Here is a 57,671-nt window from a genome sequence, read left to right as displayed (position 1 = left end):
AAAAATAATGCTACATACAAAACCTATACAAACCAAAACACCGCCAATCATCCAATACAACTTTTTCATATTCATCCCTCCATCACTCAGCTGCTTCTAACAACCATTGCTGTAATACTGTAGACGACTGGTTATTTAATCGTAATGCTATTTCTGTTTTTATTTCTGGAGGCATTACTTCAACAAGTATGCATACAGAATCCCTTGCTTGATTCACCTCGAATAACCCTTCTTAGCACAAACTAATTCAGCTCCAATTGCTCGATGATATCGATCGTTGACATACCTCTCCTCCTTAATGAATTAGAGAAGCTCGTAAATTGCTAACCCCATTTTCTAAATATCCTTTGAGGCATGTTAATGTATAGACCCAACCCTCTTTTTGGCCCATCATTTTTGTCACAATTTCTGGGTCATGTGCATTTAACCCAGATTCTACAACAGTAATAATTGTTTCACTTTGTGATTCTTCAAAAGAGACGGTAACCATTGTCACTTCACCATGCTCTTCTCCCCAAACAAACACAATTTTTTTATTCATCTCCATTTCAAGCACAGTGATCACACCCTCTGCACCATACTCCTCATATTTAAGCGTGATTCTTTTACCTTCTGCCCATCTTTCGGAACTGCTAGAAAACCAATAATGACCGATTTCAGTAGGGGAAATAATGGCTTCAAATACTTTATGGGCTGGTTGATTGATTTTTAGTTTCGTCGTCACATCCGTATTTATCATCATTCATCATCCTTTTTCATATTGTCTATCTACACCTTCGCCGAAATTTTCCATTAACCTTCCTTACTAATAAAAATTCACTAAAAAAGGTGCGATTCTCCTAATGGAATCGCACCTTTTCACTTAAAGTATTTTTTTATTATGAACAGTAAACTGAATATCTGCTACATTGTCGATAAAATTTTTATCATGTGTGACAAAGATTATTGTTCCCTCATAAGCAGCTATAAATTGTTCAAGGGCTTCGAGTGCTTGAATATCTAAGAAATTAGTTGGTTCATCCAACAGCAAAATATTATAATTTCCTAAAAATAGCTGACAAAGCTGAAGGCGTATGGCCTCACCACCACTAAGTGTGGTAATTTTCTTTTGTAAATCAGTGCCAGCAAACTGCATGGAATGAAGTACGCTTCGTAATAAACTTTCATCATATTCAGAGCGATTCTTTAAAAATTGTAGCACTGTTTCCTCACCAGCAAATTGGTAGCTCATCTGATGAAAATAACCTATTTTAGCCTTTGGAGAAATAGTTATACCCTCACCATTATTGGCTATATGTTTTAGTAATGTACTTTTACCACTACCATTGTTACCCTTAAGCGCAATTTTTTTACCTAACGGGATTTGGAAGCTCACCTCGTGTAATAGTACCTTATCTTGAGCATGTAAAGTGAATCGATCTGCCATAATGGGGTACTTATTATGCAATGCCAAGGCTTTTGATTGTCGAAAAACAATTTTTCTTTCTTCCTGAACCGCTTCTGCTTTATGAAGCTTCCCTATCCGATGTTCGATAGCTTTTGCTGCACGCTGTACGGCTTTTTGACTTGTGCCTTTGGACTTTGTCATAAACATACGATTAGGTTTAGCGTTAGCCTCTCTTTTAGACATATTGCCTGCCTGAGCAATTTTTTCAGCTTTTTTCATTTTTTCATCTACAGCTTTTTCAAGCCTGCTCTTTTCTTTCAAGTATTGTTCATGAGCCTGATTTTGTTGATCTTGCTCTAATTGCTTTTGCATGGCATACTCGCTGTAATTCCCTGAGTAGATCGTTACCTTACCACCATCTACCTCCCATATCGTTGTAACCAGCTCATCTAGTACAGCACGATCATGGCTAATGAGTATGAGGGCCCCATAATAATAACGTAATTCATCTAATAAAAATGAGATGCCGAGTTGATCCAAATGTGTTGTCGGCTCATCAATAAGCAAAGCTTCCTCATAAGAAGTAAATAATTGTGCTAGCTTTAATCTTGTTTGCTCTCCACCACTTAATCCTTCAGAATACGTAGGTACTGCTAATTTCCCTAATAACTGTGGATCTGCCTCTATTAACGTTGGTGCCTCCATCTGTTCAAAGTATCCGAAATGAACATGCCTTTTCAATTTCCCACTTATTGGTTGTATCTTGCCAGCAAGTAACTTCATCAACGTACTTTTACCTGCACCATTTTTACCAACGATTCCTATTCGGTCAAATTGATGCACAGCTAATTTTTCAATATTTAATAGTTCTTTATCTAAATAAGTAACGACTACATTCTCTAACTCAAAGCAAACCTTTTCCATTTTGCTACCTCCCGAAATTGATCATTCCGTACCGATAGCGATGGTATCGATACGAGCTTTTAATCAAAGCTCGTATTAAAAGAATAATAGACTATACATTTCACTTTCCTCCCTACATTCAATAAAAAAACACAGACAACTTTGCCTGTGATGTAAAGTAAAAGAGATTTATTGTAAGACAAACGTCTCTTTTTTCTCATGATTATGAAGATGATTAAAAAAGGACAGACTATCCCATTTACTCTGTTTTCACAAAACAGCGTTTGGCCCTATTCAGTTACTGGTTCAATATTGGGAAACGTAGTCTCATAGCATGTGTCATTTTTTAATAACCCTCCTAGCATTGTTACGACTATTATAAATTCTGGCTATAATATGTCAAGTTTCCAAAGTTCTCTCTAAAGACACACTAATTACTGTCGATATATCACAAATGAACATTCCAAAAAGTATATCATTTGCTGAAAACCTGATATAGTATGGAATTTAAGAAAAATAAAATTTGATTTGGTGGTGTTATGTGAATGAAGAAATATGTTATCGATATTTTAATGATTATGCTTGGATCACTGCTTTTTGCCCTAGCAGTTAACTTATTTGTTATTCCTAATGATTTAGGTGAAGGTGGCGTAACAGGCTTAACGATTATTGCTTATTATCTGTTCGGATGGTCGCCAAGTATTGTCAGCTTTGTTATGAACGCAGCTTTACTTATCGTTGGTTATAAATTTTTAAATAGACAAACAACAATTTATACAATCATTGCGGTCTCATTCCACTCTTTATTTTTACATTTAACAGAAACGTGGTCTATTTCTTCAGATGAGATTATCGTCAATACAATTTTTGGTGGCGTATTTGCAGGAGTCGGTATTGGCTTAATTATAAGAGTTGGTGGTACAACAGCAGGTTCTACAATTTTAGCGAGAATCACTAACAAATATCTTGGATGGAGTATTAGCTATGGACTTTTATTCTTCGATTTAATTGTTGCTTTTTCATCTTATTTTATCATTGGTGCGGAGGCATTAATGCTAACAATTGTTATGCTGTATGTTGGTACAAAGGTAATGGAGTTTGTTATTGAAGGGGTTAACCCTAAAAAGGCAGTTACCATTATCTCTAAAAAACCTGAAGACATTGCTGGACAGGTAACTGCTTATATGAATCGTGGGGTAACTGTGCTATCAGGTCATGGTTATTATACAAAGGAACAAAAGGAAATCCTGTATATTGTTATTAGTAAGCAAGAAGTTGTAAAGCTCAAAAAAATTGTCAAAGAAGTCGACAAGGACGCCTTTATTGCCATTCATGATGTAAGGGACGTTTTCGGAGAAGGCTTTATTGAATTAGCAAAATCATAAAACAATCAAAACACCTTTTGTAGGTAACAACAAAAGGTGTTTTATGTTGTTGAAAAAGATTTCACTAGCAGAAAAAGAACTTTTGGCAAAGCGAAGGGTTGATTTCCGTTCCGCCAGCGTCACTCAAATCACCATGTGCAAAAGTGTCTTTTCCTTATCTTTCATCCTAACAGTAAAGATCGAATAACCAATTAGAAGTAGCTTGGAACGGATGTTCATTTTCTCCTTTCACAAAAATTCTATTGGTGGTTTTGTTTTTCGATTTACCTATTTCTATCAATCTGTAAAGAGCTTTGGATAATGCTGTCTAATAGTGCTGAATAGCTGATCCCCGCAGCAAGGGCACTTTTTGGTAGTAGGCTATTTTGCGTCATGCCAGGCAACGTATTAACCTCCAACACATAAGGAACGCCATCCTTCATTAACATATCTACTCTTGCGTAGACACTGCATCTTAAAGCCTTGTAACTGATCATCGCAGCCTTTGCCACTCGGTCATGAATTGCAAGTGGTAGTTCCACAGGCTCCTCCACGGTAGAAGCATCGTCATATTTTGCCTGATAGTCAAAAAATACTGCTGTATGTTTGATTGACAGGACTGGCAATAGCTGTTCATTGAGTATTGGGCATGTAATTTCGTCACCAATCAAATACTGCTCAATAATGATTTCGTTATCCCACTTAAATACTTCTGCAACCGCAGCCAATAAGGCACTCCGATCATGGACAATTTGAACACCCACACTAGAGCCGCCAGCATTTGGTTTAACTACAAGTGGATAACCCATAAGCTCTATATCCTGCAAGGGCAACTCCTCTTCCTTTATGAGATGCACCCAATCTGGAGTTGCGACACCTTCATATCGAAGGATTTTTTTTGCCATATTTTTATCCATGCACAAACTACTTGCTAGAAGACCGCTTCCTGTATAAGGAATACCCAACGTTTCTAGTACCCCCTGAATCGTACCATCTTCCCCGAACTTACCGTGAAGTGCTAACAAAGCCACATCAATATCACCTACCTTGTCAATTACCTCTTTGTTGTTATCTAATGTGATTGCCACAACTTCGTATTTTTGCTTATCTAATTGAGTGACCATTTCCTTACCTGTCATGATGGAAACCTGCTTTTCAGAGGAAGTACCACCCATAATTACGCCAACCTTCATTTTTTCAACTCCTCATAACGTTTTCAATGTATCACCAATAATTTGAATACCTCGAACAATATCGTCATCTGCTAAACGGGAAAAACCTAAACGAAATGTATTACTACCTCTTCCATTTGTATAAAATACATCACCTGGATAAAATACAACGCCCTTGTCATAGCATTTCTCAAGCAACAATCGTGCATCTACGTCCTCTTTTAGTTCTATAAAAAGGTGAAGCCCCCCATCCCCTGTTATCCTGCTATAGGGAATGTATTGGATACAAGCTTGACGGGCAAGCTCATATTTTTTCTTGTAAACAAATCTTGCTTTCTTTAAATATTTTTCAAAGTAACCATCCTGTAAATATTGATATAACACTGCCTGATCCAGTGTTGATGTATGAATTGTTCGAGCTCTTTTCATACTTTCCAAGCTATCAATTAACTCCCTATCTGCTAAAATCCAGCCAACACGTAAGCCTGGGAAAAGAATTTTAGAAAAGCTACCAATATAGACAATGTTATTACCTATACCGCTAAAAGCGATTAGTGGTGCCAAATGTGAGCTTGAATACCTTAATTCCTCATTAAAACCATCTTCTATAATGGGTATTTGATATTTGGAAAAAAGCTGAAAAATAGCACTCCTTTTCTCGGAGGAAGTGACAATTCCTGTTGGATTATGATAGGACGGGATAAGATAGGCAAAATCAAAGTCCTTATCTGCTAATGTTTTTTCCACCTGTTCCATGTCAATCCCGTCATCTTGCATATCGATGCCATGTACGTCTAACCCATGCAAACGGAAAAGCTTCAATGCTGCATGATGTGTAGGATTTTCACATAGTACACGCCCTGATTTTTTAGCTAAAGAGGACAATAAAATATCTAGACCTTCTGTAAAACCATTTGTAATTAAAATATCTTTATTAGAAATGTCCACACCTTTCATCTCCATATAGCTAAGAAGGTGGTCAATTAAGGGCTTATAGCCCTTGGCATAGCCATAGTTTAAGACAATATCTCCTTCAATGGACATCCTTATGAGAAATGCCCTTTTGAAATTTTCAACATCAAAAAGCTTTTCTTCTGGAGCTATACTAGTAAATGAAATCATGCCTTTTTTCCAGTGTATATCTTGTCGTATTAAATCAATTTCATCAGCTAATAAAGTTGTTTCATTCAGCCTTTGTTTCCAATCTATTTCAATAGAAGAAGTTTTCAATGTAGTAACCTTTCCGATAAAATGCCCTTTTCCTTTCACTGCATAGATGATGCCATCTAGCTCTAATTCGGCATATGCGTTCAGCACCGTGTTTCTACTGACCGCTAATAACTTACTAAGTTCACGGGTAGATGGAAGCTTTTGATGTTCCAACAGATGCCCCTTGACAATCATGTCTTGAACATAATCCTTCAATTGTACATAAACTGGTCGTTCATCCATAAGCTTAAAATCACTAAACACTTCCTAACCCCCTTGCTTCATTTTTGCATAAACCCTGATAACCAAAAAGGTCCACACATTATGTAATTTCCTGTTAGAGTGGTTGCTCTTCTTTCTATCATATTTCAATATGGTCATAAGCATAAAAAGAAAACTCCTCTTTTGAGAAATATATCAGCAAAAAAGGAGTTTTATTATTATTTTAAAATATCATCCAGACCGTTTTCCTTTTTATCAGGACATACTAAGGACACCACAACTCCAACAATTAAGCAAATAAAGAATGTCGCTGCCTTGGCTGACACTACAGCCTCCATAGGTGACAGGGACCATACAATCGCACTAATAAAACCGACAATAATTGTAGCAATAACCCCAATGCCTGACACACGTTTCCAGAAAAAGATTAAAAGGATCACAACCGAAAATGTATTGCCAATCCCTGCCCATGCAAAGGATACCAAGCTATAAATTACAGAACCTGATTTGAGTGAAATGATAATACCCACAATCCCACTAATAACAGCCACTAGACGCGAAAGGTGAACTAATTTTTTGCTAGAAATATTCCAACGTAATGTTTTATGAATTATATCCTCACTTATCGATGTTGTGATGACTAACAATTGAGACGAAGCCGTTGACATAATAGCTGCTAAAATACCAGCCACAATAATTCCCGCAACCCAAGGTGGTAAAATTTCAAATACCATATGTGGCAATATCATTTCAGGATCTTCAATAGAACCTTGCTTATACAAAGTGGAGGCGAAAATCGCAGATAAAAAGGCACCCACATAGACAATTAATGTCCAAATAATCGCCATATTACGGCCAGTAATTCGCTCTTTTTCAGTAGTAATAGCCATAAAGCGAGAGCTCAATTGAGGTTGCCCCCCAAGCCAGCCAAAGAACCAGGATAGATTTGTAAATAACATCGCCCCTAAGGCAAGTCCATTTAAGCCTCCAACCCAACTATCTGCACCATTGCCCATTTGAGCTAGCTCTGTTGAAATGCTTAAACCTTGATGTTGAATTTCCATATAAGCTGCAATTGGAACAATAACAAACGAGATCAGCATTAAAAAACTTTGGATTGTATCTGTCCAAACAACGGACATAAATCCTCCCATACATGAATAGGCAATTATTATTGCTCCAATAATAATTGTTCCCCAAGTGATGTTGAGTCCTGAGAATGAATAAATCGTTTTACCCATCCCGGAAAATTGAGCTGCTAAATAGCAAACAAAGAATAACACCATTACTGCAGAAGCTAACCAACGAATTATATCTGCGTGCTTTGGAAATTTAACAGCAATATAATCTGTTAGGCTATTCACCTTATATTTTTGTTGCTCTGTCATAAAGCGCTTTGATAAAAATAGCCATGATGCAACAACGCCTAAAAGCATGCCAGATAAAATCCAAATGCCTGACAGCCCAGCCACATAAATAAAGCCAATTGCCCCTAAAAACATATAGGCTGATTCACCCGTTGCACGTTCAGAAAAGGCTAACGCCCAGCCCGGTAGTTTATTTCCCCCTAGAAAGTAATCATTATGTGATAAATCTTTTTTACTGAAGTATATCCCTACTCCTAGCATAGCGAGTAAATAGATAAATATTTCAACATAAACAATTGTATGCATATACCCAAAGTCCTCCATCTGATTAATCTAAACAATCCCAATTGGTTTTATCAGATAATAGTTCGGGTTTTTTTAATTGTCAATAACTAATTTTGTAAAAAGGAGGCAAAGTATTTCGATATTTCTACAAACTTTAAAGCTCCTGGAGAAAGATGAATACTGTGTTTGTGTGCAATTCCAACCTGTCTGATATATGCTTGATAAAATTTTTTTCTAATCAGGTTACTTGGTGCATGTAGTAAAAGCGAGTTCGGCACAACAGAAATGCCTAAATTTTCATTGACCATTGTCAAAATGACTTGGTCAACTGATAATTCATAGACTACATTGGGATGGATTTTATGTTTAGCTAAGATCCTTGATACATCTCTATCAATCGTACGTTTAGGCATAATCCAGCGTTCATCCTGCAATTGCTCTAGAGAGAGCCTCTCTTCCTTCGCCAATGGATGCTCCTGTGCCATAATGCAAACAAGCTCATCATTAAAAATCGCATCGAATACAAGATGTTTAGAATTTGGTTGCACTAAAAAACCGATATCGACAACGCCATTATGAAGCCATTCTTCGATTTGATCATAATCTCCCTCCATCAAACGTATTTGTAGGTCTGGATGATGCTGTTCGAAATACGCTAAAACCTTTGGTAATAAGACCAGAGAAACACTTGGTAGAATACCAACCGATAACGTCCCCCCAATGAGATTTTTTAAATTTGCTACAGAGGTTTCAAGCTGCTGTTGTTGCTGCAATATTTTTGAGATGTGTTCGTAAACAATTTTCCCCTCACTCGTTAAAACAATATTATTGCGGTTTCGAATAATTAGAGAAAGCCCTAATTCTGCCTCTAAATTACTAATCGTATGACTGATTGAAGACTGTGTGAGATTGAGCTTTAAGCCTGTTTCTGTAAAATTTCCTGTATCGATAAGTGTATGGAAAGCAATATATTGTGCTAATGTAGCCATGCTATTCTGCTCCTTTTATGATTTTTTTTCATAGTTGATTGTGTAAATATTCATTTGATTTAAATTACTTGCCACCTCTATAATAAAAATAAAATCCAAGTAAATCAATATGATTTGTTGATGAGGGGGCTCATAAAATGGCAGAGGAAAGATTAATGATGAAGGCTTTATCTATGGACATAATTACCGCAAAAATGTTTACAGAATTACATCTCTCCATTACAGAGCAGTATGGAGAGCATGGTCGGAGATTAGTACAAAAAGGCTTAGAGGCGTTTGGTTTAAAGGATGCTGAAGCCATGGCGAAAAAAGCAACAGCAGAAGGGGAAAATCATACTTTCTTTGAATACTTACCCCAAATCGTTGTAGGTGAAGAGAAATTTGCTGATTTAACACCGTTTGCTCGATTTTCTAAAATGTTTGCACAGATTGCCAAGCCAGTTGTAGATGAATATGGAGAAGCTGGTGAACAAGTGATTATGCGGGCAGTAGAACGTTTTGGTCATAAGCGAGGCCAAGGTATTGCTCAACGTGCTCGCACAAACGGTCTAGAAAATTCCGTGGAGCATTATTTAACTAACTATGATATGGGTCGCAGTGATTTGTTTGAAATCGATACAGTTTATAAGGAAAATGAGGTTGAACAAACGTTTACTCACTGCCCATTAGGTCAACAATGGGCAGATGATGATATGGGTAAATATGGAATTTTGTATTGTAAAGTCATCGACCCCTCTATTGCTAAAGGGTACAATAAAAGCCTAGAGGTGGTACATGATCAATTTGTTTTACGTGAAGGACAGTGCCACTTCCAATTCCAAATGAAAGAGTGATGTCATGATTAACGGAGTTAGGCTCGTACAGCATCTTCAAGACTTAAGTCAAATTGGTCGTAATGAAAAGACAGGTGGCATTAACCGCTTCTCGTTCACACCAGAAGAAAAGCAGGCAATTGAGTTAGTTACAACTTATATGGAACAAGCAGGTATGAATGTCACAATCGATGCAGTTGGAAACCTTATTGGTACATATGGTGAAGGAAATGAAACCATTATGCTAGGTTCTCACATCGATACAGTACCAGAGGGTGGCAAATATGATGGAGCATTAGGGGTGCTAGCAGCTATTGAAGTGGTACATACTATGCATGAGCAACAGTTGATACCCTCTAAAAAAATTCAAGTTGTCGCTTTTAAGGATGAGGAAGGAACAAGATTTGGCTTTGGGCTCCTTGGCAGTAGTGCAATGGCTGGTCTTTTAACAGAGGAGCAATTACAGCATACAGATGAAGCTGGCATTTCCATCGAAGAAGCCATGAAAGATTTCCATTTATCACCTTATCCTTTAACACAAGTGCATCGTAATGACATAAAAGCTTATTTAGAAATGCATATCGAGCAAGGAAAAGTGTTAGAAAATGAAGACCTACCAGTCGGTGTTGTCACAGGTATTGCAGCCCCATTATGGTTAGAGGTAACCGTAACGGGTGTCAGTGAACATGCTGGTGCAACCCCTATGCCGATTCGTCAGGATGCTCTAACTGCAGCAAGTGAAATGATTTTAGCTATTGAGCAACTATTAACCAATACAACAGATTCCGTTGCAACGGTTGGTAAGCTAACGGTCTCCCCAAATGGGACAAACGTTATTCCAGGTAAAGTTACGTTCTCGATTGATCTTCGTGATATTGACGAAAATAAAGTAAGTGCATTAGAGCAAGAAATTATGCAACAGCTTCAACAAATTGCTGAACGAAGACATGTCTCATTGGCTTCTAAAGTATTACAGCGCATTAAGCCTGCAAAAACCGATGCCTTACTACAACAGCAACTTACTACAAGTATTGAAAAGCAAGGTATACGTCCTTATTCTCTCATAAGTGGTGCTGGGCATGATGCAATGAATATAGTTGAAATTGCCCCGATTGGGATGCTATTCGTCCGTTCAAAGGATGGTATTAGTCACAATCCCTTAGAATACAGTTCAGATGAGGATATTATTGTAGCAACTAATATTTTTTATGATACAGTTGTTGAACTTGCTAAATAGACTACTATATAGAAGAAAGCCATTCTCTAATTTTTTTAGAATGGCTTTTTTAATTTTTTCCATAACCTTCATTTTTAGCTTGAGTAATCACCTTTTGAATAAAAGGCTCTTTTTTCAGAGTATATGTTGGGCGAATCATATTGAAAAAGATAGCCCAATTTGGTTTATAGTCGGACAATACCACTTCAATTTTTTTCATATGTCCTTCACCTCACTTTTTTGAAATAAGCCAACTATAAATAAAGCGTATTTACCTTAAAATAATAAATCTATTTCGTTTTTAAATTTCCCTTTATATAAGAAGATCTCTCTATTTTTGATTGAACTGGTTTCATTTTAGCATAAGGAATATTATCTCTTTTAATATGATATAGTGTAATTATGGTTAATTTTCCAAATTAATTGAAAGGGGCTATAAAATGGAAGAGATTTTAACAATTACGAATTTAACGAAGAGTTATGGAAACAAGGAAATTTTGAAAGGGATTGACCTTCACGCAGCCAGAGGTGAAATCATCGGTTATATCGGCCCCAATGGCGCGGGTAAAAGTACAACTGTAAAACTTATTCTAGGGCTAGAAGGTGATTATGGTGGCGAGATTAAGCTCTTTGGGAAAAGCATAGGACAAGACCAGATTGATTATAAACGGCGAATTGGTTACGTCCCTGAAATCGCTGATGTTTATGATAACTTAACAGGCTATGAGTATTTAACCTTCATCGGCCAGCTATATGGATTAGAGCTAGAGGAGGCGGCTGACAAATCCAAATCACTAATGGAACTGTTTGGAGTTGGTGAAGCATACCATTCTAGAATTTCTTCCTATTCTAAAGGCATGCGTCAAAAACTACTAATTATTGCAAGCCTTATACATAATCCAGACCTGCTATTTTTAGATGAACCAATCAATGGCCTAGACGCAAACAGTGTCATGATTTTTAAAGAAATCTTAACGCAACTAGCTGCCAATGGAAAGACTATATTTTACTCATCACACATTATGGATGTCGTTGAAAAAATCAGTAGCCGCATCATTTTGCTGTATGATGGAAAAATTGCAGCGGACGGAACATTTGCCCAATTACAAGCAGATAATACTGAAGGAACATTAGAAAGAATTTTTAACCAGTTAACAGGATTTCATGAACATCAGGAAATCGGAGAAAAATTTGTGTCCGTCGTTCGTGGGGGACAATTATGACAGATTTCAAAACGCTACGATTGCTTGATAAGTTCCGATGGCTTTTTATAAAAATGGGCATTGATTATGACATGATGAGAAAAATCCTCCATATAAAATTAACAATGGATGAACGGAAAGTACCTACCCTATTTAATCAAAACAAAAAGAAAGACAATCAAAAGTATGGCTACATTAAGTCTCTATGGATTTATATGTTATTCGGGCTTATACTCATCCCGCTTATGGGATTTGGTCAAAATTTTCTATTTCAGATGAGTATCGCCTTTGCAATGATCATCTTTTTGATTATGACTTCATTGATTTCTGACTTTTCTTCTGTGCTTTTAGATGTACGAGATAAAAGCATACTTTCAACTAAGCCTATTTCAGCTAAAACAATTAATGCAGCAAAATTTATGCATATTTTTATTTATTTATCCTATTTAACATTGGCCCTAACAGCCATCCCTCTAATAGTCAGCCTTTTTACTCAAGGTATTGTGTTTTTTATTTTAACAGGTCTTGAGATTCTATTAATGAATTTATTTATAGTTGCCATCACAGCCATTTTATATATTGCCATTTTACGCTTCTTCGATGGTGAAAAGCTGAAGGATATGATTAATTATGTACAAATCGCTTTATCTCTAATGCTGATGATTGGCTACCAAGTTCTTATTCGATCCTTTGAATTCGTCAATTTAGATATGGTAGTATCGTTTCATTGGTGGAACCTCTTCTTAATACCGATGTGGTTCGCTGCCCCTTATGAACTCATACTGCATGGTGATACATCCTTATTGACAGTCATTTATACCATCTTAGCAGTGATTGTACCTATTATTTCGATTTGGATCTATATTAAACTCATACCAACCTTTGAACGCAATCTCCAAAAACTGCTAAGTACAAGTAAGTCTAAAAAGGAAAAGAACAATCGACTAAAGTCGTTTTTATTAACCATTGTGTGTAGAACACACGAGGAACGAGCTTTCTATCGCTTCGCAGCTCTGATGATGAAGCAAGAGCGAGAGTTTAAGCTAAAGGTCTACCCATCTTTAGGCTTTTCATTTATTATTCCCTTTATTTTCATGTTTACTTTTAGCAGAGGGGAAGAAGTCGATTATGCTAGTAGTATGAGCTATTTAAATATCTATTTTAGTATGATGATTATACCATCCGCTGTCCTTATGCTTGGTCACTCTGCTAAATATAAGGCTGCATGGATTTATAAAACGCTACCGCTTAAAGATTATACAGATTTACAAAAAGGTAGCTTAAAGGCATTTTTAATTAAATTGTATACTCCGTTATTTTTAGTACTAAGTATAGTCTTTAGCTATATTTATGGTATTCGAATTATCCCTGATTTACTAGCTGTTTTGGTAACAAGTTGGTTATATACCATCCTTTGTTTCGTCATGATGACAAACAAATTACCCTTTACCAAACCCTATGATGAAGTTAATGATGCGCAAGGCTGGAAGATTCTTTTGTTATTGCTCCCTTTAGGTTTACTTGTAGGGCTGCACTATATAATAGCTAGTCAGATAACATACGGCTCTACTATATATTTCATTGTGCTTTTCTTCATCAACATCTTGATATGGAAACTGGTTTTTAAATCGAAAAAATAACCAAAAAACGGCTCAAATCCTATAATAGAGTGGGATCAGCCGTTTTTTTCATGCTATGGTGTTTAAAAGATAAATGCAACGATTTCTTCCTCACCGCTTTTCATATCTTTTATTTTATACATATTTTGATTGACCTCATTATCTCCTAATACAATAACCTTTGGTGTGTTTTCACGATTGGCTTTTTCCATCGCCTTTTTCACTTTTTTCCCACTTAGCTCAACTTCTATCTTATATTTTTCTCGCCGTAATGCAGTTGCTAGCTTTAGTGCCTCTTTTTCTGTTCCCAGAGGAATAATATAAATATCCACGCTAGGAGCGTTTTGCTCTATTTTTCCCGAAAGCTCTAGTGCTGTATAGATGACATCTAAACCAAATGAAATACCAACAGTAGCATAGGTTTGATTTGTCTCTAAAAGGCCACCAATAGCATTGTCATAGCGTCCCCCACTACCAATACTTGAGCGGATTGTTCCATCTGCTAAAAAAATTTCATAAATTGTTCCTGTGTAAATTTCAAGTCCCCTCGCTAAAAATGGATTGAAAATACATTGGTCACTTATTTCAAGTGCCTCTAAATAAGAAGTTAGATCCATTAATTCCTGTAAACCTTGTTGTAAAAAGACATTCTCGGTCGCGAATCCTTTAAAATACGCCATACTTATTTGAGGACGTTCATCTAAAAAGTGCTTTATTTTATGAATACTATTATCTGATAACCCCAATGCCTTCAATTCTGCGAGCATTGTTTTCTCGTCTATTTTTTCAATCTTATCTAATGTTAAAATAACTCGATTCATTTGTTCCTGTTCAACCTCAAATAATTGCAGTAAACCAACTAAAAGCTTGCGATTATTATATTGGAGATTAATTTTAAGTTTAAGCTGATCAAAGGCATCTATCGCCATCATCATTAGCTCCGCCTCAGCAGCCTGTGATTCTACCCCAACAATATCTACATCACATTGTGTAAATTCGCGAAAACGACCAGCCTTGATGGGGCCATCTCGAAACACTTTGCCAATCTCATATCGTTTAAATGGCATAGCAATCGCTGGATTCATCGCTACAACTTTTGCAAATGGAATTGTTAAATCATAGCGTAACGCTAAATCTCGCTCACCTCGATCTGTTAATGTATACATCTCCTCTAAAATCTCAGCACCACCAGCATATTTAGAAGCCATCAACTCTGTATAGTTAAGAATAGGTGTTTCTAACGGCTTGCAGCCATAGGCTATAAATGTATCTTCTAACGTACGTCGTATCACACGACGAGTAGCCTCTTGCTCTGGTAAATAATCTTGTGTTCCTCGAACATTCTGATAGTCCATTTTTTTCATCATAATCTCCTCCTCATTTTTTGAGCAATAAAAAAACCGTATAGCGATAAAGCTTCAAATCAGCTTTATTTATACGATTACATGAGAAATAGTCTTCCTATTCAATATTAATAAGTTAATAAGGATAGCAAGACTAGTGATGATGATGATGTTTTATTGTGAATGATTGGACAAGAGTAATGACCATGTTTATTCCCCCTTTTATATTAAGGGTTACTATAAGACACACCCAATAGAATGTCAAATTTTTTCTAAAATTCACACAGTATTTTTTTCATTTTTTCTAGAGTAGCTAACATTTCAGCTAACTCTTCAGTTGTTAAGTGAGCATGGTACTTTTCTGTAATCTGTTGATTAAAGGCTTCGACTTCCTGTTTATATAATAGACCCTTCTCGCCTAATTCGACAGAAAAGGCACGCTTATCCTCCTCATGCTGCCTTTTCATTATATAGCCATCCTGTTCAAGCTTGGTTAATTGCTGACTCACTGCACTTTTTGTAATAGCCATTTTATCTGCTAGTTCTGAAGGCGAGCAGGATGGATGACGCATCACTAATGTTAAAAGAACATATTGCTGATTATTTAAGGAGAAATTAGTATAAGCCCTTTCCATTTTCTCAAGCATGATCCAAATATCTTCAATGGTTTGATTTATTTGCTCCGCTACCTGGTTATTCTTCATTTTTTTGAGTGTCACCTTTTTCTCTCCATTTTTTAGGATTTAGATAGCTTTTAAATTTGTTGGCTACTTCTTTTCCAACAAGTAAAGCACCAAGCCAAAATAAGATTTCAGCCATAATAATACTTCCTGGTATAATCCCTGCCTTTACTTTTGTAGGTATCGGTGTGAAAGGTGTAATAATTGGGATTAACCATAATGAAAGTGAAAAGATAATAATGCCTAGTCCAAGCTTATAAGCAAAAGATTTTTGTGTTTTTTCGTTAGAGGTCATGTATCTTCTCCTGTAATAATTAATTTATTTAAGTTAACTAAACTATATGATACATTTCTTTTTATGTAAAGCTTTTTAATCTTTATAACAGAAATCCCCATCTATTTGAATAGTGAGAATCAAATAGATGGGGCTGCTAATACTGTTATTTTCCAAATGTAAGTGGTATACGAAGCTCTGCATCTGGATAATTCGTAGTATATTTCCAAATATAAATATCAAGATCTTTATCTTTAAAATTCTTATACTCATCCATCTGCTTATTATTTTCATCACCAAGTATGCGAGTCATCATAGGCATTCCATAATTTCGCTCTTTATGATCTAGATAATAAGTCTGAGAGACACCACCAAATGTAGGTTCAGTGCTAAAGGATTCCACATAGAGATTGCTATCTTTCTTATAGTAAGTCCATGTAATTGAATACTCTCCAATCGTAGATGTCTTACTTTGAGGTGTATCTGATATATCAGTCAAATGAATCGGTTGCTCGTCACCGTCTTTTATATCAACACGATGTTTAGCTACCAATGCCACAGATTGATTCGCTAACGAGGTCACATCCACTCCAGTCAATTCAAAACGAAGTTCGGTTTTATAAGGCTCATTTTCTATATCCCATCTACCTCCATCCAAAAGTACGCCACCAATATCCAGCTGATAGTCCATGTAAGGAATATGTGCATATTTTTCCTTATGGGTCAGTATTAAACGTACCTGTGTTGGAGTAACTTTCATTTCATGAATTACTATTCCATTAGATGCATTTTCTAAAGGAATATTGACGACTTTTTTAAATGATCCCTTGTTTAATTGTTCTTTGGATAAATTCATCTCTATATTCCAATTATCCTTTGCGATATTTAATGTATGTTCATAAGTTAGTTGGAACTTTGTATCCTTCGCTCGTAAGCTGTCTGAAGTGAAAATTTGCTGACTAAAGTATTCACCAGTTGCACCAGGAGTTCCAAAAACAGGTGTTTCCGCTTCTTTAATAGTCTGATTTTTATCATCTAGCGCCTTAATTCGTACCCATTTGTTCTTCATTTCAGAATCTGTAAATTGAACCGCTGATTGAAGCATTACTTTCCCGTCTGATTGTTCAAAGGTTTGTAGAATTACATTGTCAATTCCATCCTTTTGAATGGTGAAATTCTGCGTATGAGAGTCATTAGGGTTGTAATTAATAGGCAGTTCTTTATCACCAATAGAATGAATATTCTTCATTAAAAATTTAATGTCTGACTTCTGATTATCTGCCACCCAGTCTGTCTCAAAATACCCTTGGAAAAGACCAAGATCTTCATTCCAGCGATGTGAGTAATTCCCTTGAATAAAATCACCATTAGAATCTTGAAGTCCGATTTGATCAAAACTCACATTCATCCCAACCCAAGTGGCATCAGGTTTCAAACTATATAAAAGAAAGGTTCTGTTATCATCGATAAACGCCGTATGTACGGTCAACGTAAACCCATCCTTCGTAACAGATTTCTCAATTGTCTGCCCTAAGCCCTGATCTAATGCAGACTGAATACCAGCTCTATAAGATAGAATAGTTGACCAATCATAGTTCAGTGCTGCATAGACAGGTGTAGCCATTAGAGCAACAGCTAATCCTGCGACCAAAACAAATCTCTTCCTTTTTCGAGGTAGAAGTTCGATCGGTTCATTTACCATTTTTAGTTCATCCTGCTGGATACCATTCCACATTTGTTCAAAGTCAGGATACTTCATGTTATGGTCTGCGTTCATCTCTTTTTTCAATTTCTTTTCAATGCGTTCCAAATTGATTCTCTCCCTTCAACCATAAATTTTGATTTTTTTCTAGTTTTTTGCGCATGATTTTCAATGCCTTATGGAGTCTCGATTTCACTGTTCCCACTGGAATCTTTAGGGTTTCCGCAATTTCCACTAATGATAGCTCACCAATGTAGCGGAGGGTGACAACAGCCATTAACTTTTCTGGTAGCTGTCTGAGTAGTGCCTCCCACTCCTCCTCAGCTGCCTTCTCCAGTACAATGGTGTCTACAGATTTAACTGATGCCGTAGTTTGCTCCTGTAGCAACTGTACCTGACTCACTTTTTTTAACTGAGCCTGCTTTCTTTTAAGCAAATTTAAACATTGATTCATCGCAATTCGTAAAATCCAAGCACGTGTATGCTCTACACTTCTCCAATCCTGACGAAAGACGGTGACAAATACATCATGGCAGAGATCTTCCGCATCTTGGGCATTCCGTAGCATGTAATAACAGGTACGGTAAACATCTTTGTTGTATGAATCGAATAATTCACGTTCTGTCAATCCAAGGCACTCCTTTCTGATGGTTCTACGTTATAAACAAATGACTACTAGAAAAGGTTCATTTTTTTAAGAAATTCATATACGTACTTTTTTAATTTAGTGTTTATGTAAAAAGATCGGTTAACATGTGCAAAATAAAAACAGATGGCAATATAGAGGTCCATTATGGAACATCTAATCCATCTGTTTTTGCCTATCGGGTAATGGTGAATATAGGAAATACCACGAATCACATTTGATTCTTCTAGAAACTAATTTTAAACTTCACCTTTTTTTCGTGCTGTCATTTCATCTTTCATTTCATCTTTTAAAGCTTCAATTGACTGTTTACGTCGCTTATTTTTTTCCTTTAGCCTGTTACTTTCTAGAGGATCTGCAAATTCCATACTAATTTCTGCTTCCTGCACTTTCTCCTCAGTATTTTTAACAATATCACGAATGCGTTCAACATTATTGGAGCGATCATCTGGTTTTCGATGTCTTGAATTAGCCATGTTAACCTCCTCAAATTATGACATAAGGTTATTTTGGAATGATTTTATCATTATATGAGTGCTAACTTTTACTAAAATAACATCCTTTAAGCGCTATCTATCCAATAATTCTACCTTCATTAGAAGCAATTAAGTTTCCACCTGACAGGATTTTTAGACAATCTCTTCCTTCAAACCTTCATAGGCAGATTTTGAATGCATAAATACATATAAAACTAGGGAGAGGAAAATAGCTACAATTCCAAAGACAATACAGACCATTTGTAGGGAGAGCCATTCCGCTAGCAACCCTAAGGCTAACGTAAAGACAATCTGTAGCACATTAATAACCATCGTTGAAACACTACCAAAACGGCCCATAATTGATGTCGGTACACTTATTTGATAAAAGGTGCTATAGCCCGCATTACAAAATGACATACATACTCCTAATGCTATAAAGCTAATAATCGCCATTGTCACATTCGGTGAAGAGTAAAACAATGTATAGCAAAGTGTGGTCAAAAGCAGACCATAGACAATATATTGTCTTGTTGAAAATCTTTTAGCATAGCGAGCAGCCATTGCTCCTCCAATAATAGCCCCAATTCCAGCGATACTAACGATGACACCATATAGACTATCTGAAGCTTGAAGGTTTTGTTTAATAAATGTAGCTTCCTGTGAATCTAATGCAAAGGCAATCATCAATGCACCTTGAAAATAAAGAAATACTTTGGCAAAGACTTGCTCCTTTTTTATATAAGCGTAGACAATACCATAATCCTCTTTTAGCATCCTCCAAGTAATGGGTTTTCGGTGCATGTCCTGATGATCTTCTACTGCGGGAAGCCTAAAAATTGAGAGTGCACAGATAAAGAACGTCAAAGCATTAAACCAAAACGCTATAGAAATATTTGAAATGGCAATGATAAACCCAGCCAATGCTGGCCCAATTAAAAATGAGCCTGAGCTAAACATTCCTAATATTGCATTAAAGGATTGTTTATCCTCATCTGGTATATATTTCGAAATATAATAGGTACTACTTGGCCCAAAAAAGCTACTTGCTATATTAGATAAAAATAAAACACAATAGATGAGCCAAATAGAGGACGTAAAAGGTAACAATAAAATCAATATGCCACGAATAATATCACTATAAATCATTAATTTTTGTTTATTCGATCGATCAATGATGGAGCCTGCAAAAAAGCTTGTTAAAATTCGAGCAATCGGTCCTACAATAAATATACTCGCCATAGCAGTAGGCGATTCTGTTAAATGCCAAACTAATAAATTGAGCGCAACTAGATTCACCCAATTTCCTAAATACGAGAAACCAAAGCCAAATAGAATGAGCCAATACTTCCTAGCAATGCTCATAATCCCCTTTCTATCACCAAAATGAATGATTGGTCTTTTTTGACATAAAAGTATTCCTTTAGATAATCATATCTATCGATGAATAGCTGTGCAACTAAAAATAGCAACCCTTAGCTAAATTCATAGCTTTGGGTTGCCTTTTTAGTTAGTTGAATCTCGATCGATTAATATCGGTTTGAAGCGATATAGTTTTTGGTCATCAGCTAGATGCTCTTTTTTAATTTTTGCTAAGAGCAATGATGCCGCTTTCTGTGCCATTGGTAAAATGGGCTGTTGCAATGTTGTAATGGAAGGTGTTAAAAAATTGGCATATGGTACATCATCCACAGCAATTACTTGTACATCATTAGGCACATGTAAGTTTCTTTTTTTAATATAAAGCATTAATTCTTGGAAAATACGATCATTTGCCGCAATGATTCCTCTTGGTGGTTGCTCCAATGTAAATAATTGATTAAAAATCTCTGTCATCTGAGCGGGCTCACCATTTTTTATATAGCGCTCATCGATCAACAGATTCCTATTTCTGAGCGCTTGACGAAATCCTTCTAAACGTTCGACACGAGGAGTAATCGGTAAGGCTAAAGAAGTAGTGATAATGGCTATTGGTTGCTTTCGAAATGTCTCCACTGCCGTATCCATGGCAGAAAAATTATCAAGCAATACAGCAGGAATATCTACTCCCTCAATAAAACGGTCAATAAAAACGATTGGCATTGCTTGTTGATGAAGTCTTATGTAGAGATTTTTGTTTTCTCCTGTTGGAAAAACGATTAAGCCATCCACCTGTTTTTCTAGTAAAGTTTCGATATGCTTTTTCTCTTTTTTAGGGTTATCCGCTGAGTTACACACAATCATATGAAAGCCTTCTTTATCGAACTCTGCTTCCAATGCATTTATTATTTTTGTTGAAAAGTCATGGATAATATTCGCCACAATAATACCAATTGTAAAGGTAGATTTCTGTTTTAAGCTACGAGCCATTAAATTCGGACGATATTGCAATGCTTCAATAGCCTCTTCAATTTTCTTACGAGTCTCTGCACTCATATATTCATATCGCTTATTCAAATATTGCGATACTGTACTATTCGAAACATTTGCATATTGTGCAACATCGGCAATTGTTGTTTTTTTCACTAAAATCAATCTCCTACCTATAATATGAAAACTCTCCTTGGTATTATGTAGCATAGCATACTTTACTGGTTAAATTAACTAGTCAAATAGTTATATACTTGTTCAGGTAAGTCAATGCCCTTATCCATTGTTTCCACACTACGTATCTGTTCAATTTCACCAGGCACTAGTACCTGATCAAAATTTGGTGCTGTTGGCGCATCATGTAATTCATTTATCATTTGCGAGATATTTGCTTTGAATTGATCTACATCTCCAAAAATATTTGGATCTAATACATATAAATATTGTCCTAGATTACGTTTCTGTTCGTAATCACCATACATTTTTGAAATGTGAGGACCAAAAGCTGCACTTGCTAAAATTCCAGAAAGAACATCTACTACAAGTGCCATACCATATCCTTTTGGCCCTGCAAACGGTGTTAAAGATTTTACTTGGTGTGGGTCTGTAGTTGGTGCTCCTTGTGCATCAACTCCCCATGTATTTGGAATTGTCTCCCCTTTTTCACGTGCATATAGAATTTTCCCTAGCGCTACATTGCTTGTTGCCATGTCCAAAATAATCGGTTTATCGTTGGTTGGAAAACCGTAAGCAATTGGATTCGTACCAAAGTAAGGCTCTTTTCCGCCAAAAGGAACAACTGCGGAGTCCGTTTGAGAGCACATAATAGCAATTAAATTTTCACTCGTGGCTTGTTCAAGAAAATAGCCGAGTGCCCCACAATGGCTACTCTCTTGAATAATCGTTGTACATGAGCCATGTTCCTTAGCCACTTTAATGGTTTCATCCATAGCTTCCTTACAAATGACATGCCCAAAGCCATTATCCCCCTTAAAAAGAAGGTGATTTGTGCCTCTTTTTTCTACTGAAAAATGAGGGTTTTTCGTTATTCCACCTGCCTGTAAACGTGTTATATAATGCTCCACGCGCATAACACCGTGAGAACTGACACCACGTAAATCGGCATAAATCAAAACATCTGCTACTTGCGCTGCTGTTTCAGCTTCAACACCTTCAGTTGTGAATTTTTGAACTACTATTTTTTTTAATGCTGGTACAGAAATATTCATTGAAAATCCTCCCCATTATTTAAAATAGATTTGTGCTTTATTTGTGTTGTATTGTTTTGCCTCAAAGTAAGAAATAGCTTCATCGAATGCAATATGCTTCGTAACATAGCCTTTCTTTATAGCTCCTGACTGCATGTAGTTCATAACCGTCTCAAAATCTTCTAACGTAGCATTACGGCTGCTCTTCAATGTTAATTCCTTTGAATGAAATTCAGGATCATTAAATGTAATGGTTTTCTTCATTAAACCAATAAACACTAATGTGCCACTATTTTCTACGTATTGAAATGAGGATTCCATTGATTGTTGATTGCCTGTTGCATCAAAGACAACTGTAGGAAGTTCACCATTAAATTTTTCATGTAACTGCGCCATTATGTCATGGCTACCAACAATCACACCATCCGCTTCCGACCATGCCTGTCCTTCTTTTAAACGTTCTTCGTTCAAATCCATTAATACTGTTTTTGCACCGCGTAACTTAGCAAAACGTGCTGCTCCTAATCCAATTGGCCCTGCACCGATAACAAGTACTGTATCATTTTCTGTTAGTTCCGAACGACGTACTGCATGGGCACCAATAGCTAATGGTTCCACAATGGCTAATTGGTCACCTGACACAGCATTATCAGTAATTACAATACTGTCATCAACTACGATATATTCGCCCATACCACCATCCATATGTACACCTAATACTTTCAAAAATTTACAGCAGTTTGTTTGACCTCGACGACATGCAACACACTCTCCACAATGGATGTATGGAATAACTGTTGCACGATCTCCTACTTGGATGTCCTTAACTGCTTCACCGACTTCTTCCACGATAGCAGCTAGTTCGTGGCCTAACACTCGTGGATAACTAAAGAATGGTTGTTCACCTGCAAAAGCATGTGTGTCTGTTCCACATACACCAATATGCGTGATTTTTAATAAAACATCATGACTTCCTTCAATACTAGGCTTGTCTACTTCACGTTCCACCATTTGAAACGGTTCATTAATGATTAATTGTCGCATGCTATTGCCTCCAATAAACTAGTAATTGTAGATAATTGCTGAATAACCTCTACTGCATCACACTGGAAATTTTGTTCGATAAATTGTTGCATTGGCTCTGACTGACCTTGTTCAAAATAGTTATGGATTTCAGTCAGTTTTTCAATAATTTGATCAGATTCACGCACGGAAAAGCGTGTTGGATTCATTGCATATATCCCTATTGCTAAAGCTTGATAGTATATTTCTGTTTCAGCGTAAGGGGCAATACGTGTTTGCCACTTGGATAACTCATTTAATTGAATATCATATAGCTGATGCTCAATAAATGGGTTTAAAAAACGTTCAAAGACATCTTGCTGATAGTGCTCATCCACTTGGAAGCGTTGGGTAAAATCGTTTGTTACTTTTTCAATAAAGGCTCGAACACCTGCATGTGAAAATGCCTCTCTTACAGTTTTATAGTTAAAAATCTTGCCGAATGCTGAAAGCAAAATATGACTACCATTTAAAATGGCAACTTTGCGTTTTCGATACATGTCTAAATCATCAAAGACAAAAGGGAAATCATGACTTGTTGGCCAATGTTTAAATGGCTCTTTTTGGTCAATTATAAATAAGAAATACGGTTCACAAACTGTGTAAAGGGCATCCTCCCCCTGATAATCCTGTGGATAACCTGTTACAATACGGTCTACAAGTGTATTACAAAAAGTTAACGTAGCAAGCCAATCATTAAATGCTGTAGGCAACTTCCAGTCTTTAGCATGCTGTAGACAAATTGTTTTTAATGTAGAGCCATTCTGTTCTATTAATTCCAAAGGCACAATTGCCACTTGTTTTTCACCTTGAAAATGTTTGTAATATTGTTCTAGAAAGACGGTTAACTTTGCTGCATAGCTTGTTGGACAAGCCGTAGGATAAGGAATATTTTCATAATAAATCCCTGCCTCTGTTGTATTAGACACAATCATTTCTAATGTCTCAGACTGTGCGTATTGTAAAAATGTAGGCCAGTTCTCATATGGAAGAATAGTATCTTGAATAATCTTAACAGTGGTTTCTTCTTCTACGACCTCACCGTTTTTTAGCCCACGTTCCATCACAGTGAATTGCAGCTGTTGTTCTTCTAGCAGTTTAACTGTTTTTCCTCTTGCTGTTGCTGCGACAGAAACAATACTGCAAGGGACTTGTAGTTTTTCAACTGCTAGGTCAAAAAAGCCTCTGATAAAATTCCCATCACCTATTTGCATAATTTTAATAGGATGTTTCATGTCATTTATCTCCTACATCGTCACGCCATCTTTAAAAATGGCGATTTCTTTGAATCCATATTTCTCATTATTCGTTTGCACTTCACCTGAAGCTAGCGCTACTATATAATCCATAAATTCATCGACTAATACATCCATTGGCTTCCCATCCACTAACTGCCCTGCGTTAAAGTCAATCCAATTTTTTTTTCGTTCATAAAGTGGTGTGTTTGTTGAAATTTTGACTGTTGGTGTAGGTCCTCCAAAGGGTGTTCCCCTACCAGTTGAGAAAAGGACGATTTGGCAGCCTGTTGAGGCCAGTGCTGTTGTTGAAACAAGATCATTTCCTGGACCGTTTAGTAAATGTAGCCCCTTTGTTGTCATACGTTCGCCATAATCAAGCACTTCTTTTACCTCTTGAAAACCCCCTTTTTGTATACAGCCAAGTGATTTTTCTTCCAATGTTGTTATTCCACCCGCTTTATTTCCTGGAGAGGGATTTTCATAGACAGGTTGATTATATTTCATAAAATACTGTTTAAAGTCATTTACTAAATGCACAATATCCTCAAAAACAGAGGCATCTTTTGCACGTTCCATTAAAATTTGTTCAGCACCAAACATCTCTGGAACTTCCGTTAACACCGTTGCACCTCCAGCTGAGATCAACTGGTCAGAAAATACACCAATCATCGGATTAGCGGTAATGCCAGAGAAACCATCACTACCACCACATTTCAAACCAATTTTCAGTTCTGAAATAGGTAATGTTTGTCTGTCAAATGTCGTCACATAGTCAAAGGCTTTTTCAAGCAGTTGTTGACCCTCTTCCATTTCATCTGCTGATTCTTGAACATTTAAAAAGGAAACGCGTTGTTCATCATAATGACCAATTGTTTTCTTAAAGAGCTCAATATAATTGTTCTCACATCCTAGCCCTAATACAATGACTGCCCCTGCATTAGGGTGATGAATTAAATTAGCTAAGATTTTTTGTGTATACGTTAAATCATCACCAAGTTGTGAGCAACCATATGGATGAGCGAAATGCTGTACACCATCAAAATTGTCAGCCTTCAATAATTGGTTGCCTAACTTCGCCAAGTTTTCAGCTACTTTGTTAATACATCCAACCGTATTAATAATCCAAATTTCATTTCGTACACCAGCCTGACCATCTTTTCTACGATACCCCTTGAACGTGCGCTGTGCATGACGAGACTCGGCTACGGTATGTGTTTTTGGATTAAATTCATAGCTTAATTCACCCGATAAATTGGTTTTCATGTTATGGGAATGAACCCAGCTACCTGCTAGGATTTCTTCTGTCGCATGACCAATTGAAAAACCATATTTCGTGATGTGTGCATCTTTAGAAAGAGTCTTGATGGCGATCTTATGCCCACGTAGTACTTGTTGCTGTAACGTTATTTCCTTTCCATCCAATGGAAGTAAAAAGCCTTGAGGAAGATCACTCAAGGCTATGGCAACATTGTCCATCGGATGAATTTTAATAACTGATTGATTGTTCATTTGAATCCATCCTTTCTATTTTTAAGCTAATTCTTTATGAACAATTGGTGTAACAAATTTAATAACTGCTAATGAAGCGATGACCGCTAAGCCACCTGCAAGTAGGAAAGCTGCGGAGAATGTTCCTGTTCTGTCTACTAGGAAACCTGTTAAAGTTGGCCCAATAATACCAGCTGTGTTTGCAAGGAAGTGCATAAAGCCGCCAACAGATCCAACATACTTAGATTCCACCACATCATTAATGATTGCCCAGTAAATAGCCCCTGTTAAATATAAGAAGAAAACAGAGGTAGCAACAAGCGCAACAGCACTAACTGTTGTTGTTACAATACCTGCACAGCCAATCGATACAGCTGCTAAGAATAAACATGTCACTAGAACGACTTTACGAGAGAATAAAACTCCCTTACGCATAAAGCGTTTGTAAATGAAATCTGAGACAATTCCACTCAATGCTAAACCTAGGAATCCTAAAATCCACGGAATAACCGTTACAATACTCATATCTTTTACAGCCATTCCACGAGCTTCTACTAGATAGCTTGGGAACCAAGTTAAGAAAAAGAATAGGATATAGTTATAGGCAAAGAACGAAAAAGCAGTAAATAATACTGTTGGTTGTTTTAAATAATAAGATAGACCACGACTATGATTGATATCTTCTGCTGCAATCTCTAAGTTTGCCATTGATTCTACACTGTCTTCTTTGTTTGGCTTTTCTTTCACCACTTTAAACCATACGATTGCCCAAATAAATCCAAGGATCATGATCGCAATAAATGAATATTTCCATCCATATGCTAATGCAATATAACCAACGATTGGACCTGCGATTGCACCACCAAGTGGCGTACCACTATTGGCTAGCCCTACTACAGAGGCACGTTTATCCGCAGGAAACCAGTTATTCACCATTTTATTTATGGTTGATGACAATGGCCCTTCCGCCATACCAAATACAATACGAACAATAATCAACGATGCGAACCCAACGACTAAAACCATTGCTCCACTAAATAAAGACCATACAATCATTGCTACAAATAGCGTTAACTTGGCACCAAATTTATCGGAAGCCATTCCACCTAAGAAGTTAAAAATGGCATACCCAACAGAGAAGCTACTAAAGATAATCCCTAATTGGGTTGACGTTAGATGAATATCTTCTTGAATAAATGGTGCTGCAATTGATAGTGCTGAACGATCTAAATAGTTAATGACACCCGCTAAAAATAGCATGACAATTACAACCGTTTTGCCGTCTCCAAAAATACCTTGTTGTTTCATATCATTCACCCCTAAATTTGAAATAAATCCCCTTTGTTAAACGCCTGAATAAGCCATAAATCCACCATCAACAGGAATTGTTACGCCAGTGACAAATGCTGAGTATGTATCATCAGCTAAAAATAATAAAGTTCCTAATAAATCTTGTGGTTTTCCAAAACGCTTTTGTGGTGTAGCTGCAATGATTTTTTCTGAACGTGCAGTTAATGAACCATCTTCTGTTAGCAATAAATTACGGTTTTGTTCGGTAATAAAAAATCCAGGTGCAATGGCATTAACACGTAAACCTGCTTCTGCAAAATGCACCGCCATCCATTGCGTAAAGTTATTAATCGCTGCCTTTGCCGCGCTATATGCAGGCACTTTTGTCATAGGGGCATAGGAGCTCATGGATGAAATATTAATAATTGTGCCCTTCGTTCTCAGCAATGCTTCACTAAAAACTTGGGCAGCCAAAAATGTTCCTGTAAAATTATTCGAGAATACGCTTTCAAAACCACTTGGTGTTAATTCAAAGAAATTTGGTGTAGTCGATTGTTCTTTATATACTTCATCAGCCGTAATGGCATCTGGATGATTGCCGCCCGCTCCATTAATCAGTACATCAATTTGACCATATTGCTGTAAAATTGCTTGTCTCGCTGCTATTAACGACTCTTTGTTTAAAACATCCACAGAAAAATTAATTGCTTCTCCGCCATTTTCTGTAATCGATCGGACGACTGCTTCTCCTTTTTGCGCTGTACGATTTAAAATAGCAACTCGCATACCTTGCCTAGCCAATTCCATTGCCATCTCTGAGCAAAGAACACCACTACCACCCGTTACAACAGCCACTTTATTTTGCAATGCTTCATGCACCTTACTCACCTACTTTTAAAATAACTTTACGTACTTCATTTTGGTTTTTTTCTATATATTCAAATGCTTCTTTTGCTTCATGTAATGAGAAAGTATGTGTAATTAAACCTTGATGCTGTAGTTTTCCAGCATCAACAAGCTTCACTACATTTTCAAATTGGAATGTTTGTAAACGTGAGCCTTTTATCGATAATTCCTTTTTCGTAATTGGTAGTGGGGCAAGCTCAATGGCTTCCTCTCCAAAGCTAAGGACTACTACTCTCCCAGCAACTGAAACAGCATCGATAGATTGCTTAAATGTTAGTGGAATACAAACTGCATCAATAGATACATTGACACCTACTCCATCTGTCCATTGGTTAACAGCCTCTAATAAATCTTGCTCGTTTACATTAACAACTACATCTGCACCAAGTTCTTTTGCAAATGAGAGCTTTGCTGGATCCAGATCAGAAATCATCACGCGTGCATCTATTAATTTAGCCATCTTTAAAATACAAATGCCAATCGGTCCGGCCCCTTGAATCAATAGTGTTTCACCAGCCTGTAATTCACCACGATATACTGCCTGCGCGCCAATTGTATAAGGTTCAATTAAGACTGCCTCTTCTAAAGAGGTGTGGTCTGCTACTTTATGCAATTGCTTTTCAGCTACAACAAAACGCTCACGCATGCCTCCATCTTCATGAACACCAAAAACAGAAAGTTGTTCGCAGACATTTGGTTGTCCTTTACGGCAAGCATAGCACTCACCACAATAACGAATTGGTTCGACAACAACCTTGTCACCAGCTTTTAAACCTTGTACGTCTTGACCAACCTCTAACACTCGGCCAGCAACTTCATGCCCAGGTACACGAGGCAATGTCGCTAATGGATTCGAACCATGATAAATATGCATGTCTGAGCCACAAATACCAACATATTCTGTTTGAACAAGGACATCTGTTGACTTTGTTATTACTGGTTCTGCTACGTCAATTAAAGCCATTTCAAAAGGTTTGATTACTTGTAGTGCTTTCATACATGTCACCTATTTCTTCAGATTTTCATAAGCATCCCAAAGTCCATTTAAATACATAATGCCAAGTGCTCGATCATATAAGCCGTAGCCTGGACGACATTGTTCTCCCCAAATATGACGACCATGATCTGGACGTACATAACCTTCATAGTTTTGGTCATTTAATGCACGGACAATATTTTTAATATCGATTGAGCCATCCGATGTAAAATGCGATGTTTCAAAGAAACTACCATTTTCCATAATCTTGACATTGCGGATATGAGCAAACGGAGCACGATATGCATATTTTTCAGCGATGGCTACCATATCATTTTGTGGGTCTGCTCCCATTGAACCTGAGCAGAACGTAAAGCCATTTGCCATGGAATCAGAGATTTTAATTAATTTTTCATAGCTTTCTGCTCCTGTAATAATGCGAGGTAAGCCAAAGATGGTATATGGTGGATCATCTGGATGAATTGCCATTTGAATACCTACCTCTTCCGCAACTGGTAAAATGGCTTGTAAAAAGTAAGCTAAGTTGTCCCAAAGTTTGGCTTCATCTACTTCTTTGTACTGTTCAAATAAATCTGAGAGTCGAGCTAATCGTTCTGGTTCCCATCCTGGAAGGGTTAAATCTGAAGAAGCGCTTACTTCATTCACTAGTTCTTGTGGATCTAAGTTCATGACCTTTTCCTTATCAAAATAGAGAGCCGTTGAGCCATCTTCTAATGGATGGAATAAATCTGTACGTGTCCAATCAAATACGGGCATGAAGTTATAGCAAATAACTTTGACACCCACTTCACCAAGGTTGCGAATAGATTGTTTATAGTTTTCTATATATTGATCACGTGTTGACAATCCTAATTTAATATCTTCATGGACATTGACACTTTCCACGACATCTGTATGGAATCCGAACGATTGAATATAGTCAACTTCATCTTGAATAGCCTCTTTAGTCCACACCTCTCCTGCTGGTAGGTGATGGAGTGCCCAAACAATACCTTTTACATTTGGTATTTGCTTCACATCTTCTAATTTCACTGTATCATTGCCACGACCATACCATCTAAATGTCATATTCATACGTCATTACCTCCTAGTTTGATAGATTTTCGATATATGCTTTGGCACGTTCCACTACACCTGCATAGCCATCTTTTACAAATGCTTTATTTAAATCACTTCCAATCCCCACTGCAACCGCGCCTGCTTCTAACCATTCATTCATATTAGCCAAACCAACACCACCTGTAGGCATAATTGTGATATGTGGTAGAGGCCCTTTAACGGCTTTAATAAAGTTTGGTTCAAATTGATTTCCCGGGAATAGTTTAATAATGTCACTTCCACCTTCAAGTGCTGTCACCATTTCTGTAATGGTCATACAGCCTGGTAAATATGGAATGCTATAGCGATTGCAAAGCCTTGCAATTGCAGCGTTGTAGCTTGGACTAACAACAAATTTAGCACCGTTTAAAATCGCGTGGCGTGCAGTTTCAACATCCAATACTGTGCCAGCTCCAATTATTGCATCGCTATTGCGTAATGCTTTAAAAGTTTCTTCAACAAAAGGCGTTGTATACGTTATTTCAATTGCTCGAATACCACCTGAGATAGCACCTTTTGAAATTTCCGTCGCTTCTTCAGGTGAATTCCCACGAATAACAGCTACAATTTTCGCATCTGACAACGCTTTCAAAATTTCGATTTTTTGCATTCCTGACAACTCCTAACGCTCAATTAGTTTTTCATCACCAATAAATTGCCTTAATTCTTGCAGGGATGGAAGCCCTTCATTATCTCCTTTAATTGTTGCTACCAATGCACCTGCACCATTAGCTAAACGGAGGCGTTCTACGATATCATCACCATTTAAATAGCTATAGACATAGGCAGCATCAAATGCATCCCCTGCTCCAACTGTATCAATGGCACGAATGGAAAATGCTTCTCGATCGTACTGTTCAGTGGTTGTATAAACGGTGGCGCCTTGTTCACCTTTTTTCACAATAATTTCATCTATTTTATAACTCTCTTGAACGTCTTTAACTGTACGCCCTTCAAATAAAAGCTCAAATTCATCCTGTCCTGTTAACAGAAGATTGATAGATGGATACACTTTTTCGTATACCGCTCGGGCATCTTCTATAGTCCATAGTTTTAAACGTAAATTTGGATCAAAAGATATTGGAATATTTTTCGCCTGTGCTAAAGCAATTAATTTCAATGCAACTTCAATGTTATGTTCACATACTGCTAAATACACGCCGCTAATATGTAATAGGTCCACATCATCCAGTACTGACTCATCTATACGATCTTCTGTCAGCTCAAGTAAAGGTGATGGGTTGCGGTAGTAAAACGATTTACCTGCACCGTCTTCCCGAATCTCCTTAAAGTAGATAGAAGTTGGAATATGTGGTGTTCGTAAGACATGTGATACATCAATCCCTTCACCACGCGCAAAGTTATAAATTAATTTGCCAAATTCATCGTCTCCAATACAACTAATCCATTTTGCTTCCATATCTAAACGCGTAACACCTATCGCAAAATTTAATTCTGCACCACCCACAGCTCGCTCAAAGGAAGGAACGAAACGTAGAGGACCTGTCTTAGATGGATTAAAAACGACCATTGCATCCCCAATCGTTGCAATTCGTTTATTTCTCAATATGTTCATCCCCTTCACAAGTAAAACGTTTTAGTAAAACGTTTTACTAATACTAACACGATTTTTTTTACGTTGCAACAATAATCCGATTATTTAGATTGTTAGGGTCATATGACCATTATTGTCTTACATGCATAAAAAAACCTCGTAAAAGACAGAAAATAATCTATCCTTTTACGAGGGGAATCTATTTTATTGATAAAATGGCTTTACCTTGTAGCCGTTTTTCTCTAAATGATAGCGAATATTTTTATCGATTAGGAAGTGACCTGAACCAACAACAACAAAATACTTACCTTCTTTTTCTTCCAGTACATTCATGATTTTCTTGGCCATTTGTTCATCACGTAGACCAAATAGCATTTCATTAAATTCAGATGATGTACCTTCCATTGCTTGGAAGCTTTTTGCAAACTCTTCAACATTTCCTTGCTTCCAGCTTGTAAACCACTCTTGAAGTACTTCAGATTGATTTTCTTCCGCTGGATGAATGATACTATCCAGTACAGCGACTAATGACTGCTCCTGTGCCTCTGGTGATAATCCTTCAAACATATCAACCTGTGCTCTTGTACCTTCTAATTCAATCACTGGCTTTTGCTGCAACTGTGCATTTAATAAAAAGTAGACATCGATACCGTGCATAGCCATCTCTTGAGGTGTCATACCAAAGGAATCGTCCATAGCTAGCATCGATAATGCACTCGAAAGCATCCACGGCTTTTGAACTGTTAGCTGGTCCATTGGCAGATCATAAAGCTTTGCCACTTGTTCAAGCTTCGCATATGTTTCTGGTGCAACAGCATCTTTCAATGTTGAGCCATCTGTATACATTGCTTTCTCTGAATAGTATTCAAGTGCTTCCGTATCCAAGATATTCGCCTCTACTAGCAGTGCATCAGATTCATCAAATGCCGTTACTAATTTTTTATCGAATGGATATAAGTCTGGTGTTCCTAAATGAATAGAGCCTAATAAGTAGATAAGCGTATCCTCGTCCTCTACTACCCAGGCCACCCCTTTAGAGCCTTGCTCTGCAAGTGCATATGTACTCTGAATGAAACGAACAGCTAGCAAAACAGCCTGTTGAGTGGTTGCCTTTTTCTCTAACTGAAGTCCATTGGGAGAGCCTTGTAATATATTTTGCTCTTTCATAAATTGAACAGCATCTGTACCAACAGGTAAATCATACCGTGCTACAATATTATACAAGCGATTGACAATATCACCACGTGTATTATTGTTTTTCACACTTACTGGTTTGTATTGTTTATTTTCAGCTAAGCCTAGAGAGGCAACCTTCTTTTCTGTTAAAGCTAGTAGTTCATTTACTTTGTCCACTGGAATTTCCTGAAGAAAACCATCGAAGTACCATTCAGTTGAGTAAATCCCGTATTTTTCGCCCTCATTTAATGTTTCTATTGCCCATTCGCTTATCGACGGTACTAGGGGTTTTGTTTGCTCTTCAGCATGAATCACAGGGACAACTGTCGTCAGCATTAATGAGGCACCAAGCAACGCTGCACTCGTTCGTTTCATCATCTTTTTCATCAAATTCTTTTCTCTCCCTTTTCCTATTTTATGTATAAGTATCGTATGAAATTATACCATATACTATCCAACTATTTTATAAGTAAAAGTGTAAATATTGACAAATATGTATTGACATTTCTCTATTTTGAAATAGTTATGAAGAGGTCAAATTTAATAAGACGATGACAAATTATTATGTCATCGTCTTTTTCGTTTATTAGTAGAGAAGGTTTATTGAATAAATTTAGGATCTAATATACCTAAACCACTGCCTTCAAGTTCAAACTTCACTTTTGAAACTCCATCTAAATTAACATGAACCTTTACCTTATCTTTGATTGCTCCACTATCATAAACTAATTTCCCATCTGCGTAAATTTTCAAGAAACCTATACCGAAGGAATTAGCTGCTAATTTTTTAATTGGTGCCAAATAGGTTTCGAATCCCTTGTAATTTCCATTGGCTAAGTATTCCACTATATGGTCTTGAACTGCGCCTCCCCCATGATAACCACCAAGCTGATAGGATCGCTCAAATTTTTCACCTGTACTAATAATGACAGAGCTTGGATTGTGGAAGAAGTGGTCTTCATCACTTCCAATAGGTTTTACATCTTTTAAAGCGATGAATTTTGGAACATCCCCAATATAAACGGATTTTGTTTTCCCATCCCATGTTACTTTTTCACCTAAAGATTCAGCAATAAATCGCATTGGGACATATATCGTGCCTTGATAATTAAATCCAGATTGACCTTCTGGCGGTACTTTCTCAACCTTATCTACATAATAATTAATTGGATCCTGAAACACGCTAATCTTTTTCATGTCACTTGCTGCTTCCGTTGTTGAAAAGTAGGTAAAAGTCAAACCTCCTACTATAAAAAACCCTAAGTAACTAGTTATTATAAATAGCTTTTTCATAAAATCACTCCTTAAAATAAACATAGATATATGTAATTATACCAGAAATTTCATACAGCCTTTAAAAGATTTTTATATCAGGATATTTTTTAAATTTATTTGTGAGCAATTATACGATTAATGGCAAAAACTCAATCCAATTAATGGATCGAGTTTTACTTTTTAATTATCGAATAACTTTCTTCTTAAAAATAGACGGTAGAACCTCTAATAACCGTTCACGTGTAATGGGATCACAATGATTCCATATAAAATCTATGAAATGAGTCTTACCAGGAGCTAGCTCAATTAACGTGGCGATTTGTGGGCAATGAGTAATCGTTAGTAATTCTTGGGGGGAAGCCAAAATAAAATTACGCTCTCCAGCATAGTGGTTTATTTGATGCTGCTGAATTTCTATCCATGCTCGCCCTTGCTCGATTAGCTGCATTACCTTAGGAATAGGACGAAAGCCAAGAGATTCATACAAGCTTGCAGCCAATCCGGTCTGACACATAACATAATATTTAGTATCTAACTTGAGATAAACAGTAGCCGTCTCCCCAGCAACATAAACATCTGCTAATTGCCTACGTACCAATCTTACTTTGTTCTCATATGTAGAAATCCACTTCTCTGCCGCTTTACTCCGTTCAAATAGTTTAGCGATATATCGTAACCGCTCAAATAGACTAAACTTGCTATTCAGTATAATAGTAGGAGCAATCGCATCTAGTTTCTGCAAATCATGTTCAGGATGAAAATAGCTAAGCAATAATAACTCTGGCTGCAGCTGTGCGATTTTATCCGGATCTACCCAATGCCCAATACTATGAATGTTCCTTAATTTATTGTGATAAACCACGTTATCTTTCATGATTGAGATGGCCGCCCCTATAGGAGGTATGCCTAGAACAAGTAATTCCCCAAGTGTAAATTTGCCATCAGTCACAATACGTGTTGCATCTTTAGGAACATGAATCTTTCTACCAAATGAATCGATAACTGTTCTTTCTGGAGTATGAAGTTGAATGTTTGCATATTCACGTGGGGTGTTTCCGGTTAATTTATGAAAGCATCGACTAAAATAATATTCATCCTTAAACCCAATTTGTCGAGCTATTTTTCTCAATGGCTCAGTTGAATTTCTTAGAATTTTTTTTGCCTGGTTTATACGTACATGAGTCAAATAATCCGTCGGCTTTTTACCGGTCAATATTTTAAACTTTTGACTATATTGCCATCTTACCATTCCAGCCATGTTAGCTAATTGTTCAACTGTCAAGTCCTCATCATAGTGCTGTTCTATGTACTGTACAGTTTGTTGAACCAATTTTGTCTTTTCTTCGTGCTGTAACTGGTTAGCTTGTTCATCTAACTGAACCATCATAGCTAGTATTTGCTGAAGTCTACCTTGTAACATGGCCATTTCTAATGCGGATAGAGAGGAACAAAATTGATTATTGTTCGATGCTTCATTTCCTAATACCTGCTTGACTTGAGAAAACAGCAGATGATAGGGATAACCATGAAGCAGGGGTGGATGAGCAATTCGGTTCAAAGTCATTCCTTCTACTTCAAAGATTTCAAAGGTAAAGCGAGCAAGCTGTGCCTCTTTGTTACTTGACTCTACCGTGTAGCTTTGTATAGGTAAAATGAGCGTGCAGCTTCCTTGTCGTAGATCGATTGCCATTTTGTCTACATACAGTCGTATGGCAGGACTGAGTGCTATCAATAATGTGCATAAATTTGTTTCATGATTATTTATTCCCTCATTATGGCTAGTAGCTGACATTATTCGATCAACTTGAAATCGATCATAGTGTTGTAGTCTAATATATAAGGATGTCAGATTCATAAGCAACTCTCCAAACATTGAAAATGATTCTCATTATCATAATTGTAACATATAATGACCCACTATCAACGATTGTTCGAGTATGTGCTATTTAGAATACTAGCGGTTTAAAAATTGATTGGACGGATACAATTTTTACTGTTTGCGCATCCACTCTGGTAGCTTTTGGAACAATTGCTTCAAAGCTAATAAATTATCTGTATTCCATTCATTAGGAACAACATAAACTTTTCCCTTTTTGACAGCAGGCAAAGTTCCCCATATCGGGCTTTGTAGCAGCTGATCAGCTTCTGCTTCACTTTCACTATCCTCTTGTACAATTACAAACAAATGATCACCAGCAAACTCAGGAAGCACCTCTTCTGAAACCTCTAGGAAAGATACCCCTTCTACATCAATAATATTCTTTTGTACTGCTGGTGGGACAGCAAAGCCATTTTTCCCATAAATAATAGCACCTAGGCTACGATCACCCATAACATAAAGCGTCTTTCCTAGCTGATAGAAAACTGTTGCGGTTTCCCCTTCTGTTAATTGAAACTTGTCAAACATTTCTTTAGACTCTGTTTCAAACTTAGCAAGCAATTGAGCTACTTCTTCCTGCTTATCTAGGATATTCCCCATCTCTTTTACTCGTTCTGTATAAGGAAGAGCAGGATTAAAGGGAATCGTAGTAGCGATTTTTGACAATTCTTCATTAAGATTTGGATCCGCCTTGTAATAGCCATTAATAATCAAATCAGGTTTTAAAGTCAAAATCGTCTCTAAGTCAGCAGGATTACCAATATCAACGATCCCTTCAAGTTTGCCTTCATAGTAACTAGGAGAATCTTTAGGAAGATTATTACCAACAACCGGAATATCCATCGCCAAGAAATCACCAATTGTCTGACCAATATAAACGACTCGTTTTGGATTTGCAGGTATTTCAACCTGTTCACCTGTAATCGTTGTATATTGAACAGTTGACTCACTTTCCTCTGCTTTCACATCAGATTGAGTTATTTTCTCGTTTTCCTTTTTCTGCGCATCAGATGTGTTGCCATTAGAACTACATGCCGCTAATATCATTAGCAACAGGAGGAAACTCCCCCATAGTATAATTCGCTTTCCAATATACTGCTTCATATTTGTTGCCCCTTTCAGATTTACCTTTAATTGAAAATGATTATCATTTACAGAGTTATTATAGATTTTATGAAAGGGCGAAACAATGAAAAAAACGCAATAATTTATTTGGATAAATGTCAATAATCAAGATTATGAAAGCCTTTTGGTTTTTTTTAGTGAAGAATTATTCATTTTAGGGTTTATTCTACTTCGACTATATGATCAATTTAGAATCTCAAGAGAGAAAATGGTGAAATGTAAGCATAAGTATTAGCTCCCTATAGAAAAAAAAGAAACCATTTCAGTGGTTTCTTTTCATATTAACAAGCTGTTGATTACTATTCTATTTGATTTCTTCAGCGAGCTCTAAAATAATTCCTTCTGGCCCACGAACGTAGCATAGTTTATAGGCGTTTTCATAACTATAAATGTCACTAATAAGTTCTGCGCCCTTCTTTGTCAATTTGTTAACGAGGGCTTCAATATCTTCAACATTGAAGGCAATATGCTGGATACCCAAAGTATTTGCTAAAGGATGCTGGATACCTATTTCATTTGATGGCGCGTTAAATTTTACTAGTTCAATATTCGTCTCACCGTCTGGCGTTCGCAGCATTACTATTTCTATATTTGCGTCACTATCTAACGTTCGCAATTTTGCAACGTCCTCTTTTATATCTTGAAGCCCTATTACCCGCTCCATCCTCTTCACCCATTCACCCTCCACTTTTCCTTCCCCTAACACCTCAAGGCCAAAGTCAAGAAAAAATGCTTTCGCTGCAGGAAGATCATTGACGATTATCCCCACATGGTCAATCTTACGGATTTTCATATTTCAAACCACCTTTCTCCTATTTGAATAATTTCTTTTTAATTGCAGAATCCTAAGTCTTAATTATTTTTATCGTATATGATGATTGTCCTTTTTACGAATAAAAACGCTTTAAAACCCCTATCTGAAACATCCTTCTAAACAATTTTTAATTTATGGCGGGTACTCGAATAAGAATAGAAAAAAAGAAGCCCATTAAAATAGGCTTCTCTTACACTTATAAATAAAGAATTTTTACTAGGTAATCTTTTTCACCCCATGAACCGTAGCTTTTAAAGGGGGAAAATCCCCAACACTACACAGACAATAATCATGACAATTGTAGAACCGAATGCCCACTTTAAGAAGATACGTTGTAGTGTTCCGAAATCCTCTCCAACCATTCCTACTAATAAATACGTAGAGGGAACAAGCGGACTTAGAAGGTGTACTGGCATACCTAAAAGAGAAGCTCTACCGATTAGGGCTGGATCAATGCCATAAACTGCTCCTGCCTTTGCAAGTAACGGCAGTACTCCATAGTAAAAAGCATCATTAGACATAAAAAATGTAAAAGGTGCGCTGAGAATGGCTGTAACAACCGCAAAATGAGAACCCATTGCATCTGGAATATAATGAATCACTGAGTTTGCCATCGCATCTACCATTGATGTACCTGAAAGAATGCCTGTAAATATCCCAGCTGCAAAAACCATAGAAACAACAGATAAGGCATTGTCAGCATAATTTGCAACACGTTCCTTCTGATCTTTCAATTTTGGATAGTTTACAGTAATCGCAATCGCAAAACCAAGCATGAATAATGCAACAGGTGGTAATAACTCCATAATTAACGCTACTAAAAGAACAATTGTCAAAGTATAGTTAAAGATAATTAGTTTTGGACGTTTCAAATAGTCATCTTCGACTGTAGCAGCAGACTGAGCTGCCGCTTCATAATCATATTCTATAATACCAATCCGCTTTCTTTCCTGTCTTCCGAACGTAAATGCCATGAACAGAACAAAGATAGCCCCGCCAATCATCGCTGGAATCACTGGTGTAAAAACCTCAGACATTTCCAGATTCAAGGCTGTCATAACCCTTGCTGTTGGTCCTCCCCAAGGTAGAAGGTTCATCACACCCGAAGCTGATACGGCAATACCAGCTAATACAATTGGTCGCATGCCAATTCTTTTATAAAGCGGTAGAAAGGCAGAAATAGTAATCATGTATGTTGTCGTACCATCACCATCTAAAGAAATAAAAAGGGCTAATACGGCTGTTCCGATAGCAATTTTTACAGGATCCCCTTTTACTAGCCTAAGAATCGTTTTAATGATTGGATCAAATACACCAGCATCGATCAAAATACCAAAGAAAAGAATTGCAAATAAAATCATAATCCCTGTTGGAGCGACACTTTTAATCCCATCCAACATCATAGGTCCCATTTCACTTCCGAATCCACCAATAACTGCGAACGTAATTGGCACTACAATTAATGCAATCATTGCTGTAAGACGGCCCGTCATAATCAAAATCATAAATACTATTATCATTAAAAAACCTAAAATTGCTAGCATAATACTCCCCCCAAATGCTTTGTGAAGTTATTTATCAATTCGTTAAATAACTAATTTTCCGAATATTACACCTTATAATAAATTAACATCGACCAAATGTAATCGTTTACAAATTAATGTTTATTAATTTCTTTATAGCTATTTTGTACATTTTGTTCACGAAAAGCATTGTATGCCTGTCTATTTTTGATAAACAAAAAAAGAGGCTAACCTTGGACTATGTATTCTCTCCACCATCGTATAAGACGATAGAAAGGAAAACACATAGATCTCAATAGTCAACCTAATAAAGCAAATATATTACTATGCCTAATAAGAGTAAATTTACTCAGTAAATCTCCAATAATTTCTCATATTTCTTATTTTCATCATCAAGAAATCTAGATGTATCTCTACTGTTCATATAAAAATCTTCCCACATATATATCTGTAAAGTTTGTTTCCATTCTTTGGTTTTGACCATTTTTGCAAATGTCGTCTCCCAAAATTCGATTTCCTTTTTTGACATATTAGGTGGTCCCATAATACCGCGCCAGTGTTTAAAAACTACATTTATTCCCTCTTCCTTCCATGTAGGAATTTCTGGGAGCTCCTTTAAACGTTTCTCCGAGGAAATGACAAGCAATTGTACCTGATTCAAATCATAATATTTTTTAGCCTCGGATAATGCCATCGTTGCCACATCTATTTGCTTTTTTAATAATGCATCAACAACTTCATCACTATTCTCATAAACTAAAAAATCTAGTTTTTCAGGATGCACTCCTGCCTGTTTACTCGCTAATACAAAAGAAATTTGATCATCATTGCCTAATCTCGGGGAAACTCCTATTTTATACGCTTGAGGTGTTTCTTTGAGCTCTTCCATTAAACCTTTTGCACTTTTTATTTCTGAATCCTTGGAGACAATTACGACATTCCATTCTGTAGCCAAAGTGGCAATGGGTGTAAAATCTTTGTAGGTTAGCTTACTTTGCCCCAACAAATGATTGGTTATGAGTAGGCTTGAATTCATTGCTAGCACATGTTTTTTTTGTTGTTTAGTATATTTCCATCCTAGCTCTCCACCAGCACCTATTTTATTCAGTACATGAATATCCTCATCAATCAAATTGTTACTCAGTAAAATATCCTGTATGGCTCTTGCTGTTTTGTCCCAACCTCCACCAATAGAGCTTGGGGCAATGAATGTTACTGTATCTGTTATTGCTTCATGCCCCTCATCTTGTGAACAACCAAAGCAAAGCATGACAACAAGCACGAAAATAAACATTATTTTTTTTCTCATTGTTCATCCCTTGTCCTTATTTTTAAGTTAACCTTGTTGTTATTCTTTATAGTAATATTTCCTCTCAGGCCTTCCAACAACTCCATATTCATGTTTTGCCGTACAGACATCAATTGAAACAAGAAACTCTAAATACCTTCTAGCAGTTGTTCGAGATGCACCGATTTGTTCACCCATCTCCTCGATGGAAATACCACCTTTTAGTTCCTTCATTACCTCTTTCACTTTTTCTAAAGTATGACGATCAACACCTGAAGGTAAGTCTTTTTGAGATGAGGACAATTGATTGGCAACACCAAAGTATTGATCAATCAATGTTTGGTCGACCTCATCACGATGACTTAGAAGTTTTTTCTTTTTTTTATATTCTTCCACCGCTTCAACAAATTTCTCCATTGTCACAGGCTTCAACAAATAGTTACTCACACCATATCTAACTGCCGTCTCCAACATCGTTTTTTCTGTTGCAGCAGTCACTATAATAATATCGATTGTTGGATAATGATCGCGAATTTTTGCTAACAAATTTGTTCCAAGATCATCGGGCATATAGATATCCAAAAAAAGCAAGTCAACTTCATATTTCTCTAGTATGTCCATCGTTTCCTTTGCATTCAATGCCTTCTGAACAACCTTTACATCTGGTACTTTATGCAAAAACTGTTCTTGCACTTGTGCAATACGAAAATCATCTTCCGCAATGACAACCTTAATCATTTTTCCCCTCTCCTTCTTTTATCTCCCTGTGCTGACATTTAGAAACCCGACTTAAAGGGAAGTACCTCCAACATCAGTAGTACTATAGATTATCTCATTGAGTAAGCTTCATTATTTCGGTAGAAATACCGTGAAAATGGCCCCGCCGTTTTTGTCATTTTTTACTTCTACTGTTCCACCTAAAGATTCTACAATTTGTTTAACATTAAATAAACCGTACCCCCTATTTTTTCCTTTAGATGAACTACGTAAATCAAATATAAAATCTAACATATCTTCAGCAATTCCCTTTCCGTTATCTGCTACTTCTATAATGATATCACTCCCAATTCCTGTAATTGAGAAAGACACCCTTCTCTCTTTTCGATCGGCTACGGCATCAAATGCATTATCAATAAGATTTCCAATGATTGTGATGATATCCGTGATTTCAATGTGACTTGGTAAGACATCTACATAACTATCAGGATCAATTTCAAAGGCAATCTTCTTTTCCGATGCATTACCCAGTTTCCCTAATAATATAGCTTGAACATTTATATCTTGAATTTGATTAAATAGAATTCGGTTTTGGTGTTGGTGATTGGCTGACTCCTTTTGTATAAATTCAAACGCATCCTGATATCTCTCTAATTGGATTAATCCTGATAATAAGTAAAGTTTATTTGAGTACTCATGCGTTTGTGCACGAAGTCCCTCAGAATATGCGCGAACCTCTGTGATCGTATCAATAAGCTTTTTAAGCTCCGTTTTATCACGAAAACTAGAAACCACACCCATAATCTTTTCATTTTCGATAATGGGAATAAAATTAAAAATAAATACTTTATCATTAATTAATATCTCTACATTATGAATGGGCTTACCTTTCTGTAATACATGATCGATATTAATTGCTGGTAAGACAAATTGAATATGTTCACCAATAGAGGATTCATCCTTGAGGTTCAACATTGAACTAGCAGAATGATTGATTAAGGTTAAGAAACCCTTTTGATCGATTGCAATGATTCCTTCCTTTACTGATAACAGAATGGCACTTCTTTCTCTATATAGTGAGGAGATTTCATGCGGTTCCAATCCCATAGTATCTTTTCTAATACTTTTGGTTAAAAAAATACCACCAATGATTCCTAAAATTAAAACAATCAGAGAAGCAATGAGAATGGACTTAATTCGTTTATAAATATTTTGAAAGATTTCTTTTTCTGCGTATTCAACTGTTACGGTCCCAATTACACGAGTATATTCTCCATTGTCTGCTATGATAGGAACCTTTCCTATTAAAACAGAACCACTCTCTCGTTCCAATTCAAAATTATTAGAACCACCAAATATTAACCCATAATTATTTGTATGGTCAAAACTCTTCTGACCAACCTGACTTGGGCTTCTGTGCGAATAAATAATCTTCTCCCGATCTTCAATAATAATATTTTCTGCATTTACCTGATCTATTACTTGCTCAGCAATTGGACGAAAACGTAGCTCTAAATCACTTTTCCCAATGGATTCTTTAAGTTCTGGCATAAGAGAGATTGTCATAGCCGTTTGCAATGCCAATTGTTTAACTTGAGTCCTTGCATCGACATATTGTAAATAAGCAAATATACTGGCGAGCAGAAAAACAATAAAAAGAATTAACGTGCTAATCAATCCCAATATTTTTGTTTGTAATGGTATCTTTTTTTTGTTCAATATACTTAACCTTCACCCTTTTCAACTAGTATAATTCATATAACTTTCATCCTACTTTTATTTAAATCCCTTTGTTGCCATATTTAAGAGAATATAACTTAGCTCATGGTAATTTGACTGTTATGATTGTTTTAACTAGAAAAATCATAAGAACTTACTAAATATCAGAGGAAAACCTAGTTTGAATCCAGCTTAATTTCTAGATTATACTATATTTCAAAGGAATTTTAGAATGCATAAAATTCTTCCACCAAAATCGGTGGAAGGTTTATGTAAATCAATAATAAAATCTTATACACACATCAGGAAAGTCCTGTTGTTAATCCATGCTTATACGCTAAGTCTCCATTTTGTAATTCTTGGTTAAAATAAACTTGTGATTTGATATTGGATTTCGGCGTTCAGGATGAAAATAGAATAAACATGAATTTATTACTATCATTAAAATAAAGATGCTCCTCTTATTACAGAAATGCGCCAATGTCTGATATCTCCCTTGAAACTTCCCCAAATTTTTATTTTTTCTCTCCTTATAGTTTGAAAGAGTTCAAAAAAGGTTATAAAACACTATAACAAAATATTTAAAATACAAAATAGGAGATGGATAGTATGAGTTTCATTTGGTTTTTAATAATTGGCGGGCTTATCGGTTGGCTTGCAGGTATAATTTTGGGTAAAGATATCCCAGGTGGAATTATTGGTAATATTATTGCAGGTATTATCGGCGCATGGATTGGTGGTATGCTTCTTGGAAGTTGGGGTCCTAAAATTTCCGATTTCTATATCTTCCCTGCCCTCATTGGAGCAATTATACTAGTTTTCATTTTGAGTTTAATTCTGAAATCATTGCGTAATGCTTCGTAAGCTAAATAGATCTCTTAATCTATTACTATACGATTAAGTGAATCAGATGTAACCAATAATAAATGGTGACTGTGCTTATAACAAAAAAGCGGCCTTCCACATCATATCTGTGGAGGACCGCTTTTACTTTGTTTTTAATTAACTTAACAATTCTCCGCTCCGTGAATTCAAGATGAACAGAACAGCCTATACAACAATAGCGCCTGATTGAGGAGGACTATGCCATACAAAGCTTGATAATTAATGTTCTATAGATGTGATCCTCCACTTGCATCGAGCAATTGACCAGTTACCCAACGGCTGTCTGATGAAGCAAGAAAGGCGGCAATATCTGCCACATCCCCGGGCTCTCCCCATCTGTTGAAAATTGAAAGACCAGCCGCATATTTTTGTCCATCAAGGTTTTTCAAAGTCTCAGCATTCATTTCTGTATTAATAATCCCAGGTTGGATGGCGTTTACCGTAATATTCCGGCTCCCTAGTTGTTTGGCTAGAAGACGCGTAAACGTGTCGATTGCACCTTTGGACATACTGTACGTGAAGACACTTGGTGAAGCTGCACGTGTCACAAAAGATGAAATATTAATAATACGCCCCCCATCTTTTAAACGTGGCAAAGCTTGCTGAGTAACAAAAAGTGGTGCTTTAACATTTATCTTCATTACCTCGTCAAATGATTCTTCCGTCGTCTCTTCTAAACTGATAATTTGACCAATTCCAGCATTGTTGACAAGAATATCGAATCCGCAACCGCCCATATATTCCCGAATAGTATCATCCAAAGTAGTAAATAAATCTTGAATACCATCTAGAGTACTAAGGTCAGCACCAATCGCCAAAGCATTTCCTCCGCTTTGTTCGATCTGGTGAACAACTGCTTCTGCCTCAGTACGTCTTTTCCCATAATGAACGACGACAAAGGCTCCCTCTTGTGCCAGACGCAATGCAATACTGCGGCCAATTCCTCGACTTGATCCTGTAACTAAAGCGATTTTGCCTGTTAACTTACCCATGCTTCCATCTCCTTGTTCAAACATAGTTAGATTACATAGAGAATTATATCAAGGGACATTATTTGAAATGTTGCTCTCCTATTCGGTTTCAAGGAGTGTTTCGTTATGGATAAAAACACCCCTTTAGATTAATAGTATCCAAAGGGGTAAAATGGTGTAATTTTTTTACAAACGGTATGACTTTATTTAAAATCACCAACACATTAAATCTAATTTTTGTTCCTACTCAACAGTTACCGATTTAGCTAGGTTACGTGGTTTATCTACATCACAGCGGCGGTGAAGTGCAGCATAGTAGCTAATTAATTGTAAAGGTACTACTGATACAAGCGGTGTTAGTAATTCATGAACATGTGGAATGACTAAACGGTCACCATCTTCATCAATGCCTGCCATCGCGATAATACATGGATATGCACCACGAGCCGCTACTTCTTTAACATTACCACGGATGTTTAATCCTACTGAAGCTTGTGTGACAAGCGCAAACACAGGTGTACCTTCTTCGATTAAGGCAATTGTTCCATGCTTCAGTTCTCCACCAGCAAAGCCTTCTGCTTGGATGTACGAAATTTCTTTTAGTTTTAAGGCACCTTCAAGGCTGACATAGAAGTCCATATTACGGCCAATGAAGAATGCGTTGCGTGCGATTTTTAAGTAATCTTCTGCAATGTCTTCTAGCACATCTTTTGAATCAATAATTGTTTGGATGCCATTAGCGGCAATCGCAAGCTCTTGTTTTAAATCAAATTCTAAGCCTTTGCCATTTGCCTTTGCTGTCACATAGGCTGCTAATGCAAGTACTGCTACTTGTGCCACATAAGCTTTTGTAGAAGCTACAGCAATTTCTGGACCTGCATGTAATAACAATGTATGGTCAGCTTCACGTGATAACGTAGAGCCAGGTACATTTGTGATCGTTAATGTTGGATAGCCCAACTCTTTAATTTTTACAAGTACTTGACGACTATCTGCTGTTTCTCCTGATTGTGTAATGAAGATAAATAATGGTCTTTCTGAAAGTAATGGCATGTTATAGCCAAATTCACTAGAAATATGCACTTCTACAGGGATACCGGCCATTTTTTCGAAATATTGTTTACCGATAAGACCCGCATGATAGCTTGTGCCCGCTGCAATAATATATAAACGATCTGCTGCTCGTAAGGCTTCTAAAATCTCCGCATCAATCGTTAAATCACCGTTGTCACCTTCATATGCTTGAATGATTTTACGAATAACTGTAGGCTGCTCATCCATTTCTTTTAACATATAGTGTGGATATGTGCCTTTTTCAATATCACTCATATCAAGCTCAGCAGTATATGGTGCACGCTCTACTACAGTACCATCTAATTTTGTAATTTCCACACTTGCTTTGTGTACGATAACTACCTCTTTATCGTGAAGCTCTACGTATTGATCTGTTACCTGTAGCATCGCCATTGCATCTGACGCAACAACATTGAAACCTTCACCAATTCCAACTAGAAGTGGTGATTTATTTTTTGCTACAAAGATTGTATCTGCTGCCTCTGCATCTAATAGTGCCAGTGCATAGGAGCCATGTAATAGAGATAATGTTTTACGGAAGGCGTCTGCAGTGCTTAGACCATCTTTCACAAATAACTCTACTAATTGCACAATAACCTCTGTATCTGTATCAGATTTCATTGGAATGCCTTTTAAATATGTTTTTTGCAATAAGTGATAGTTTTCAATAACCCCATTATGCACAAGTGTAAAGCGTCCTGATGCACTTTGATGTGGGTGAGCATTTAAACGATTTGGCACACCATGTGTTGCCCAACGTGTATGACCAATACCAATTTTCGCAGCAACATCTTCATCTACCGCTTCTCGTAAATCTGCAATACGCCCTTTTTCTTTGAAAACCGTTACGCCTTCCTCGTTACGTACTGCAATACCCGCTGAATCATAACCACGGTACTCTAGCTTTTCTAAGCCTTTTAATAGAATTTCCTTTGCATCTGATTCACCAATATATCCTACAATTCCACACATAATTCTCGTCCTCCGATAATGTCAATTTAACGCAATGACAAACTAGGCCTCATCCTATCGAATTTTTTTGAATGTACAGCGAAGCTTTATTTTTATAAAAAATAAAGCACTCCAATACACACAAGCTATTCAGCCAACTGAATAGAGACCTTCGATATGTGAAGCTTCATCTATTTATCTATTGCTTTTACAATACCTTCTCCATTTTCTGTACATTCAATCACTCAAATGCTTTCAAAATGGAAAATGACAATCGGGTATGTCGATTGGGAGGCATCCGCCGAATTTTCGATAAACCTCCACCTCGTCTGCTGAAGATCTTTTCGTCCGATTTCTTCAGCTCAGGCGCTATAATTGTTTTCCGATTTTACGCTTTCTTCCCTCCTTAGGCGTTCGTTAAAGGATAAGGTCGGACCTCATCTTCAACTTCTCCATCATACTCAATCATATGCTATCCGTCAAATTTTCGTTATAAAAAACACCTAGTCCTAAAGCTTTTTCGTGACAAATATGTAGACAAAGCGATACATAAGCACTTTGATAAGCATTGTAATAGAAATTAGGCACAAGCATTTAAAATGCTTGTGCCTATCCTTTATTTACTGTCTAATAATTTAACAATTTCTCTATTAAATGCAGGAAGATCATCTGGCGTTCTACTTGTTACAAGCTGTTTTTGACAGACAAATACTTCTTCATCATGGAAGATTGCCCCTGCATTTTCTAAATCCACTTGGATGGATTTATAACCTGTGGCGTCACGCCCATTTAATGTCTTTGCAGTAATAAGAAGTTGTGGTCCATGACAAATGGCAAAGGTAGGCTTCATTTCATCCATAAAGGACTTTGCAAATGCTACTATACGATCATCCGCACGTAATATATCGGGAGAAAAACCACCAGGAATAAATAATGCATCGTAATCTGTAGCTTTTACTTCATCAATGCCTTTATCAATTTTCACGGACTCTCCATGCTTACCCTTAACTTCCTTGCCTGCTTCGATATCAATTGTTACTAGCTGATGCCCAGCTGCTTCCAACGCTTCTTTAGGGCTTGTAAACTCAATGTCCTCAAACATATCTGTTATAACTGTAGCAATTTTAGCCATATCAATTAAACACTCCTTGTTATTGTGACTCCTAATTACTGTTCCCCATCTCGCTTATTTAAAACATTCCTTTCAAATAAGTAAACCCGATTTCCTGTTTACGGAAATCGGGTTTACACTCTATTTCTTATTCTGTTAGGCCCATTTCTACACGTACAACATCTGCAATACGCTCGACAAAACGCTCACAATCCGTTTCTGTTGCTGCTTCCACCATGACACGTACTAATGGCTCTGTACCTGAAGGACGTACTAAAACACGACCATTTCCAGCCATTTCAGCTTCTACCTCTGCAATTACTGCAGCTACTTTCGCATTATCAGTCACAGCATGCTTATCTGTTACACGCACATTGACAAGACGCTGAGGGTAGATTTTCATTTCAGCTGCAAGTTCTGAAAGCTTTTTACCCGTCGCTTTCATAATGTTGACAAGCTGAATTCCTGTCAGTAAGCCATCACCTGTTGTATTAAAATCTAGAAAGACGATATGCCCTGATTGCTCGCCACCTAAATTGTATTCATTCGCACGCATTTCTTCCACAACATAACGATCACCTACAGCTGTTTGTACACTTTGCATACCATTGTCAGCCACAGCTTTATAGAAGCCCATATTGCTCATTACTGTTGAAACAATTGTTTGCTTCTTTAAACGCCCTACCGCATTTAAATGCTTACCAATGATAAACATAATTTGGTCACCGTCAACAATTTTTCCGTTTTCATCTACAGCAATTAAACGGTCTCCATCGCCATCAAAGGCTAAACCAACATCTGCACCTTTTTCAGTAACAAATTTAGCTAGTCCTTCTGGATGTGTTGAGCCTACACCATCATTAATATTTAAGCCAGTTGGAGAAGCACCCATTGTAGAAATGTCAGCTTCTAAATCAGCAAATAAATGTGTAGCTAAAGATGAAGTTGCACCATGTGCACAATCAAGCGCTACATGGATACCATCAAATTCTTCATCCACTGTTTGCTTTAAGTATTGAATATATTTTTGACCACCTTCGAAATAGTCACTTACAGATCCTAAATCTGCTCCTATAGGACGTGGTAATGTATCCTCTTGCGCATCAATTAACGCTTCAATTTCCGCTTCCTGTGCATCTGTTAGCTTAAAGCCATCAGGACCGAAAAATTTAATACCGTTATCTGCAACTGGGTTATGTGAAGCTGAAATCATGACGCCTGCATCTGCGCTCATAATTCGAGTAAGGTATGCCACACCTGGTGTTGAAATAATACCCAGACGCATTACCTCTACCCCAATTGATAAAAGACCAGCCACAAGTGCACCTTCAAGCATCTCGCCTGAAATACGTGTGTCACGACCAATTAAAACCTTTGGACGGTCAGTTGCATCTTTTGTTAAAACATAGCCGCCTATACGACCAAGTTTAAATGCAAATTCTGGTGTTAATTCACTATTCGCGACGCCACGGACGCCATCTGTTCCAAAATATTTACCCATTCTACTTATTCTCTCCTTCAATGCAAGACAGTGCCTAGTGAGTTTCTATCAAGCATTAGACACTTGTCCGCTTACTTTTGGAAAAGTCTGCTTTTGTTCATTCATTGGTAATTATTAATATTCCACTCTGCCAGTTTGTTTGATGAAACCTGAATTACAAACCTGATTGGATTTTTGATTTAGAATCAAAATAAAATTATAGTCACATATTGTTTAAGAATCAATATCTTCCGATTCCTCAGTTGACGTATTTTTATCAGTTGTAGTACTCTCATCTGTCACATCAGGTTCTTCAGTTGGAGGTGGCGTTTCCTCTGTAGAAGCTGGTGTTTTCTGCTGTTCTTCTTGTTCTACCTTTGTAATATCTGCCTTCACTTTTATTTTCTTGTCAGATATTTTTGTCACACCATCTGGTAATTTTACATCAAATTCATAAGTTTTGGACTCAGTAATTTTTGACAGGTCAACTGTTATTGGAATGGATGTTAAACTGTCAATAATTGATTTTCTACCATACACTTTGATCATTTTCGGTGTAAATGTTAATGAGTTAATGGTAATGTCTTCGGCAGCTTGCCCTGTTTCCTTAAGGACAACTGGGATCTCTCGACTATACTCCGCTATATCTACTTGAACTTTCACAATTTCAGGTTCAATAGTCACGTCTAACTTATTTAAATCTCTATCTAATACTTTTACAGCTGCTTCCTGCGTGAATGATTGCTTCAAGCCCTGCTCTCCTGTAACAGTTGCTTTTACATAACTAATGCTTTCAATAGCACTTTTTGCACCTGTTACATAAACAGTTGGCGGGTTGGCCGTCATTTCTTTTAAGATAAAACCTTCTTCGATTAAACGTTTGTTCATTTCAGGGTCCACTCGGAACTCCTGCGTGACCTTTTCCTCAATATTCACATGAACAGTTGCAGGGTCTAATGTCACCTTTAACTTTTCTGAAATATTTTCGTATTGCAGTTTTACATCATGCTCTCCCAGCAATAAATTGCTCAAATCCGCAAATATAGAAAAATCCTTAGCTCCCTTTGCTTTTAAAACCAATGCCATGGGACCTTCTATCGTTACATCCACAGTTTCAGGTAAACCTGTCACAATAAGATTCTCATTATCGTAATAAACATCCACTGGAACATCACGAATAACATCCGTTTGTTCATTTGAGGTAGCTTTATTTAAAGGTGACAACTCAGTACGCACTGAGAAAAAAAGCAAAAACGCTAAAAATAGCGCGATGATTCTAAGTACCCAAGGGCTATCCATCATTTTATCCATTCTTTTTCCCCCTCCAAGTCAACTTAGAGGATGCATTTGATTCTTGTACTGATCCGAACCACATTTTTCTTAATAATGTTTCAAACTCCTCTAGAGATAGATTTCGATGGAGATTACCATTTAATGTTATACTAATTGCGCCTGTTTCTTCTGACACAACAATTGTAATAGCATCTGTAACTTCACTTAAGCCAAGAGCAGCACGGTGGCGTGTCCCTAACTCTTTTGAAATAAATGGGCTTTCAGATAAAGGTAAATAACAAGCCGCTGCTGTAACTTTATCTTTTTGCATAATAACAGCCCCATCATGTAGCGGGGTATTTGGTATAAAGATATTAATCAGTAATTCTGATGAAATTTCAGCATTTAGCCCTATACCTGTTTCAATATATTCATTAAGACCTGTTTCTTTTTCAATAGAAATTAACGCACCTATTCGACGTTTAGCCATATAACTTACAGACTTCTTCATAGCCTCAATAAGTCTTGTTTGTTCTTCTTCTTCTTGACTTGATGAACGTTGGAATAGCTTTCCTCGTCCAATTTGTTCTAAACCACGTCTGATTTCAGGTTGGAAAATAATAATAATCGCTAGGAAACCAAACTCAATAACTTGTTGTAGCATCCAGCCAAGTGTTTGTAACCCTAAAAGGTCTGTTGCAATTCGTGCAATAATAATGACGAATATTCCCTTAAGTAATTGGACAGCCTTCGTACCTTTAATGAGGGTTAAGACTTTATAAACAACGTACCAAACGAGCAGTACATCAATGAAGTTAATAACAATATTCACAGGTGTTAAATCCGTGAAATGTTCGATAATTTGCACGTGGCATCCCCCACTTTTCATTACGAATCCATACACATTCAAGTATATCACATTCTTATCAAATGTAACTTTTTTCAAATAAAAAGTCTACTCAGAAGAGTAGACCTTTCAGCCTCTCACGTGCACTATTTTTTAGGACGTATAGAGTGTTATTTAGTTTCTTCTTTTTCCTCAAATGTCATGGCTGTCTTAACAGAATTTTTAATTGTATACCATAACCATTCAAATACTTCGTCAATTTCTTCGATTCTCCCTGAAACTACCGCTGAAGATGCCATATATTGCCCGTTGATTACTGTGACGTTGCCATCAACTTCACCTTCAACAATCAAATCGCCATTTTTCACAACAATATCGCCTTTTACCACTTCTCCTTCAGGGACAATCACTGTTTGACCATCCACAACTAAATTAGGTTGCTTGGTCACCGAGAAATGCTGGTCATCCATGAAGCTACCCAATAATGTAGCACTCATGAATAAGCAAAATACTGCTGCTGCCACAAGGAACGGATGCCGGCGAATCCATTTTTGTATACCTACTCGACTTTTTGGTTTTGGTAAACGAGCCATAACTGCTGCTTCAAAACTCGGAGGCGCTGTAATGTGGGAAGCACTCTTCACAAAGGCGATTGTTTCACTCAATTCTTGCATCAACTGTTTACAATCATTACATGTATGCAAGTGTTGTTTCAACTCTTGCTCATGCTCACGACTAATGTCACCGTCTAAATAATCATGCATATAGTCTATAATATGCTCTGGACAAGTATTCATGACGCTCCCCCTCCTACAGATTGTTTAATTGCTTACGTAATGCCTCACGTCCGCGGTGAATCCTCGTTTTCACCGTTCCAAGCGGCATATCTAAAATCTCGCTAATCTCTTGTAACGATAACTCTTCTATATATTTCAATACTATAACCGAACGGTATTTATCCGGCAATCGTCCAATTTCATATTGAATGCGATCTTGCAGCTCCATTTGTTCTAACTGCTCCTCTGGTAGCTGGTCATCTGCTGCGATTTGCGAATACATATCAAGCCCTTCTGTACCAGCTACTTCTGCATCTAAATAATAATCCGGTTTCTTTTTTCGAATACGGTCAATGCAGAGGTTTGTCGCTATGCGATAAAGCCACGTTGAAAACTTTCTTTTCTGATCAAATGTATGCAAGTTCATATAAGCTCGCACAAAAGCCTCTTGAGCAATGTCTTCAGACTCTTGTTTGTTGCCTAACATTCGATAGCATACTTGGTACAGTTTGTGCTGATAGAGACTCACAATATCGGCAAATGCGTTTTGATCGCCTTTAAGCACTTGTTTTATTCTCTTATTTACTAACGCATCCATTGTGTTGACTTCTCCACCTTTACAACTGTCTTATACTATACGAAGCACCAATAAGAAAAGTTTCGTTTTAATTCAATTATAGCAAAAGATTTTTATGCAATGTGGCAACAGGCAATTTTTTGTCAAATTTTCTTTAAACTAGTGTTTCGCCAAATAAAGATCCCATTAATGCAACAGCCACATTTGCTGTTGTATTCTTTTCATCTAATATAGGATTTACCTCTACAAACTCTGCTGAAGTTACCATGCCTGATTCTTGTAACATTTCCATTGCTAAATGGCTTTCTCGGTACGTAATTCCGCCTGGAACTGGTGTACCCACACCTGGCGTATAAAGTGGATCTAATCCGTCTAAATCAAGTGATAAATGTAAGCCATCAACATTTCGTTCCTTTAAATAAGCAAGTGCATCTTCCATCACACGTGTCATGCCAAGTCGGTCGATTTCATGCATTGTATATACTTTAATTCCTTGTTGACGTATCAATTCACGTTCTCCTGGGTCTACTGAACGAGCTCCAATAATAATCACGTTTTCTGGCTTAATTTTTGGAGCATAGTTGCGAATTTGCACTAAACGTTCATGTCCTAGCCCAATACTAACAGCTAACGGCATCCCATGTATATTGCCTGAAGGTGTTGTTTCAGGTGTATTTAAATCTGCATGAGCGTCATACCAGATAACACCGAGATTTTTGTAATGCTCACCTAATCCAGCTAATGTTCCAATAGCAATGCTATGGTCTCCACCAAATACGAGTGGGAATTTCTTTTGTTCCACTACTTCATGCACACTATTTGCTAATGCAGTACTAACATCTACAACTTCCTCTAAATTTAGTAATTTTTCATCCACAGCTCCGTCAGCAAGCTTTTGACTAACACGAATATCCCCTTGATCCTGTACATCGTGTCCGATAGCCTCTAAACGTTCAACAATACCTGCATATCGAATAGCACTTGGTCCCATATCTACCCCACGGCGTGTTTGTCCGTAATCTGTTGGTACTCCAATAATAGAAATATTAAGTTTATTCATGTTTTTATACCCCCTAAAAGTTATAAGATTATTGTAAAGCCTACATACCACTTGGCTCAACTCGACAAAAAGTTGTATATTTATTCATTTATAAATAACATAAAAAAATCTCCTACTGTTTTCAGCAAGAGATTAGTTATCTGTAGTTAATATAACACTTTTGAATAATTTTCATTCTAAAAAAGTGAGCCATGAAGGACTCGAACCTTCGACCCTCTGATTAAAAGTCAGATGCTCTACCAACTGAGCTAATGGCTCATAAAAGAAAAAATGGCTGGGGTACTAGGATTCGAACCTAGGCATGACGGAATCAAAATCCGTTGCCTTACCGCTTGGCTATACCCCAATCATTTATAAAACTGGTGGAGGGGGACGGATTCGAACCGCCGAACCCTAAGGAGCGGATTTACAGTCCGCCGCGTTTAGCCACTTCGCTACCCCTCCGAAATAACACAATAAGAATGGTGGAGGATGACGGGCTCGAACCGCCGACCCTCTGCTTGTAAGGCAGATGCTCTCCCAGCTGAGCTAATCCTCCATAGAAACAGGTGTTATATCACAGTTTATATTCTTTATAAAGCCTATGTTTTAAATGGTGACCCCTACGGGATTCGAACCCGTGTTACCGCCGTGAAAGGGCGGTGTCTTAACCACTTGACCAAGGGGCCAATATTATGTCTCAAACAAGACAAGAATTATAATAACATTTTTCATTAATAATTGCAATGCTTTTCCACAAATTTTTTTATGTATTATAGCATTTGAAAAAAGGACAAAAAAATGGCTCCGAAGGCAGGACTCGAACCTGCGACAACCTGATTAACAGTCAGGTGCTACTACCAACTGAGCTACTTCGGAACAATGCTATTCACTTTGGTTTTAGACAACCTCTTAAGTACATTTATTATTATAGCAAGCATTATAAATAATGCAACACATTTTGTGAAAATTTTTATATTTTTTGTCGAAGTATCCTCCTATATTCGTCTGAAAGCATAATAGTTCTCTATTAATTCTAATATTTCTATTTAACGTACTAAATATTCTTGCTGTATATTATTGTAATTGTTAAAATAAAAATAGTTTTATGAATTTTCTATCAAATTTTCTGGGGGAGGATGTTCAAGATGGTATCAAATGATTTAATTGCACCTGAATTTTATAACATCACAGAGGAATTAGAAAAATTTTCGCAAGATAGTGATCGCCAAGCAATACGTTGGTTAAATACACAACAAGAGAGACGTACAGTTTCTTATGTGGAGCTTAACCAAAAAATGAATCAATACGCAAACGCTTTTACGGAGAAGGGGCTTCAAAAAGGTGATCGTGTATTAGTTATTATTCCTCGACTTCCAGAAGCCTATTTCGTTTTTCTAGGCTGCTTAAAGGCTGGTATCGTACCCATTTCATGTTCAGAGATGCTACGTGCAAGCGATTTAGAATATCGGATGGAACATTCTTCTGCTAGTGCAGTTATTGCTTATGAGGCTTTTACTAGTGAAGTTGATCAAATTGCTTCTTCTGTAGACGCATTGAAAAATAAACTAGTGATCGGTGCTGCGAAAGGAGATTGGACTTCTTTAGATGAATTAGCAAGCAGCCAGCCAGCTACATTTACAGCCGTAGCTACTACACGTGATGACATGGCATTCCTTTCTTATACATCTGGTACAACTGGTAAACCTAAAGGCGTTGTTCATTCACATGGCTGGGGATATGCACATATTAGAACTGCAGCTTCAAAATGGCTTTGTGTACGTGAAGGAGACCTCGTGTGGGCAACAGCTGCTCCTGGTTGGCAAAAGTGGATATGGAGTCCTTTTTTATCCACAATCATGCTCGGTGCTACTGCATTTGTCTATCATGGTGGATTCGATGCAAAAACCTATCTTCAATTAATGCAGGATGAAAAAGTTAATGTTCTATGTTGTACACCGACTGAATACCGAATTATGGCGAAAATCGATAATTTACAAGACTACAATCTATCATCTCTACGTAGTGCCGTTTCTGCTGGTGAACCTTTAAATCGTCCAGTTATCGAAACATTTATGAATCATTTTGGACTAAAAGTACGTGACGGCTATGGACAAACAGAAAACACATTATTAATTGGTACACTCGAAAACACAGAATTACGTCCTGGATCTATGGGTGTTCCAACTCCAGGTAATATTGTACGTATTATCGACAATGAAGGGAATGAAGCGCCAGTTGGAGAAGTTGGTGATATTGCTGTTCACAAATCTTCACCAGCTTTATTTAAAGAATATTATAAAGAACCAGAGCGCACACAAGCTGCATTTCGTGGGGATTGGTATATTACAGGTGATCAAGCAAAATGTGATGAAGACGGTTACTTCTGGTTTGAAGGTCGTGGAGATGACATTATTATTTCATCTGGTTATACGATCGGACCATTTGAAGTTGAAGATGCATTAAACAAACATGAAGCTGTACAAGAATGTGCAGTTGTAGCTGCGCCAGATGAAATTAGGGGGCATATTGTAAAGGCATTTGTTATCTTACGAGAAGGCTTCAAAGAATGTAATGAAGAGGAGTTAACAAAGGAGCTACAGGAGCATGTAAAAGCGTTAACAGCCCCTTATAAATACCCTCGTAGTATCGTCTTTATTGATGAGTTACCAAAAACGACATCAGGGAAAATTCGCCGTATCGAACTGCGAGCTACTACAGTTCATACACATTAAGTTAGGTATCTAAAACAAGAAGGCATCCATTGAGGATGCCTTCTTTTATTTATAAATAATCGGCTCAAATAAAAAAAGCCACTACTGAGTGTATCAGTAGCGACTTTTTGCGCCTAGCGACGTCCTACTCTCACAGGGGGAAGCCCCCAACTACCATCGGCGCTAAAGAGCTTAACTTCCGTGTTCGGTATGGGAACGGGTGTGACCTCTTTGCCATCATCACTAGACTTTGTATTTAATTGAAAGATTTGCTCTTTCAAAACTGGATAAACGGTGCATTGAATGCTTCAAACGTTTTGGTTAAGTCCTCGATCGTGTCTCTTATACACATCTGACGCTGCCGACGATCTTACGCTTGTATACCTCTTTCTTATACAC

General features: G+C 37.1%; 53 protein-coding genes, 6 tRNA genes and 1 rRNA gene (1 of these 60 running past the window's edge). 7 read left to right on the top strand and 53 right to left on the bottom strand.

The window, feature by feature from the left end; all coding sequences use genetic code 11:
• The 5 genes from BFM98_RS16505 to BFM98_RS24590 all read right to left on the bottom strand — a co-directional run.
• Positions 1-69 carry the start of a serine hydrolase gene (locus tag BFM98_RS16505; RefSeq protein ID WP_054549699.1) on the bottom strand. It extends 1,053 nt beyond the left edge of the window, so 69 of the gene's 1,122 nt are visible here — the first part of the coding sequence; its start codon is at positions 67-69; its stop codon lies off the left edge, out of view.
• A 13-nt stretch (positions 70-82) separates the two neighbouring features.
• Entirely contained in the window at positions 83-217 is a 135-nt protein-coding gene (locus BFM98_RS24160; RefSeq protein ID WP_217492442.1) for a DUF4303 domain-containing protein, read from the bottom strand.
• Between the two features lie 78 nt (positions 218-295).
• The gene (locus tag BFM98_RS16500) at positions 296-739 is read right to left on the bottom strand and encodes an SRPBCC family protein (RefSeq protein WP_054549700.1); all 444 of its coding nucleotides are present in this window, start codon (positions 737-739) and stop codon (positions 296-298) included.
• A 123-nt stretch (positions 740-862) separates the two neighbouring features.
• On the bottom strand, positions 863-2,311 hold the full coding sequence (locus tag BFM98_RS16495; protein WP_066037937.1) for an Msr family ABC-F type ribosomal protection protein: 1,449 nt from the start codon (positions 2,309-2,311) through the stop codon (positions 863-865).
• Between the two features lie 277 nt (positions 2,312-2,588).
• Entirely contained in the window at positions 2,589-2,633 is a 45-nt protein-coding gene (locus BFM98_RS24590) for an erythromycin resistance leader peptide (protein ID WP_115364072.1), read from the bottom strand.
• Between the two features lie 202 nt (positions 2,634-2,835).
• Between BFM98_RS24590 and BFM98_RS16490 the strand changes: the two genes are divergently transcribed.
• Positions 2,836-3,675, top strand: coding sequence for a YitT family protein (locus BFM98_RS16490; RefSeq protein ID WP_036079667.1), 840 nt, complete (start codon positions 2,836-2,838; stop codon positions 3,673-3,675).
• A gap of 263 nt (positions 3,676-3,938) precedes the next feature.
• On the opposite strand, the gene BFM98_RS16485 is transcribed toward BFM98_RS16490, so the two are convergent.
• From BFM98_RS16485 to BFM98_RS16470, 4 genes are all read right to left on the bottom strand, one after another.
• Positions 3,939-4,847: a D-alanine--D-alanine ligase gene (locus BFM98_RS16485; protein WP_048393986.1), complete on the bottom strand. Its 909-nt coding sequence runs from the start codon at positions 4,845-4,847 to the stop codon at positions 3,939-3,941.
• A gap of 12 nt (positions 4,848-4,859) precedes the next feature.
• Complete coding sequence (pdxR, locus tag BFM98_RS16480) at positions 4,860-6,299, bottom strand: MocR-like pyridoxine biosynthesis transcription factor PdxR (RefSeq protein WP_066037936.1); 1,440 nt, start codon at positions 6,297-6,299, stop codon at positions 4,860-4,862.
• 176 nt (positions 6,300-6,475) lie between these two features.
• A complete protein-coding gene (locus BFM98_RS16475; protein WP_054549704.1) occupies positions 6,476-7,930 on the bottom strand; it encodes a sodium/proline symporter in 1,455 nt (484 codons plus the stop codon).
• Positions 7,931-8,016: 86 nt separating this feature from the next.
• Positions 8,017-8,898, bottom strand: coding sequence for a LysR family transcriptional regulator (locus BFM98_RS16470; protein ID WP_048393981.1), 882 nt, complete (start codon positions 8,896-8,898; stop codon positions 8,017-8,019).
• A gap of 137 nt (positions 8,899-9,035) precedes the next feature.
• On the opposite strand from BFM98_RS16470, the gene BFM98_RS16465 reads away from it, so the two are divergent.
• Positions 9,036-9,731 (top strand): L-2-amino-thiazoline-4-carboxylic acid hydrolase, encoded by a 696-nt coding sequence (locus BFM98_RS16465; protein WP_048393979.1) that lies wholly within the window; start codon positions 9,036-9,038, stop codon positions 9,729-9,731.
• A 4-nt stretch (positions 9,732-9,735) separates the two neighbouring features.
• Positions 9,736-10,947, top strand: coding sequence for a Zn-dependent hydrolase (locus BFM98_RS16460; protein WP_066037935.1), 1,212 nt, complete (start codon positions 9,736-9,738; stop codon positions 10,945-10,947).
• A 49-nt stretch (positions 10,948-10,996) separates the two neighbouring features.
• On the opposite strand, the gene BFM98_RS24035 is transcribed toward BFM98_RS16460, so the two are convergent.
• Positions 10,997-11,146, bottom strand: a complete 150-nt coding sequence (locus BFM98_RS24035; protein WP_156181906.1) for a hypothetical protein — start codon at positions 11,144-11,146, stop codon at positions 10,997-10,999.
• Positions 11,147-11,366: 220 nt separating this feature from the next.
• On the opposite strand from BFM98_RS24035, the gene BFM98_RS16455 reads away from it, so the two are divergent.
• Positions 11,367-12,149 (top strand): ABC transporter ATP-binding protein, encoded by a 783-nt coding sequence (locus tag BFM98_RS16455; protein ID WP_066037934.1) that lies wholly within the window; start codon positions 11,367-11,369, stop codon positions 12,147-12,149.
• Entirely contained in the window at positions 12,146-13,768 is a 1,623-nt protein-coding gene (locus tag BFM98_RS16450; RefSeq protein WP_066037933.1) for a hypothetical protein, read from the top strand. Before BFM98_RS16455 ends, BFM98_RS16450 begins: the two co-directional genes overlap by 4 nt.
• Positions 13,769-13,830: 62 nt before the next feature.
• Here the strand turns inward: BFM98_RS16450 and BFM98_RS16445 are convergent, their stop codons facing one another.
• The 27 genes from BFM98_RS16445 to BFM98_RS16315 form a co-directional block, all read right to left on the bottom strand.
• Positions 13,831-15,111, bottom strand: a complete 1,281-nt coding sequence (locus BFM98_RS16445; protein ID WP_066037932.1) for a histidine--tRNA ligase — start codon at positions 15,109-15,111, stop codon at positions 13,831-13,833.
• A 251-nt stretch (positions 15,112-15,362) separates the two neighbouring features.
• Positions 15,363-15,794 (bottom strand): MarR family winged helix-turn-helix transcriptional regulator, encoded by a 432-nt coding sequence (locus BFM98_RS16440; protein WP_048393972.1) that lies wholly within the window; start codon positions 15,792-15,794, stop codon positions 15,363-15,365.
• Complete coding sequence (locus BFM98_RS16435) at positions 15,784-16,065, bottom strand: transporter suffix domain-containing protein (protein ID WP_048393970.1); 282 nt, start codon at positions 16,063-16,065, stop codon at positions 15,784-15,786. Before BFM98_RS16435 ends, BFM98_RS16440 begins: the two co-directional genes overlap by 11 nt.
• A 145-nt stretch (positions 16,066-16,210) precedes the next feature.
• Positions 16,211-17,854: a DUF4179 domain-containing protein gene (locus tag BFM98_RS16430; RefSeq protein ID WP_066037931.1), complete on the bottom strand. Its 1,644-nt coding sequence runs from the start codon at positions 17,852-17,854 to the stop codon at positions 16,211-16,213.
• Positions 17,841-18,374 (bottom strand): RNA polymerase sigma factor, encoded by a 534-nt coding sequence (locus BFM98_RS16425; RefSeq protein WP_066037930.1) that lies wholly within the window; start codon positions 18,372-18,374, stop codon positions 17,841-17,843. Before BFM98_RS16425 ends, BFM98_RS16430 begins: the two co-directional genes overlap by 14 nt.
• Positions 18,375-18,631: 257 nt before the next feature.
• On the bottom strand, positions 18,632-18,868 hold the full coding sequence (locus BFM98_RS16420; RefSeq protein ID WP_066037929.1) for a small acid-soluble spore protein Tlp: 237 nt from the start codon (positions 18,866-18,868) through the stop codon (positions 18,632-18,634).
• 153 nt (positions 18,869-19,021) lie between these two features.
• Positions 19,022-20,233 carry an MFS transporter gene (locus BFM98_RS16415; protein WP_066037928.1) on the bottom strand — a complete coding sequence of 404 codons (1,212 nt, stop codon included), beginning with the start codon at positions 20,231-20,233 and terminating at the stop codon, positions 19,022-19,024.
• Between the two features lie 141 nt (positions 20,234-20,374).
• The gene (locus tag BFM98_RS16410; protein ID WP_054549715.1) at positions 20,375-21,373 is read right to left on the bottom strand and encodes a LacI family DNA-binding transcriptional regulator; all 999 of its coding nucleotides are present in this window, start codon (positions 21,371-21,373) and stop codon (positions 20,375-20,377) included.
• Between the two features lie 74 nt (positions 21,374-21,447).
• Entirely contained in the window at positions 21,448-22,446 is a 999-nt protein-coding gene (gene allD, locus BFM98_RS16405) for an ureidoglycolate dehydrogenase (RefSeq protein ID WP_066037927.1), read from the bottom strand.
• A 15-nt stretch (positions 22,447-22,461) separates the two neighbouring features.
• Complete coding sequence (locus tag BFM98_RS16400) at positions 22,462-23,469, bottom strand: zinc-binding alcohol dehydrogenase family protein (protein WP_066037926.1); 1,008 nt, start codon at positions 23,467-23,469, stop codon at positions 22,462-22,464.
• Positions 23,457-24,722, bottom strand: coding sequence for a mannitol dehydrogenase family protein (locus BFM98_RS16395; protein WP_066037925.1), 1,266 nt, complete (start codon positions 24,720-24,722; stop codon positions 23,457-23,459). Before BFM98_RS16395 ends, BFM98_RS16400 begins: the two co-directional genes overlap by 13 nt.
• Before the next feature lie 12 nt (positions 24,723-24,734).
• The gene (locus BFM98_RS16390; RefSeq protein WP_066037924.1) at positions 24,735-26,234 is read right to left on the bottom strand and encodes a UxaA family hydrolase; all 1,500 of its coding nucleotides are present in this window, start codon (positions 26,232-26,234) and stop codon (positions 24,735-24,737) included.
• A gap of 21 nt (positions 26,235-26,255) precedes the next feature.
• Complete coding sequence (locus tag BFM98_RS16385; RefSeq protein ID WP_048393958.1) at positions 26,256-27,521, bottom strand: MFS transporter; 1,266 nt, start codon at positions 27,519-27,521, stop codon at positions 26,256-26,258.
• A gap of 36 nt (positions 27,522-27,557) precedes the next feature.
• Positions 27,558-28,391, bottom strand: a complete 834-nt coding sequence (locus BFM98_RS16380) for an SDR family oxidoreductase (protein ID WP_066037923.1) — start codon at positions 28,389-28,391, stop codon at positions 27,558-27,560.
• Positions 28,384-29,406, bottom strand: a complete 1,023-nt coding sequence (locus BFM98_RS16375; protein WP_048393955.1) for a zinc-binding alcohol dehydrogenase family protein — start codon at positions 29,404-29,406, stop codon at positions 28,384-28,386. The genes BFM98_RS16380 and BFM98_RS16375 overlap by 8 nt, the downstream gene beginning before the upstream one ends.
• A gap of 9 nt (positions 29,407-29,415) precedes the next feature.
• A complete protein-coding gene (uxuA, locus tag BFM98_RS16370) occupies positions 29,416-30,480 on the bottom strand; it encodes a mannonate dehydratase (RefSeq protein WP_048393954.1) in 1,065 nt (354 codons plus the stop codon).
• Positions 30,481-30,493: 13 nt separating this feature from the next.
• Entirely contained in the window at positions 30,494-31,114 is a 621-nt protein-coding gene (locus tag BFM98_RS16365) for a bifunctional 2-keto-4-hydroxyglutarate aldolase/2-keto-3-deoxy-6-phosphogluconate aldolase (protein ID WP_066037922.1), read from the bottom strand.
• A gap of 12 nt (positions 31,115-31,126) precedes the next feature.
• Positions 31,127-32,080, bottom strand: coding sequence for a sugar kinase (locus tag BFM98_RS16360; protein ID WP_066037921.1), 954 nt, complete (start codon positions 32,078-32,080; stop codon positions 31,127-31,129).
• A gap of 183 nt (positions 32,081-32,263) precedes the next feature.
• Positions 32,264-33,613 carry a TraB/GumN family protein gene (locus BFM98_RS16355; protein ID WP_254660048.1) on the bottom strand — a complete coding sequence of 450 codons (1,350 nt, stop codon included), beginning with the start codon at positions 33,611-33,613 and terminating at the stop codon, positions 32,264-32,266.
• 222 nt (positions 33,614-33,835) lie between these two features.
• Entirely contained in the window at positions 33,836-34,528 is a 693-nt protein-coding gene (locus tag BFM98_RS16350; protein ID WP_066037920.1) for a stalk domain-containing protein, read from the bottom strand.
• Between the two features lie 166 nt (positions 34,529-34,694).
• Positions 34,695-36,365, bottom strand: coding sequence for a helix-turn-helix domain-containing protein (locus BFM98_RS16345; RefSeq protein ID WP_066037919.1), 1,671 nt, complete (start codon positions 36,363-36,365; stop codon positions 34,695-34,697).
• Between the two features lie 135 nt (positions 36,366-36,500).
• Positions 36,501-37,493 (bottom strand): ABC transporter substrate-binding protein, encoded by a 993-nt coding sequence (locus BFM98_RS16340; protein ID WP_066037918.1) that lies wholly within the window; start codon positions 37,491-37,493, stop codon positions 36,501-36,503.
• Between the two features lie 325 nt (positions 37,494-37,818).
• Complete coding sequence (locus tag BFM98_RS16335) at positions 37,819-38,307, bottom strand: VOC family protein (protein WP_066037917.1); 489 nt, start codon at positions 38,305-38,307, stop codon at positions 37,819-37,821.
• A 272-nt stretch (positions 38,308-38,579) separates the two neighbouring features.
• The gene (locus BFM98_RS16330; RefSeq protein WP_054549726.1) at positions 38,580-39,872 is read right to left on the bottom strand and encodes a CitMHS family transporter; all 1,293 of its coding nucleotides are present in this window, start codon (positions 39,870-39,872) and stop codon (positions 38,580-38,582) included.
• A gap of 328 nt (positions 39,873-40,200) precedes the next feature.
• A complete protein-coding gene (locus BFM98_RS16325) occupies positions 40,201-41,160 on the bottom strand; it encodes a tripartite tricarboxylate transporter substrate binding protein (RefSeq protein WP_066037916.1) in 960 nt (319 codons plus the stop codon).
• 39 nt (positions 41,161-41,199) lie between these two features.
• Complete coding sequence (locus BFM98_RS16320) at positions 41,200-41,877, bottom strand: response regulator (RefSeq protein WP_054549728.1); 678 nt, start codon at positions 41,875-41,877, stop codon at positions 41,200-41,202.
• 111 nt (positions 41,878-41,988) lie between these two features.
• Entirely contained in the window at positions 41,989-43,578 is a 1,590-nt protein-coding gene (locus tag BFM98_RS16315) for an ATP-binding protein (RefSeq protein WP_066037915.1), read from the bottom strand.
• A gap of 606 nt (positions 43,579-44,184) precedes the next feature.
• On the opposite strand from BFM98_RS16315, the gene BFM98_RS16310 reads away from it, so the two are divergent.
• A complete protein-coding gene (locus BFM98_RS16310) occupies positions 44,185-44,439 on the top strand; it encodes a GlsB/YeaQ/YmgE family stress response membrane protein (protein ID WP_016991561.1) in 255 nt (84 codons plus the stop codon).
• A 248-nt stretch (positions 44,440-44,687) separates the two neighbouring features.
• On the opposite strand, the gene BFM98_RS16305 is transcribed toward BFM98_RS16310, so the two are convergent.
• The 15 genes from BFM98_RS16305 to BFM98_RS16235 all read right to left on the bottom strand — a co-directional run bounded on the left by BFM98_RS16305 (position 44,688) and on the right by BFM98_RS16235 (position 55,437).
• The gene (locus BFM98_RS16305; RefSeq protein WP_066037914.1) at positions 44,688-45,452 is read right to left on the bottom strand and encodes an SDR family oxidoreductase; all 765 of its coding nucleotides are present in this window, start codon (positions 45,450-45,452) and stop codon (positions 44,688-44,690) included.
• A gap of 222 nt (positions 45,453-45,674) precedes the next feature.
• The gene (glmS, locus tag BFM98_RS16300) at positions 45,675-47,477 is read right to left on the bottom strand and encodes a glutamine--fructose-6-phosphate transaminase (isomerizing) (RefSeq protein WP_054549731.1); all 1,803 of its coding nucleotides are present in this window, start codon (positions 47,475-47,477) and stop codon (positions 45,675-45,677) included.
• Between the two features lie 595 nt (positions 47,478-48,072).
• Positions 48,073-48,588, bottom strand: coding sequence for a type 1 glutamine amidotransferase domain-containing protein (locus BFM98_RS16295; RefSeq protein WP_054549732.1), 516 nt, complete (start codon positions 48,586-48,588; stop codon positions 48,073-48,075).
• Between the two features lie 127 nt (positions 48,589-48,715).
• Entirely contained in the window at positions 48,716-50,068 is a 1,353-nt protein-coding gene (glmM, locus tag BFM98_RS16290; protein WP_054549733.1) for a phosphoglucosamine mutase, read from the bottom strand.
• Positions 50,069-50,281: 213 nt separating this feature from the next.
• Positions 50,282-51,358: a CdaR family protein gene (locus tag BFM98_RS16285; RefSeq protein ID WP_048393928.1), complete on the bottom strand. Its 1,077-nt coding sequence runs from the start codon at positions 51,356-51,358 to the stop codon at positions 50,282-50,284.
• The gene (gene cdaA, locus BFM98_RS16280; RefSeq protein ID WP_009370548.1) at positions 51,351-52,187 is read right to left on the bottom strand and encodes a diadenylate cyclase CdaA; all 837 of its coding nucleotides are present in this window, start codon (positions 52,185-52,187) and stop codon (positions 51,351-51,353) included. The genes BFM98_RS16285 and cdaA overlap by 8 nt, the downstream gene beginning before the upstream one ends.
• Positions 52,188-52,336: 149 nt before the next feature.
• Complete coding sequence (locus tag BFM98_RS16275; RefSeq protein ID WP_066037913.1) at positions 52,337-52,963, bottom strand: anti-sigma factor family protein; 627 nt, start codon at positions 52,961-52,963, stop codon at positions 52,337-52,339.
• A 13-nt stretch (positions 52,964-52,976) separates the two neighbouring features.
• On the bottom strand, positions 52,977-53,540 hold the full coding sequence (sigW, locus tag BFM98_RS16270; RefSeq protein WP_004225410.1) for an RNA polymerase sigma factor SigW: 564 nt from the start codon (positions 53,538-53,540) through the stop codon (positions 52,977-52,979).
• A gap of 133 nt (positions 53,541-53,673) precedes the next feature.
• Positions 53,674-54,579 (bottom strand): arginase, encoded by a 906-nt coding sequence (gene rocF, locus BFM98_RS16265; RefSeq protein ID WP_004225412.1) that lies wholly within the window; start codon positions 54,577-54,579, stop codon positions 53,674-53,676.
• 185 nt (positions 54,580-54,764) lie between these two features.
• Positions 54,765-54,837, bottom strand: a tRNA-Lys gene (locus BFM98_RS16260).
• 13 nt (positions 54,838-54,850) lie between these two features.
• A tRNA-Gln gene (locus BFM98_RS16255) sits at positions 54,851-54,925 on the bottom strand.
• A gap of 14 nt (positions 54,926-54,939) precedes the next feature.
• Positions 54,940-55,023: transfer RNA gene (locus tag BFM98_RS16250), tRNA-Tyr, on the bottom strand.
• An 18-nt stretch (positions 55,024-55,041) separates the two neighbouring features.
• Positions 55,042-55,117, bottom strand: a tRNA-Val gene (locus BFM98_RS16245).
• A gap of 55 nt (positions 55,118-55,172) precedes the next feature.
• Positions 55,173-55,247, bottom strand: a tRNA-Glu gene (locus tag BFM98_RS16240).
• Positions 55,248-55,360: 113 nt separating this feature from the next.
• Positions 55,361-55,437 (bottom strand) — tRNA-Asn (locus tag BFM98_RS16235).
• 269 nt (positions 55,438-55,706) lie between these two features.
• On the opposite strand from BFM98_RS16235, the gene mbcS reads away from it, so the two are divergent.
• Positions 55,707-57,293, top strand: a complete 1,587-nt coding sequence (gene mbcS, locus BFM98_RS16230; RefSeq protein WP_066037912.1) for an acyl-CoA synthetase MbcS — start codon at positions 55,707-55,709, stop codon at positions 57,291-57,293.
• Positions 57,294-57,404: 111 nt separating this feature from the next.
• Here the strand turns inward: mbcS and rrf are convergent.
• Positions 57,405-57,520, bottom strand: a 5S ribosomal RNA gene (gene rrf / locus BFM98_RS16225).
• Between the last annotated feature and the right edge of the window lie 151 nt (positions 57,521-57,671).

Source organism: Lysinibacillus sp. AR18-8 (assembly GCF_001705465.1).
GTDB lineage: Bacteria > Bacillota > Bacilli > Bacillales_A > Planococcaceae > Lysinibacillus > Lysinibacillus capsici.
The sequence above is the reverse complement of the archived record's forward strand: the minus strand, read 5'-3'. Positions and strand labels throughout refer to the sequence as shown.

Excerpts from the sequence above, each read along its gene's own strand:
- BFM98_RS16500 (WP_054549700.1), bottom strand. The coding sequence starts at position 739 with ATGATAAATACGGATGTGACGACGAAACTAAAAATCAATCAACCAGCC.
- BFM98_RS16495 (WP_066037937.1), bottom strand. The coding sequence starts at position 2,311 with ATGGAAAAGGTTTGCTTTGAGTTAGAGAATGTAGTCGTTACTTATTTA.
- BFM98_RS16490 (WP_036079667.1), top strand. The coding sequence starts at position 2,836 with ATGAAGAAATATGTTATCGATATTTTAATGATTATGCTTGGATCACTG.
- BFM98_RS16485 (WP_048393986.1), bottom strand. The coding sequence starts at position 4,847 with ATGAAGGTTGGCGTAATTATGGGTGGTACTTCCTCTGAAAAGCAGGTT.
- BFM98_RS16475 (WP_054549704.1), bottom strand. The coding sequence starts at position 7,930 with ATGCATACAATTGTTTATGTTGAAATATTTATCTATTTACTCGCTATG.
- BFM98_RS16470 (WP_048393981.1), bottom strand. The coding sequence starts at position 8,898 with ATGGCTACATTAGCACAATATATTGCTTTCCATACACTTATCGATACA.
- BFM98_RS16465 (WP_048393979.1), top strand. The coding sequence starts at position 9,036 with ATGGCAGAGGAAAGATTAATGATGAAGGCTTTATCTATGGACATAATT.
- BFM98_RS16460 (WP_066037935.1), top strand. The coding sequence starts at position 9,736 with ATGATTAACGGAGTTAGGCTCGTACAGCATCTTCAAGACTTAAGTCAA.
- BFM98_RS24035 (WP_156181906.1), bottom strand. The coding sequence starts at position 11,146 with ATGAAAAAAATTGAAGTGGTATTGTCCGACTATAAACCAAATTGGGCT.
- BFM98_RS16455 (WP_066037934.1), top strand. The coding sequence starts at position 11,367 with ATGGAAGAGATTTTAACAATTACGAATTTAACGAAGAGTTATGGAAAC.
- BFM98_RS16450 (WP_066037933.1), top strand. The coding sequence starts at position 12,146 with ATGACAGATTTCAAAACGCTACGATTGCTTGATAAGTTCCGATGGCTT.
- BFM98_RS16445 (WP_066037932.1), bottom strand. The coding sequence starts at position 15,111 with ATGAAAAAAATGGACTATCAGAATGTTCGAGGAACACAAGATTATTTA.
- BFM98_RS16440 (WP_048393972.1), bottom strand. The coding sequence starts at position 15,794 with ATGAAGAATAACCAGGTAGCGGAGCAAATAAATCAAACCATTGAAGAT.
- BFM98_RS16435 (WP_048393970.1), bottom strand. The coding sequence starts at position 16,065 with ATGACCTCTAACGAAAAAACACAAAAATCTTTTGCTTATAAGCTTGGA.
- BFM98_RS16420 (WP_066037929.1), bottom strand. The coding sequence starts at position 18,868 with ATGGCTAATTCAAGACATCGAAAACCAGATGATCGCTCCAATAATGTT.
- BFM98_RS16415 (WP_066037928.1), bottom strand. The coding sequence starts at position 20,233 with ATGAGCATTGCTAGGAAGTATTGGCTCATTCTATTTGGCTTTGGTTTC.
- allD (WP_066037927.1), bottom strand. The coding sequence starts at position 22,446 with ATGAATATTTCTGTACCAGCATTAAAAAAAATAGTAGTTCAAAAATTC.
- BFM98_RS16400 (WP_066037926.1), bottom strand. The coding sequence starts at position 23,469 with ATGCGACAATTAATCATTAATGAACCGTTTCAAATGGTGGAACGTGAA.
- BFM98_RS16395 (WP_066037925.1), bottom strand. The coding sequence starts at position 24,722 with ATGAAACATCCTATTAAAATTATGCAAATAGGTGATGGGAATTTTATC.
- BFM98_RS16390 (WP_066037924.1), bottom strand. The coding sequence starts at position 26,234 with ATGAACAATCAATCAGTTATTAAAATTCATCCGATGGACAATGTTGCC.
- BFM98_RS16385 (WP_048393958.1), bottom strand. The coding sequence starts at position 27,521 with ATGAAACAACAAGGTATTTTTGGAGACGGCAAAACGGTTGTAATTGTC.
- BFM98_RS16375 (WP_048393955.1), bottom strand. The coding sequence starts at position 29,406 with ATGAAAGCACTACAAGTAATCAAACCTTTTGAAATGGCTTTAATTGAC.
- uxuA (WP_048393954.1), bottom strand. The coding sequence starts at position 30,480 with ATGAATATGACATTTAGATGGTATGGTCGTGGCAATGATACAGTGAAA.
- BFM98_RS16365 (WP_066037922.1), bottom strand. The coding sequence starts at position 31,114 with ATGCAAAAAATCGAAATTTTGAAAGCGTTGTCAGATGCGAAAATTGTA.
- BFM98_RS16360 (WP_066037921.1), bottom strand. The coding sequence starts at position 32,080 with ATGAACATATTGAGAAATAAACGAATTGCAACGATTGGGGATGCAATG.
- BFM98_RS16355 (WP_254660048.1), bottom strand. The coding sequence starts at position 33,613 with ATGATGAAACGAACGAGTGCAGCGTTGCTTGGTGCCTCATTAATGCTG.
- BFM98_RS16350 (WP_066037920.1), bottom strand. The coding sequence starts at position 34,528 with ATGAAAAAGCTATTTATAATAACTAGTTACTTAGGGTTTTTTATAGTA.
- BFM98_RS16345 (WP_066037919.1), bottom strand. The coding sequence starts at position 36,365 with ATGAATCTGACATCCTTATATATTAGACTACAACACTATGATCGATTT.
- BFM98_RS16340 (WP_066037918.1), bottom strand. The coding sequence starts at position 37,493 with ATGAAGCAGTATATTGGAAAGCGAATTATACTATGGGGGAGTTTCCTC.
- BFM98_RS16335 (WP_066037917.1), bottom strand. The coding sequence starts at position 38,307 with ATGAAAATCCGTAAGATTGACCATGTGGGGATAATCGTCAATGATCTT.
- BFM98_RS16330 (WP_054549726.1), bottom strand. The coding sequence starts at position 39,872 with ATGCTAGCAATTTTAGGTTTTTTAATGATAATAGTATTTATGATTTTG.
- BFM98_RS16325 (WP_066037916.1), bottom strand. The coding sequence starts at position 41,160 with ATGAGAAAAAAAATAATGTTTATTTTCGTGCTTGTTGTCATGCTTTGC.
- BFM98_RS16320 (WP_054549728.1), bottom strand. The coding sequence starts at position 41,877 with ATGATTAAGGTTGTCATTGCGGAAGATGATTTTCGTATTGCACAAGTG.
- BFM98_RS16310 (WP_016991561.1), top strand. The coding sequence starts at position 44,185 with ATGAGTTTCATTTGGTTTTTAATAATTGGCGGGCTTATCGGTTGGCTT.
- BFM98_RS16305 (WP_066037914.1), bottom strand. The coding sequence starts at position 45,452 with ATGGGTAAGTTAACAGGCAAAATCGCTTTAGTTACAGGATCAAGTCGA.
- glmS (WP_054549731.1), bottom strand. The coding sequence starts at position 47,477 with ATGTGTGGAATTGTAGGATATATTGGTGAATCAGATGCAAAGGAAATT.
- BFM98_RS16295 (WP_054549732.1), bottom strand. The coding sequence starts at position 48,588 with ATGGCTAAAATTGCTACAGTTATAACAGATATGTTTGAGGACATTGAG.
- glmM (WP_054549733.1), bottom strand. The coding sequence starts at position 50,068 with ATGGGTAAATATTTTGGAACAGATGGCGTCCGTGGCGTCGCGAATAGT.
- BFM98_RS16285 (WP_048393928.1), bottom strand. The coding sequence starts at position 51,358 with ATGGATAAAATGATGGATAGCCCTTGGGTACTTAGAATCATCGCGCTA.
- BFM98_RS16275 (WP_066037913.1), bottom strand. The coding sequence starts at position 52,963 with ATGAATACTTGTCCAGAGCATATTATAGACTATATGCATGATTATTTA.
- sigW (WP_004225410.1), bottom strand. The coding sequence starts at position 53,540 with ATGGATGCGTTAGTAAATAAGAGAATAAAACAAGTGCTTAAAGGCGAT.
- rocF (WP_004225412.1), bottom strand. The coding sequence starts at position 54,579 with ATGAATAAACTTAATATTTCTATTATTGGAGTACCAACAGATTACGGA.
- mbcS (WP_066037912.1), top strand. The coding sequence starts at position 55,707 with ATGGTATCAAATGATTTAATTGCACCTGAATTTTATAACATCACAGAG.